Annotated in this window: 73 protein-coding genes (1 of these 73 cut by a window edge); 59 read left to right on the top strand and 14 right to left on the bottom strand. The window is 51.5% G+C overall.

From position 1 onward, the window contains the following. Together ACFSR7_RS06060 and ACFSR7_RS06055 are read left to right on the top strand one after the other, a co-directional pair. Nucleotides 1-302 carry the 3' portion of a hypothetical protein gene (locus ACFSR7_RS06060; protein ID WP_378159655.1) on the top strand. The gene continues 187 nt to the left of window position 1, outside the view, so 302 of the gene's 489 nt are visible here — the last part of the coding sequence; its start codon lies off the left edge, out of view; the stop codon is at nucleotides 300-302. Nucleotides 303-357: 55 nt separating this feature from the next. Beyond that, nucleotides 358-825: a gamma-glutamylcyclotransferase family protein gene (locus ACFSR7_RS06055; protein WP_378159654.1), complete on the top strand. Its 468-nt coding sequence runs from the start codon at nucleotides 358-360 to the stop codon at nucleotides 823-825. Here the strand turns inward: ACFSR7_RS06055 and ACFSR7_RS06050 are convergent. Beyond that, entirely contained in the window at nucleotides 822-1,340 is a 519-nt protein-coding gene (locus ACFSR7_RS06050) for a YhjD family protein (protein WP_378159653.1), read from the bottom strand. The genes ACFSR7_RS06055 and ACFSR7_RS06050 overlap by 4 nt on opposite strands. A 62-nt stretch (nucleotides 1,341-1,402) precedes the next feature. On the opposite strand from ACFSR7_RS06050, the gene ACFSR7_RS06045 reads away from it, so the two are divergent. Continuing rightward, complete coding sequence (locus ACFSR7_RS06045; protein ID WP_378159652.1) at nucleotides 1,403-1,570, top strand: hypothetical protein; 168 nt, start codon at nucleotides 1,403-1,405, stop codon at nucleotides 1,568-1,570. Here ACFSR7_RS06045 and ACFSR7_RS06040 read toward each other — a convergent pair. Both ACFSR7_RS06040 and ACFSR7_RS06035 read right to left on the bottom strand, forming a co-directional pair. After that, on the bottom strand, nucleotides 1,565-1,717 hold the full coding sequence (locus tag ACFSR7_RS06040) for a hypothetical protein (protein ID WP_378159651.1): 153 nt from the start codon (nucleotides 1,715-1,717) through the stop codon (nucleotides 1,565-1,567). The two genes, ACFSR7_RS06045 and ACFSR7_RS06040, sit on opposite strands and share 6 nt — an antisense overlap. Nucleotides 1,718-1,890: 173 nt before the next feature. Then, nucleotides 1,891-2,409 (bottom strand): hypothetical protein, encoded by a 519-nt coding sequence (locus tag ACFSR7_RS06035; RefSeq protein ID WP_378159650.1) that lies wholly within the window; start codon nucleotides 2,407-2,409, stop codon nucleotides 1,891-1,893. 200 nt (nucleotides 2,410-2,609) lie between these two features. Between ACFSR7_RS06035 and ACFSR7_RS06030 the strand changes: the two genes are divergently transcribed. The 8 genes from ACFSR7_RS06030 to ACFSR7_RS05995 all read left to right on the top strand — a co-directional run bounded on the left by ACFSR7_RS06030 (nucleotide 2,610) and on the right by ACFSR7_RS05995 (nucleotide 7,085). Continuing rightward, nucleotides 2,610-2,735, top strand: a complete 126-nt coding sequence (locus ACFSR7_RS06030) for a hypothetical protein (protein ID WP_378159649.1) — start codon at nucleotides 2,610-2,612, stop codon at nucleotides 2,733-2,735. 82 nt (nucleotides 2,736-2,817) lie between these two features. After that, the gene (locus ACFSR7_RS06025; protein ID WP_378159648.1) at nucleotides 2,818-2,982 is read left to right on the top strand and encodes a hypothetical protein; all 165 of its coding nucleotides are present in this window, start codon (nucleotides 2,818-2,820) and stop codon (nucleotides 2,980-2,982) included. Nucleotides 2,983-3,494: 512 nt separating this feature from the next. Then, nucleotides 3,495-3,773: a hypothetical protein gene (locus ACFSR7_RS06020; RefSeq protein ID WP_378159647.1), complete on the top strand. Its 279-nt coding sequence runs from the start codon at nucleotides 3,495-3,497 to the stop codon at nucleotides 3,771-3,773. An 18-nt stretch (nucleotides 3,774-3,791) separates the two neighbouring features. Further along, nucleotides 3,792-4,037: a hypothetical protein gene (locus tag ACFSR7_RS06015; protein ID WP_378159646.1), complete on the top strand. Its 246-nt coding sequence runs from the start codon at nucleotides 3,792-3,794 to the stop codon at nucleotides 4,035-4,037. A gap of 64 nt (nucleotides 4,038-4,101) precedes the next feature. After that, on the top strand, nucleotides 4,102-5,073 hold the full coding sequence (locus ACFSR7_RS06010) for a hypothetical protein (protein ID WP_378159645.1): 972 nt from the start codon (nucleotides 4,102-4,104) through the stop codon (nucleotides 5,071-5,073). 588 nt (nucleotides 5,074-5,661) lie between these two features. Continuing rightward, nucleotides 5,662-5,958, top strand: coding sequence for a hypothetical protein (locus ACFSR7_RS06005; RefSeq protein WP_378159644.1), 297 nt, complete (start codon nucleotides 5,662-5,664; stop codon nucleotides 5,956-5,958). Nucleotides 5,959-6,137: 179 nt separating this feature from the next. Continuing rightward, a complete protein-coding gene (locus ACFSR7_RS06000; RefSeq protein WP_378159643.1) occupies nucleotides 6,138-6,572 on the top strand; it encodes a hypothetical protein in 435 nt (144 codons plus the stop codon). Between the two features lie 267 nt (nucleotides 6,573-6,839). After that, nucleotides 6,840-7,085 (top strand): hypothetical protein, encoded by a 246-nt coding sequence (locus ACFSR7_RS05995; protein WP_378159642.1) that lies wholly within the window; start codon nucleotides 6,840-6,842, stop codon nucleotides 7,083-7,085. Nucleotides 7,086-7,518: 433 nt separating this feature from the next. Here the strand turns inward: ACFSR7_RS05995 and ACFSR7_RS05990 are convergent, their stop codons facing one another. Beyond that, nucleotides 7,519-8,199 (bottom strand): SOS response-associated peptidase, encoded by a 681-nt coding sequence (locus ACFSR7_RS05990; protein ID WP_378159641.1) that lies wholly within the window; start codon nucleotides 8,197-8,199, stop codon nucleotides 7,519-7,521. 37 nt (nucleotides 8,200-8,236) lie between these two features. Next, complete coding sequence (locus ACFSR7_RS05985) at nucleotides 8,237-8,623, bottom strand: YhjD family protein (RefSeq protein WP_378159640.1); 387 nt, start codon at nucleotides 8,621-8,623, stop codon at nucleotides 8,237-8,239. A 120-nt stretch (nucleotides 8,624-8,743) separates the two neighbouring features. Here ACFSR7_RS05985 and ACFSR7_RS05980 point away from each other — a divergent pair, with 120 nt between their 5' ends. Then, on the top strand, nucleotides 8,744-9,592 hold the full coding sequence (locus ACFSR7_RS05980) for an ATP-dependent DNA ligase (protein WP_378159639.1): 849 nt from the start codon (nucleotides 8,744-8,746) through the stop codon (nucleotides 9,590-9,592). 193 nt (nucleotides 9,593-9,785) lie between these two features. Then, nucleotides 9,786-10,415 (top strand): hypothetical protein, encoded by a 630-nt coding sequence (locus ACFSR7_RS05975; protein ID WP_378159638.1) that lies wholly within the window; start codon nucleotides 9,786-9,788, stop codon nucleotides 10,413-10,415. 89 nt (nucleotides 10,416-10,504) lie between these two features. On the opposite strand, the gene ACFSR7_RS05970 is transcribed toward ACFSR7_RS05975, so the two are convergent. Next, entirely contained in the window at nucleotides 10,505-10,768 is a 264-nt protein-coding gene (locus tag ACFSR7_RS05970) for a hypothetical protein (protein ID WP_378159637.1), read from the bottom strand. Nucleotides 10,769-10,829: 61 nt separating this feature from the next. Here ACFSR7_RS05970 and ACFSR7_RS05965 point away from each other — a divergent pair, with 61 nt between their 5' ends. The 17 genes from ACFSR7_RS05965 (at nucleotide 10,830) to ACFSR7_RS05885 (ending at nucleotide 21,371) form a co-directional block, all read left to right on the top strand. Continuing rightward, the gene (locus ACFSR7_RS05965; RefSeq protein WP_378159636.1) at nucleotides 10,830-11,237 is read left to right on the top strand and encodes a hypothetical protein; all 408 of its coding nucleotides are present in this window, start codon (nucleotides 10,830-10,832) and stop codon (nucleotides 11,235-11,237) included. Between the two features lie 12 nt (nucleotides 11,238-11,249). Beyond that, the gene (locus ACFSR7_RS05960) at nucleotides 11,250-11,462 is read left to right on the top strand and encodes a hypothetical protein (protein ID WP_378159635.1); all 213 of its coding nucleotides are present in this window, start codon (nucleotides 11,250-11,252) and stop codon (nucleotides 11,460-11,462) included. 401 nt (nucleotides 11,463-11,863) lie between these two features. After that, nucleotides 11,864-12,403, top strand: a complete 540-nt coding sequence (locus tag ACFSR7_RS05955; protein WP_378159634.1) for a hypothetical protein — start codon at nucleotides 11,864-11,866, stop codon at nucleotides 12,401-12,403. A gap of 119 nt (nucleotides 12,404-12,522) precedes the next feature. Continuing rightward, entirely contained in the window at nucleotides 12,523-12,873 is a 351-nt protein-coding gene (locus ACFSR7_RS05950) for a hypothetical protein (RefSeq protein ID WP_378159633.1), read from the top strand. A 23-nt stretch (nucleotides 12,874-12,896) separates the two neighbouring features. Next, nucleotides 12,897-13,370: a hypothetical protein gene (locus ACFSR7_RS05945; RefSeq protein ID WP_378159632.1), complete on the top strand. Its 474-nt coding sequence runs from the start codon at nucleotides 12,897-12,899 to the stop codon at nucleotides 13,368-13,370. Nucleotides 13,371-13,372: 2 nt separating this feature from the next. Further along, nucleotides 13,373-13,825 (top strand): hypothetical protein, encoded by a 453-nt coding sequence (locus tag ACFSR7_RS05940; RefSeq protein WP_378159724.1) that lies wholly within the window; start codon nucleotides 13,373-13,375, stop codon nucleotides 13,823-13,825. After that, nucleotides 13,779-14,705 carry a hypothetical protein gene (locus ACFSR7_RS05935; RefSeq protein ID WP_378159631.1) on the top strand — a complete coding sequence of 309 codons (927 nt, stop codon included), beginning with the start codon at nucleotides 13,779-13,781 and terminating at the stop codon, nucleotides 14,703-14,705. Before ACFSR7_RS05940 ends, ACFSR7_RS05935 begins: the two co-directional genes overlap by 47 nt. 20 nt (nucleotides 14,706-14,725) lie before the next feature. Beyond that, entirely contained in the window at nucleotides 14,726-15,772 is a 1,047-nt protein-coding gene (locus ACFSR7_RS05930; RefSeq protein WP_378159630.1) for a tyrosine-type recombinase/integrase, read from the top strand. Nucleotides 15,773-16,285: 513 nt separating this feature from the next. Then, complete coding sequence (locus tag ACFSR7_RS05925) at nucleotides 16,286-16,507, top strand: hypothetical protein (RefSeq protein ID WP_378159629.1); 222 nt, start codon at nucleotides 16,286-16,288, stop codon at nucleotides 16,505-16,507. Beyond that, the gene (locus ACFSR7_RS05920) at nucleotides 16,488-16,883 is read left to right on the top strand and encodes a helix-turn-helix domain-containing protein (protein ID WP_378159628.1); all 396 of its coding nucleotides are present in this window, start codon (nucleotides 16,488-16,490) and stop codon (nucleotides 16,881-16,883) included. The genes ACFSR7_RS05925 and ACFSR7_RS05920 overlap by 20 nt, the downstream gene beginning before the upstream one ends. A 218-nt stretch (nucleotides 16,884-17,101) precedes the next feature. Further along, on the top strand, nucleotides 17,102-17,749 hold the full coding sequence (locus ACFSR7_RS05915; protein ID WP_378159627.1) for an SEC-C metal-binding domain-containing protein: 648 nt from the start codon (nucleotides 17,102-17,104) through the stop codon (nucleotides 17,747-17,749). A 1,143-nt stretch (nucleotides 17,750-18,892) separates the two neighbouring features. Next, on the top strand, nucleotides 18,893-19,108 hold the full coding sequence (locus tag ACFSR7_RS05910) for a hypothetical protein (protein WP_378159626.1): 216 nt from the start codon (nucleotides 18,893-18,895) through the stop codon (nucleotides 19,106-19,108). 249 nt (nucleotides 19,109-19,357) lie between these two features. Then, the gene (locus ACFSR7_RS05905) at nucleotides 19,358-19,540 is read left to right on the top strand and encodes a hypothetical protein (RefSeq protein WP_378159625.1); all 183 of its coding nucleotides are present in this window, start codon (nucleotides 19,358-19,360) and stop codon (nucleotides 19,538-19,540) included. A gap of 39 nt (nucleotides 19,541-19,579) precedes the next feature. Further along, nucleotides 19,580-19,981, top strand: a complete 402-nt coding sequence (locus ACFSR7_RS05900) for a hypothetical protein (RefSeq protein ID WP_378159624.1) — start codon at nucleotides 19,580-19,582, stop codon at nucleotides 19,979-19,981. A gap of 104 nt (nucleotides 19,982-20,085) precedes the next feature. Further along, nucleotides 20,086-20,679: a hypothetical protein gene (locus tag ACFSR7_RS05895; protein WP_378159623.1), complete on the top strand. Its 594-nt coding sequence runs from the start codon at nucleotides 20,086-20,088 to the stop codon at nucleotides 20,677-20,679. A 93-nt stretch (nucleotides 20,680-20,772) separates the two neighbouring features. Next, nucleotides 20,773-20,970, top strand: a complete 198-nt coding sequence (locus ACFSR7_RS05890) for a hypothetical protein (RefSeq protein ID WP_378159622.1) — start codon at nucleotides 20,773-20,775, stop codon at nucleotides 20,968-20,970. 2 nt (nucleotides 20,971-20,972) lie between these two features. After that, a complete protein-coding gene (locus tag ACFSR7_RS05885) occupies nucleotides 20,973-21,371 on the top strand; it encodes a hypothetical protein (protein WP_378159621.1) in 399 nt (132 codons plus the stop codon). A 39-nt stretch (nucleotides 21,372-21,410) separates the two neighbouring features. Here the strand turns inward: ACFSR7_RS05885 and ACFSR7_RS05880 are convergent, their stop codons facing one another. Beyond that, nucleotides 21,411-21,860 carry a hypothetical protein gene (locus tag ACFSR7_RS05880; protein WP_378159620.1) on the bottom strand — a complete coding sequence of 150 codons (450 nt, stop codon included), beginning with the start codon at nucleotides 21,858-21,860 and terminating at the stop codon, nucleotides 21,411-21,413. Between the two features lie 139 nt (nucleotides 21,861-21,999). Between ACFSR7_RS05880 and ACFSR7_RS05875 the strand changes: the two genes are divergently transcribed. Further along, on the top strand, nucleotides 22,000-22,365 hold the full coding sequence (locus ACFSR7_RS05875; protein ID WP_378159619.1) for a hypothetical protein: 366 nt from the start codon (nucleotides 22,000-22,002) through the stop codon (nucleotides 22,363-22,365). Nucleotides 22,366-22,441: 76 nt separating this feature from the next. Then, a complete protein-coding gene (locus ACFSR7_RS05870) occupies nucleotides 22,442-23,386 on the top strand; it encodes a hypothetical protein (RefSeq protein WP_378159618.1) in 945 nt (314 codons plus the stop codon). A 90-nt stretch (nucleotides 23,387-23,476) separates the two neighbouring features. On the opposite strand, the gene ACFSR7_RS05865 is transcribed toward ACFSR7_RS05870, so the two are convergent. Together ACFSR7_RS05865 and ACFSR7_RS05860 are read right to left on the bottom strand one after the other, a co-directional pair. Continuing rightward, nucleotides 23,477-24,004 (bottom strand): hypothetical protein, encoded by a 528-nt coding sequence (locus ACFSR7_RS05865; RefSeq protein ID WP_378159617.1) that lies wholly within the window; start codon nucleotides 24,002-24,004, stop codon nucleotides 23,477-23,479. Between the two features lie 45 nt (nucleotides 24,005-24,049). Next, nucleotides 24,050-24,415 (bottom strand): hypothetical protein, encoded by a 366-nt coding sequence (locus ACFSR7_RS05860; protein WP_378159616.1) that lies wholly within the window; start codon nucleotides 24,413-24,415, stop codon nucleotides 24,050-24,052. Between the two features lie 239 nt (nucleotides 24,416-24,654). On the opposite strand from ACFSR7_RS05860, the gene ACFSR7_RS05855 reads away from it, so the two are divergent. Next, nucleotides 24,655-24,825, top strand: coding sequence for a hypothetical protein (locus tag ACFSR7_RS05855; RefSeq protein WP_378159615.1), 171 nt, complete (start codon nucleotides 24,655-24,657; stop codon nucleotides 24,823-24,825). A gap of 294 nt (nucleotides 24,826-25,119) precedes the next feature. Here ACFSR7_RS05855 and ACFSR7_RS05850 read toward each other — a convergent pair whose 3' ends face one another. Further along, entirely contained in the window at nucleotides 25,120-25,329 is a 210-nt protein-coding gene (locus ACFSR7_RS05850; protein ID WP_378159614.1) for a hypothetical protein, read from the bottom strand. A 74-nt stretch (nucleotides 25,330-25,403) separates the two neighbouring features. Between ACFSR7_RS05850 and ACFSR7_RS05845 the strand changes: the two genes are divergently transcribed. Beyond that, a complete protein-coding gene (locus ACFSR7_RS05845) occupies nucleotides 25,404-26,096 on the top strand; it encodes a hypothetical protein (RefSeq protein ID WP_378159613.1) in 693 nt (230 codons plus the stop codon). A 175-nt stretch (nucleotides 26,097-26,271) separates the two neighbouring features. On the opposite strand, the gene ACFSR7_RS05840 is transcribed toward ACFSR7_RS05845, so the two are convergent. Next, entirely contained in the window at nucleotides 26,272-26,775 is a 504-nt protein-coding gene (locus tag ACFSR7_RS05840; RefSeq protein WP_378159612.1) for a helix-turn-helix transcriptional regulator, read from the bottom strand. 1,056 nt (nucleotides 26,776-27,831) lie between these two features. On the opposite strand from ACFSR7_RS05840, the gene ACFSR7_RS05835 reads away from it, so the two are divergent. The 4 genes from ACFSR7_RS05835 (at nucleotide 27,832) to ACFSR7_RS05820 (ending at nucleotide 30,975) form a co-directional block, all read left to right on the top strand. After that, nucleotides 27,832-29,208 (top strand): cyclic nucleotide-binding domain-containing protein, encoded by a 1,377-nt coding sequence (locus tag ACFSR7_RS05835; protein ID WP_378159611.1) that lies wholly within the window; start codon nucleotides 27,832-27,834, stop codon nucleotides 29,206-29,208. Between the two features lie 268 nt (nucleotides 29,209-29,476). Beyond that, complete coding sequence (locus tag ACFSR7_RS05830; RefSeq protein WP_378159610.1) at nucleotides 29,477-30,154, top strand: hypothetical protein; 678 nt, start codon at nucleotides 29,477-29,479, stop codon at nucleotides 30,152-30,154. A 64-nt stretch (nucleotides 30,155-30,218) separates the two neighbouring features. Then, nucleotides 30,219-30,605 (top strand): gamma-glutamylcyclotransferase family protein, encoded by a 387-nt coding sequence (locus tag ACFSR7_RS05825; protein WP_378159609.1) that lies wholly within the window; start codon nucleotides 30,219-30,221, stop codon nucleotides 30,603-30,605. A gap of 46 nt (nucleotides 30,606-30,651) precedes the next feature. Then, nucleotides 30,652-30,975, top strand: coding sequence for a hypothetical protein (locus tag ACFSR7_RS05820; RefSeq protein ID WP_378159608.1), 324 nt, complete (start codon nucleotides 30,652-30,654; stop codon nucleotides 30,973-30,975). 9 nt (nucleotides 30,976-30,984) lie between these two features. On the opposite strand, the gene ACFSR7_RS05815 is transcribed toward ACFSR7_RS05820, so the two are convergent. Continuing rightward, the gene (locus tag ACFSR7_RS05815) at nucleotides 30,985-31,266 is read right to left on the bottom strand and encodes a hypothetical protein (protein ID WP_378159607.1); all 282 of its coding nucleotides are present in this window, start codon (nucleotides 31,264-31,266) and stop codon (nucleotides 30,985-30,987) included. Nucleotides 31,267-31,351: 85 nt separating this feature from the next. Here ACFSR7_RS05815 and ACFSR7_RS05810 point away from each other — a divergent pair, with 85 nt between their 5' ends. The 20 genes from ACFSR7_RS05810 to ACFSR7_RS05715 all read left to right on the top strand — a co-directional run bounded on the left by ACFSR7_RS05810 (nucleotide 31,352) and on the right by ACFSR7_RS05715 (nucleotide 51,075). Further along, nucleotides 31,352-31,918 carry a biotin/lipoyl attachment domain-containing protein gene (locus ACFSR7_RS05810; RefSeq protein WP_378159606.1) on the top strand — a complete coding sequence of 189 codons (567 nt, stop codon included), beginning with the start codon at nucleotides 31,352-31,354 and terminating at the stop codon, nucleotides 31,916-31,918. Beyond that, nucleotides 31,915-32,970: a copper amine oxidase N-terminal domain-containing protein gene (locus tag ACFSR7_RS05805; protein ID WP_378159605.1), complete on the top strand. Its 1,056-nt coding sequence runs from the start codon at nucleotides 31,915-31,917 to the stop codon at nucleotides 32,968-32,970. Before ACFSR7_RS05810 ends, ACFSR7_RS05805 begins: the two co-directional genes overlap by 4 nt. Before the next feature lie 474 nt (nucleotides 32,971-33,444). Next, on the top strand, nucleotides 33,445-35,064 hold the full coding sequence (locus ACFSR7_RS05800; protein ID WP_378159604.1) for a glycoside hydrolase family 78 protein: 1,620 nt from the start codon (nucleotides 33,445-33,447) through the stop codon (nucleotides 35,062-35,064). A 285-nt stretch (nucleotides 35,065-35,349) separates the two neighbouring features. After that, a complete protein-coding gene (locus ACFSR7_RS05795) occupies nucleotides 35,350-35,724 on the top strand; it encodes a hypothetical protein (protein WP_378159603.1) in 375 nt (124 codons plus the stop codon). Nucleotides 35,725-35,733: 9 nt separating this feature from the next. After that, on the top strand, nucleotides 35,734-36,180 hold the full coding sequence (locus tag ACFSR7_RS05790; protein WP_378159602.1) for a site-2 protease family protein: 447 nt from the start codon (nucleotides 35,734-35,736) through the stop codon (nucleotides 36,178-36,180). Beyond that, complete coding sequence (locus ACFSR7_RS05785) at nucleotides 36,177-37,550, top strand: hypothetical protein (RefSeq protein ID WP_378159601.1); 1,374 nt, start codon at nucleotides 36,177-36,179, stop codon at nucleotides 37,548-37,550. Before ACFSR7_RS05790 ends, ACFSR7_RS05785 begins: the two co-directional genes overlap by 4 nt. Then, a complete protein-coding gene (locus ACFSR7_RS05780; RefSeq protein ID WP_378159600.1) occupies nucleotides 37,547-38,824 on the top strand; it encodes a CpaE/TadZ family protein in 1,278 nt (425 codons plus the stop codon). Before ACFSR7_RS05785 ends, ACFSR7_RS05780 begins: the two co-directional genes overlap by 4 nt. Continuing rightward, nucleotides 38,821-39,465, top strand: coding sequence for an SAF domain-containing protein (locus ACFSR7_RS05775; protein ID WP_378159599.1), 645 nt, complete (start codon nucleotides 38,821-38,823; stop codon nucleotides 39,463-39,465). The genes ACFSR7_RS05780 and ACFSR7_RS05775 overlap by 4 nt, the downstream gene beginning before the upstream one ends. Before the next feature lie 3 nt (nucleotides 39,466-39,468). After that, nucleotides 39,469-40,911 (top strand): ATPase, T2SS/T4P/T4SS family, encoded by a 1,443-nt coding sequence (locus ACFSR7_RS05770; protein WP_378159598.1) that lies wholly within the window; start codon nucleotides 39,469-39,471, stop codon nucleotides 40,909-40,911. After that, entirely contained in the window at nucleotides 40,908-41,753 is an 846-nt protein-coding gene (locus tag ACFSR7_RS05765; RefSeq protein WP_378159597.1) for a type II secretion system F family protein, read from the top strand. Before ACFSR7_RS05770 ends, ACFSR7_RS05765 begins: the two co-directional genes overlap by 4 nt. Before the next feature lie 14 nt (nucleotides 41,754-41,767). Continuing rightward, a complete protein-coding gene (locus ACFSR7_RS05760) occupies nucleotides 41,768-42,652 on the top strand; it encodes a type II secretion system F family protein (RefSeq protein WP_378159596.1) in 885 nt (294 codons plus the stop codon). 20 nt (nucleotides 42,653-42,672) lie between these two features. Then, nucleotides 42,673-42,918 (top strand): hypothetical protein, encoded by a 246-nt coding sequence (locus ACFSR7_RS05755; protein WP_378159595.1) that lies wholly within the window; start codon nucleotides 42,673-42,675, stop codon nucleotides 42,916-42,918. Between the two features lie 46 nt (nucleotides 42,919-42,964). After that, nucleotides 42,965-43,195: a hypothetical protein gene (locus tag ACFSR7_RS05750; RefSeq protein WP_378159594.1), complete on the top strand. Its 231-nt coding sequence runs from the start codon at nucleotides 42,965-42,967 to the stop codon at nucleotides 43,193-43,195. Further along, a complete protein-coding gene (locus ACFSR7_RS05745) occupies nucleotides 43,143-43,631 on the top strand; it encodes a hypothetical protein (RefSeq protein WP_378159593.1) in 489 nt (162 codons plus the stop codon). Before ACFSR7_RS05750 ends, ACFSR7_RS05745 begins: the two co-directional genes overlap by 53 nt. 1 nt (nucleotide 43,632) lies before the next feature. Continuing rightward, on the top strand, nucleotides 43,633-44,007 hold the full coding sequence (locus ACFSR7_RS05740) for a hypothetical protein (RefSeq protein ID WP_378159592.1): 375 nt from the start codon (nucleotides 43,633-43,635) through the stop codon (nucleotides 44,005-44,007). Then, nucleotides 44,004-44,957, top strand: a complete 954-nt coding sequence (locus tag ACFSR7_RS05735; protein WP_378159591.1) for a hypothetical protein — start codon at nucleotides 44,004-44,006, stop codon at nucleotides 44,955-44,957. The genes ACFSR7_RS05740 and ACFSR7_RS05735 overlap by 4 nt, the downstream gene beginning before the upstream one ends. After that, entirely contained in the window at nucleotides 44,950-46,731 is a 1,782-nt protein-coding gene (locus ACFSR7_RS05730; protein WP_378159590.1) for a peptidoglycan DD-metalloendopeptidase family protein, read from the top strand. The genes ACFSR7_RS05735 and ACFSR7_RS05730 overlap by 8 nt, the downstream gene beginning before the upstream one ends. Next, nucleotides 46,728-47,264 carry a hypothetical protein gene (locus tag ACFSR7_RS05725; RefSeq protein ID WP_378159589.1) on the top strand — a complete coding sequence of 179 codons (537 nt, stop codon included), beginning with the start codon at nucleotides 46,728-46,730 and terminating at the stop codon, nucleotides 47,262-47,264. Before ACFSR7_RS05730 ends, ACFSR7_RS05725 begins: the two co-directional genes overlap by 4 nt. Beyond that, on the top strand, nucleotides 47,257-50,256 hold the full coding sequence (locus ACFSR7_RS05720; protein WP_378159588.1) for a DNA translocase FtsK: 3,000 nt from the start codon (nucleotides 47,257-47,259) through the stop codon (nucleotides 50,254-50,256). Before ACFSR7_RS05725 ends, ACFSR7_RS05720 begins: the two co-directional genes overlap by 8 nt. A gap of 15 nt (nucleotides 50,257-50,271) precedes the next feature. Further along, nucleotides 50,272-51,075 (top strand): replication-relaxation family protein, encoded by an 804-nt coding sequence (locus tag ACFSR7_RS05715; RefSeq protein ID WP_378159587.1) that lies wholly within the window; start codon nucleotides 50,272-50,274, stop codon nucleotides 51,073-51,075. Nucleotides 51,076-51,102: 27 nt separating this feature from the next. Here the strand turns inward: ACFSR7_RS05715 and ACFSR7_RS05710 are convergent, their stop codons facing one another. Further along, nucleotides 51,103-51,501 carry a hypothetical protein gene (locus ACFSR7_RS05710; RefSeq protein WP_378159586.1) on the bottom strand — a complete coding sequence of 133 codons (399 nt, stop codon included), beginning with the start codon at nucleotides 51,499-51,501 and terminating at the stop codon, nucleotides 51,103-51,105. 175 nt (nucleotides 51,502-51,676) lie between these two features. Further along, nucleotides 51,677-52,063 (bottom strand): hypothetical protein, encoded by a 387-nt coding sequence (locus ACFSR7_RS05705; RefSeq protein ID WP_378159585.1) that lies wholly within the window; start codon nucleotides 52,061-52,063, stop codon nucleotides 51,677-51,679. A gap of 223 nt (nucleotides 52,064-52,286) precedes the next feature. On the opposite strand from ACFSR7_RS05705, the gene ACFSR7_RS05700 reads away from it, so the two are divergent. After that, on the top strand, nucleotides 52,287-52,604 hold the full coding sequence (locus ACFSR7_RS05700) for a hypothetical protein (RefSeq protein WP_378159584.1): 318 nt from the start codon (nucleotides 52,287-52,289) through the stop codon (nucleotides 52,602-52,604). Nucleotides 52,605-53,254 lie beyond the last annotated feature (650 nt).

Genomic DNA, 53,254 nt, shown 5'->3' with positions numbered 1-53,254 from the left:
TGGCTTGGATGGTCGAGCACTGTTTTAAGCAAGGCATTTTCAAAATGAAGCAGGTACGTCATCAAGATGTTGATTTAAAGCCTTTCCTGCAGCACGAAGTCATTAATGGAAAGCCGTTTTTTACTAACTGGCCCTTTCCCGATGGTGAAAAATACATTGTAGAAATCTTCTCTCGGAGCAAGCAGTACCAAGGGCTGAAAGATAAGCTTCATGCCGCTGGATATGAAGTGGAAGAGGAGTCTACAGCGCTGAACATTAGGCTGAAAATCGGAATCCCAGGTAATCCATTTAGTCATGAATAAATCAAACAGTCAGCTCCTAGTCAGGAGCTGACTGCATATACGGGGTTGGTCTAATATGGAAGAGAGGTTGTATTTTGCCTATGGATCTAATTTAAATAGGGAACAAATGAGACGGCGATGTCCTTCTGCGCAGGCGATCGGACGGGCATATCTCCCTCACTATAGCCTTGAATTCAAGGCGAATTTGAATGGGGTCGGTGTAGCTAACATTCGTCAAGAGTACGGAAGTTATGTAGAAGGAGCCCTGTACCAGCTTACTGAAAGGTGCCAAAATACCCTTGATGGCTTCGAAGGACATCCGTATGTGTATCGGCGCAATATGGTTAAGGTTTTCGATTATGATCACCAGGAAAACTGGGCATGTACGTACATTCTCGGCCGCGGCGAATTTGCACAACCAAGCGATGAATACTTAGATCGTATTCAGGACGGCTATCTAGACTTCGGTATACCATTTGAAAGATTAGCAGCAGCATATGAAGAAGCCATCATTTATCTTCGCGATGAGGATTGGTTATATTAATGAACTTGGCCTGGTGGCCATGCTCCAATCATCTTTGGTCCAATCGGTAACAGGGCATTCACATACTCCGAAATTCGCAAGTTAATACTTTGCTTGGCAAAGTCACGATCGATGCCAAGTTCCCCTTCCCGGCCACTGCACAGGTACTTGTAGTATGCAGTGCTGCCCTCCTGATGTGATTTCCAAATTCTAATGTTCTGTTGCTGCAATGATTTTTTATTATTCAAAAGGTCTTGGCCGATTCTTGCGTGCAATATTGTTAGTGCTCTCATATAAAGTTGACGCATCGGCTGAGGGTCTTTATCAAGTTGAGTCATTGTTCTGTCAACCATATCGCGCAGCATGGGGAGCAAAATATAAGTACGAATCAACATGAGATCCGCGCGCGTGGCTTCTTTTTGTTCGATTGCTGCGGTAGGGTTGTTGCGTTTATAATCGTGTTCCTTGAGGGCTTCGACATGTTCAGTAAGCATCATCTTCGTCTGCCATCGGTTATTCGCGTCTAACTTCGTCAAGGAAATGCCTCCCCCAAAAAAGAGAACTAATGTTCTTATATTTTAGAGCGATGTTCCTTAATATGCAACCATCCATATCCTTCTATGTGCGGAGTGCCGGCGTGGCGCTAAAGGAGCAGCTGCAGCAGCAGGCGCCGGTGGGCGGCCGTGTCATCCGGATCTGCAGCGATCGGGGACCAGGAGTCGACGACGTCGCGACCGGGGCTGCGCTCGAGGAGCTGCAGCTATAGGCGCCGGCAGCCGGCCGCGTCATCCGGATCTGCAGCGATCGGCAACCAGGAGCCGACGACGTCGCGGCCAGCGCGGCGCTCGAGCAGCTGCTGCAGCTGAAGGCGCCGGTAGCCGGCCGCGTCATCCGGATCTGCAGCGATCGGCAACCAGGTGCCTGCGACGTTACGGCCCGGCGCGGCGCTCGAGCAGCTGCTGCAGCTGAAGGCGCTGGTAGCCGGATCGCGGCGATCGGCAACCAGGAGCCGACGACGTCGCGGCCTGCGCGGGCTCGAGCTGCTGCTGCAGCTGAAGGCGCCGGCAGCCGGATCGCGGCGATCGGCTACCAGGCGCCGACGACGTCGCGGCCAGCGCGGCGCTCGAGCAGCTGCTGCAGCTGAAGGCGCCGGCAGCCGGCCGCGTCATCCGGATCTGCAGCGATCGGCAACCGGGCGCCAGCGACGTCGCGGCCGGCGCGGCGTTCGAAGAGCAGCTGCAGCTGAAGGCGCCGGCGGGCGGCCGTGTCATTCGGATCTGCAGCGATCGGCAACCAGGTGCCTGCGACGTTGCGGCCCGGCGCGGCGATCGGCAACCAGGAGCCGACGACGTCGCGGCCAGCGCGGGCTCGAGCTGCTGCTGCAGCTGAAGGCGCCGGCAGCCGGATCGCGGCGATCGGCAACCAGGAGCCGACGACGTCGCGGCCAGCGCGGCGCTCGAGCAGCTGCTGCAGCTGAAGGAGCCGGCCAGCCGGCCGCGTCATCCGGATCTGCAGCGATCGGCAACCGGGCGCCAGCGACGGCGCGGCCGGCGCGGCGTTCGAGGAGCAGCTGCAGCCGAAGGCGCCGACGGGCGGCCGTGGCATCCGGATCTGCAGCGATCGGCAACCAGGCGCCAGCGCCGGCGCGGCCGGCGCAGCGCTCGAGGAGCAGCTACAGCTGAAGGCGCTTGCGGTCCGGCCGCTGCATCCGGATCTGCATCGATCGACAACCAGGAGTTGGCGACGTCGCGGCCGACGGTCCGCGCTAAAGGAGCAGCTGCAGCCGAAGGCGCCGACGGGCGGCCGTGGCATCCGGATCTGCAGTGATCGGCAACCAGGAGTCGGCGGCGTCGCGGCGACGGTCCACGCTCGAGGAGCAGCTACAGCTGAAGGCGCTGGCAGTCCGGCCGCTGCATGCGGATCTGCATTGATCGACAAACAGGAGTCGGCGACGTCGCGGCCGACGGTCCGCGCTCAAGGAACAGCTGCAGCCGAAGGCGCCGGCGGGCGGCCGTGGCATCCGGATCTGCAGCGATCAACAACCAGGCGCCGGCGACGTTGCTGCCGCTCGGTCCGCGTGGGGAGCTACTGCAGCTGAAATCGGCCGGCCGCTGCATCCGAATCAACAGCTATCGGCGCCAGGCGCCGGCGACGTCGCGGCCGGGTGTCCGCGCTTGAGGAGCAGCTGCAGCTGAAGGCGCTGGCGGTTCGGCCGCTGCATCCGGATATGCAGCGATCGGCAACCAGGCGCCGGCGAACTTCGCGGCCGGCGCGGCGCTCGAGGATCTACTGCAGCTGAAGGCACCGGGGTCCGGGCCGCGCCCTTCCGGAACTGCAGCGATCGTAACCAGGGGCGTCGACGACGTGCGCCCGCCGGCGCCACGCTCGAGATTTGAAGTTGCAGCCGACGCCGGCAGCGCGTTGCATCCGGATCTGCAGCGATCGGCCACCAAGAGCCGACGACGTCACGGACGCTCGAGGAGCAGTTGCAGCTGAAGGCGCCGGCAAGCCAGCTGATTCATCCGGAACTGCAGCGATCGGCAACAGGAGTCGGCGACGTCGCGACAGGCGGTCAGTCGTGAGCTGGTGGCATAGGGAAAACAGATAAATAACAGCAACTAAAAATCAAGTTGACCACTTGAAATATAGATGCTACAATTCAAGTATAAAGATTGAAGGAGGCTGAAGCATTGTTCGTATTAGGTAAATTCAAGCTAGGAGTAGTACATGTGACTCCTGGTATCGTGGACAAAATTCACGAGGACGATCAAGTAATGGCTTTGCGAAGGCATCACATGGGGGATTGGGGAGATGTGAGTGTTGAAGATCAAGCGGCCAATAATGAAGCATTATTGACCAGGGAACGGCTCTTTTCAAAGTATAAAACAGCTGCTGGAGTAGTTTTTTGGATCATCACAGAAGCTGATCGAAGCTACACGACACTTTTACTACCAAGTGAAAACTACTAATGAAAGGAGGAGATAGCTTTGGCATTAACAACGAACGATTTTATATTGCTACGAATGGTTTTCAATGAAAAGCTTAGGCAAGCGGTATTGTCCAAAAACGAACAAGAGGTTGTTGAAATTCTGCATAATAGTTATCCGGAGCAGATGGGAGATCCGGTTTTTGTACACCCAGAACGGATTGACGTGGATTTTTTATACGACGAGTTCCTGAAGGAGGATAAGGAAGAGAAAATAAACGGATCTAATTACAACTGGGCACTCTGATCGCTGGACAAGTTTCCCTTTAGATGGTAAGAATGAATGAGATTATATAGAAAGAAGTGGAAGTATGCTCGATGCTTTTTTAAAGCAGTTGTTGAACTTGCCAGATACTCAAAAGAATGATGTTTTATCGCTCTGCCATGAGATCCTGCAGAATGAAAAATTACGCAACATAGCGAAATCGGTCTCGCTTGTAACGGATGACGCCGAGGTACCGCAGTTCACAAAAGACAGCACCTTGGACAGAATTGGACGTTACATTGTAAGTGCAAGGGCACAATCGAAACTTGATGCAACAACCAGGCAGTACGTTCCACCTATGAACAAATTTGCAATCGTCAAAGTGAACTTTGCCGGACTAGGATCGGAATTGGACGATCTTCATTTCGGCATTGTATGGGATGTCGAACGTAAGAGAGACCATATAAGTATTATTCCTACAACAAGTTACAAGCCGGGAACGACAAGAGAAAACGGGACAACGTTTAATCTAGGAAATATCTCATATTTACCAAATCAAACAGTGGTAATGATGCATCAGATCACCAGCGTTAGCCGGAAAAGAATCCAATCTCACCGTCACTATAACGACGCTACGGGGCGCTCAGGGGTCGTATATTTATCACCCGATCAAAGGCAACGTGTTTACGAAGGATTCAGGGTTTATGGATTAAACGAAGAGACGTTATACAATAAGCACATCCGCAACTCCTATTCGGACACACTTCCGATCTTTGAGGATCCGGAAGCACAATTTGATCATCTTCATAGGCCCATTATCGATGTGAGTAATACAAAGGACGAATTGGTATATAAACTTTATAGCGATCTAAATACCGAATATAAAATTATTCGGAAGGGAACAGGAATTCAAACTGCAGAACGAGATCTACTCCTGCGTAATTTGGTTAATGCAACGGCACAAGTTGATGCGACTGGAGCCATTATGCAAAGCCGATTAGACGTACGGATGGCTGCTTACACTAGTTTGCTAAGCAAGATTATTCAAGAGCCGAAGGATCCTGCATCAGCGGGCTAGATTCCAGGGAAATGCGTTAAATTGCTTGCGTTTTTATGTCATCTGGGTTATATTTATAACACAAGAGTTACACCGGAAACAAAACATGCCCCCTAGTGGGCCGCGAAAGTTGTAGCACATGCCCCTTAGTGGGCCGCAAGAAGACCCTTACCTAATGGTAAGGGTCTTCTTCATTATCCGACTCATAGGGGAAATAACCTAATAACGCGCCACAGCTAGGACATCTTTTTTTTTCAGTACCGTTCAGAAAGTTCGCAGTATCAATAGCAGCTTGTTCAGATAACGCAGGTAATATAACAGTAATCACGTTATTTCTACATTGCTGCTGATCGCAACAAGCAGCGACACTATATTTAGCCGCGATAGATCACCCTTCCCTTTAAATATCTCCTTATTAGATATGTACCGACTGAGGCGAATTGATACGTATTTTAAAAGAAGTTTCTACTATATAGTTGGCAACCGAACGACAGTAAGACTGCAGCAATTGCTGGTGCAGCTGAAGGTGCTGGCAAGCCAGACGCGGCATCCAGATCCGCATCGATCGAGAAGCCGGCGACATCGGCTGGCGCAGCATCCTGATCTGCAGTGATCGGGAGGCGCCGACAAACGGCCGCGTCATCCGATCTGCAGCGACCGGCAACCAAGGAGTCGGCAACGTCGGCCAGCGCGGCGCTCGAGGAGCAGTTGCAGCTGAAGGTGCAGGCAAGCCGGCCGCGTCATCCGGATCCGCATCGATCGAGGAGCCGGCGACGTCGGCTGGCGCGTATCCTGATCTGCAGCGATCGGGAGGCGCCGACAAACGGCCGCGTTATCCGATTTGCAGCGACCGGCAACCAGGAGTCGGCAATGTCGGCCAGCGCGGCGCTCGAGGAGCAGCTGTAGCTTAAGGCGCCGGCAGGCGACGTTGCATCCGGATCTGCAGCGATCGTCAACCAGGCGCCAGCGACGTCGCGGCCGGCGCGGCGCTCGAGGAACAGCTGCAGCTGAAGGCGCTGGCGGGCGGCCGTTGCATCCGGATCTGCAGCGATTGTAACCAGGGCGCCGGCGACGTCGCGGCCACCGTGGCGCTCGAGGAGCAGCTGCAGCTGAAGTCGCCAGCGCGCGGCGCTGCATCTGGATCTGCAGCGATCGTCAACCAGGACGCCGGCGACGTCGCGGCCGGCGCGGCGCTCGAGGAGCAGCTGCAGCTGAAGGCGCCGGCGGGCGGCCGTGTCATCCGGATCTGCAGCGATCGTCAACCAGGCGCCAGCGACGTCGCGGCCGGCGCGGCGCTCGAGGAGCAGCTGCAGCTGAAGGCGCTGGCGGGCGGCCGTTGCATCCGGATCTGCAGCGATTGTAACCAGGGCGCCGGCGACGTCGCGGCCGGCGCGGCGCTCGAGGAGCAGCTGCAGATGAAGTCGCCGGCGCGCGGCGCTGCATCCGGATCTGCAGCGATCGTAACCAGGGCGCCGGCGACGTCGCGGCCACCGCGGCGCTCGAGGAGCAGCTGCAGCTGAAGTCGCCGGCGCGCGGCGCTGCATCTGGATCTGCAGCGATCGTCAACCAGGACGCCGGCGACGTCGCGGCCGGCGCGGCGCTCGAGGAGCAGCTGTAGCTGAAGGCGCCGGCGGGCGGCCGTGTTATCCGGATCTGCAGCGATCATCAGCCAGGCGCCAGCGACGTCGCGGCCGGCGCGGCGCTCGAGGAGCAGCTGCAGCTGAAGGCGCTGGCGGGCGGCCGTTGCGTCCGGATCTGCAGCGATCGTCAACCAGGCGCCGGCGACGTTGCTGATGATCGGTCCGCGCGATAAGCAGCTGCAGCTGGAGGCGCCGGTGGACGGCCGTGGCGTCCGGATCTGCAGCGAGCGTCAATCAGGAGTCGGCGACATCGAGTCCGGCGCGGCACTCAAAGGAGCAACTGCAGCTGAAGGCGCCAGCGGGCGGGCCGTTGCATCCGGAACTGCAGCGAGCGTCAACCAGGAGTCGGCGACGTCGCGGCCGGCGCGGCGCTCGAGTAGCAGCTGCAGCTGAAGGTGCTGGCGGTCCGGCCGCTGCATCCGGATCTGCAGCGATCGGCAACCAGGAGTCGGCAACGTCGGCCAGCACGGCGCTCGAGCAGCTGCAGCTGAAGACGCCGGCAGCCGGCCGAGGTAGCCGGATCTGCAGTGATCGGCAACCAGGTGCCGGCGACGTCTCGGCCGGGCTGCGCTCGAGCAGCTGCAGCTGAAGACGCCGGCAGCCGGCCGCGGTATCCGGATCTGCAGCGATCGGCAACCAGGTGCCGGCGACGTCGCGGCCGGAGCAGCGCTCGAGCAGCTGCAGCTGAAGACGCCGGCAACGGCCGCGTCTTCCGGATCTGCAGCGATCCGTAAACAGATCTGCAGCGATCGGCAACCAGGCGCCGGCCACCGCAGCAGCATCCGGATAGCGATAAAAAAACACCGGCAGCGAACGCCGGTGTAGATTATTTACTATTTAATGGCACTTCATCAATTAGGGCAGCGCCTGTATTTTTTACGGATCCGACATCCTTAGAAACGGGATAACGGCGCATTTTGTTTGCGTCGTAAGGTACGAGAAGATCCTGCAGCTTGTCCATGTCATCCTCATGGGGGTCAAGCCACGAATCAAGGGCGGTAGGGGGAAGGAGGACGGGCATACGATCGTGCACAGATTCAACAAGTTCATTGGGCTTCGTCGTAATTATCGTGCAGCTGCGTAGTGGACCATCTGGACTGTTCCATTCTGTCCATAGGCCAGCAAAGCCAAAAGGTTCGCCGGATTTCAGTATAAAACGGTAAGGTTGCTTTCCGTCGTCCGTCTTCGCCCATTCGTAGAAGCCATCGGCCGGAATCACGGCCCGATGGCTTTTGATCAAGCCTTTGTATGCTGGTTTCGAAGTAAGTGTCTCTGCGCGGGCGTTGATCATCCTGTAGCCAATTTTTTTATCGTGAGCCCAGGCAGGTATAAGGCCCCAATGGAACATAGACAGAAGTCTCTGGCCATCTTCGTTTATGATTGTCGGGACGGCATGGGTTGGTGAAACATTGTAGTTAGGAGTCAGATGGATATCGCCTACTCGATCTATTTGGAACATCGACATAAGCTCTTCAAGGGTCGTTTGAATCGTGTACCGTCCGCACATGTGCCAATCAGCTCCCTATTCTAAAAAATCACTTCTACTACTTGATGGACTTAATATCCCGAATCAAATCACCCATATACTGTCCAAATTGAATGCTTATCTGCGCTTTAGCGACCTCTCTGTAAATTCCGAATTTATCTTCATACCCTCGCACGGTGTAGCGCAGCATTAGAATATCCTTCATTTCCTCTTGGGCCGGTCCGTGGACGCTAATACCCCGATCCCTAAATTCTTTCCGCATGCGGGCAGCCTCAGTGCTCAGCCTAGCGAGCAACAGATGTGCAGCCTCGACAAACAGTCTATTGAGTAAGTTACCGGATCGCTCTGCTTCTTCGAGCGCACGCTCGGCCATGGTAATCATAAATGGCAATAGTAAATAATCGCGTATCATCTCGAGCTCTGCGGCATCCACTCTGCCACCCATGGCATCCACCTCATTGCCACTTTATATCGAACTGACGTTCTTATGCAATACTTACCTGCATTCGCGCAAAGCAACGAGTGCTAAAATTATTATTACCAAAACAGGGGGAGACGACAGAAGATGTTTTTTCAACCAATGCTCCTTTCAAAAAGAGAAGATCCTTTTGATGACCCGCGATATTTCTTTGAGCCAAAAATCGATGGACATCGGTTGATTACGGCCATCAAGAATGGCCGTGCGACGCTATATACGAGGCACCAAACGCTATGCACGCCTCAATATCCGGAACTCCATGAAGTGCCACTTGCAGATATTACGGACGCGGTATTGGACGGGGAAGTAGCCCGCGTGGATCCGGTAACGGGAGCCGTAGATTTTGAGGCGGTCATGGAGCGGTTCCAGCTCAAGCAGGAAAGGAAGATCGAGGAGGCCGCGAAGTCCTGGCCAGTGCAATATTTCGTTTTTGATCTTCTCCAATACAAAGGTGAGGACCTTCGCTCTTGGCCACTCTCAAGGAGAAAAAAGTTACTGCAAGAAGTGTTGCGGCCTGATGCGCGCTTCAGCAACGTAATGAGTATTGAGGGATCGGGAACGGACTTGTTCGAGGCGGTTCGGCAACGGAAGCTAGAGGGCATTGTCGCGAAACGAACTAATAGCCCATATGTCGGGCGCCGGGATCCGCGCTGGATTAAGATCATCAACTATGAATACGCCGATGTGACGATTGCCGGTTATCGACGGGGCGAATTTGGTTGGCTTGCTCATTATGAAGGACGTCCGGCCGGCATCATCGAATTCGTGCCGATGGCTCATAAGAAGGCGTTTAGAGCGGTATCTTCGGGCCTGATCACTAGGCAGGACAAGAACTTTGTGTATATGGAGCCGCGGATTCAGGTGCGGGTAAGATTCAGGAATTGGACCCGACGAGGGATGCTGCGATCGCCGGAATTCGTTAATTTTATAATTTGAATTAAACCTTAAATTGAGTATCAAACGGATACAGAAGGTATGTCTAATCATGCCGTTTTGTGTCCTTTTTGTGTTACTATAGGAGCTAAGTACACTCCTAGAATATGGGAGAACATAACCGGGCAAACTTGGTGTTGGCTGCCGAGACGGACAATATATTTCTTGAAAGAAGAGAGTAAGGAGGGTCAAAAACATGGCCAATAAAATGGAGCATCATCACACAGATATTAGAAGATATACATGCGCATGTGGTACTGGTCACTATGAAAAGCGGTTCGTAACAAATAAGGATGATTATCTCCATGAAGAGTTTAAAACTGGGTATCGTTTAGTTTGTACTGCTTGCGAAAAAACATACTTGATAGAGGATGGTGAGCTTGTTCCTATAGGAGCCGTGGAGCAAACGGCACGTGTTTCAAGTACTCTCGACGCATGTTGCAACAAGATAACTGCGTATGCAGCAGCACATCATAAAGCCGAAATTCTAGAATTCATAAAATCTGTTCCGATGTCGCGCTTATACAGCATGTGGAAAATCGGAAGCCCAGCTTTACAGACATTTCGGAATAAACTTAAGCAGATGGGATACGAGGATACTTACAGACGTTATTTAGTTGGTAGTCATATCTGGAACGTGCAAAGGCTGATGGCTACAGTACAAGCCTGCGGTATACCCGATCCACAATTAGAGGCCTGGTTCGTGGAAGCAAATGATTTGGAAAGAGATCTTACGTCTGCTAAACAAGCGCAAAAAAGACAAGCATTTCAAGGCAAGTTTATTGATGAGCGTAGAACGTGGAGCGATGCCGAGGGAGGACTGTAGGAGAAAGAAATTAAAAGTTCCCCATCGCTAAAGTGACGGGGAACTAGGTTTGAGCTATAGGATGATTTGATTTAATCTTGAGTCGCTCCTTAAATGGCTTGCAGTAGGTGAGCCATGTTATTGAGGCATGAGGCAGTAACTTTGATTCGATTATTGCTCAGAAGCTGAAAGCTGGCATTGTTGCCGCTGTACCTGAAACTTCTGGCCAGAGAATATCGCTGAGGTGGCAGGCTGAATGTAAGCTCAAGATGTCCAACTGGTACCGGGCCGACGAGGCTGAATTCCGCACCTGTGCACTTGGCGCCAATGAGATGTTCGGCCTTTGCTACGACAGAATCCATTGTTGATGCCATGGTGGTTTCCCCCTTTCTATTAATTTGATCCTATTATAGGATCCTCAAAGGAGAAAGTAAATTGAAAATAGGCATGAAAACACACTATTTGGATCTGAGGAATCAGCAAATTTCTTTAAATACAATTCGTGCGATTGTATGCGACGGCGAACGCGTCATTTTTTTGCTGCTAAACAATGAAGATATGGAAGTAAGCTATTATTCTTTTGAGAAGTTAAAAGAAGCGCTAGTCGGTAATTATGGCTTTTCACGTCAGATAGATGTCGTAGGTCGAACGCTAGGCACGAAGCGTATTAAAGATAATGGAGCACCGTATCCGGCGCTAATAAATATAAGTCTAATTAATAAGGTCGCAGAAGAAGACTGGGAGGGACGGATCTATTTTACAGATGGATCCTGGCTTGAAAACACACAAGGATACCAGGGGATGCTCGATTCGCTTAATCTACCGACCATTGAAATTGAGTAGGGACTGAGAAAGATGGAGTCAAAAATAGTTTTGGAAACGTCTGCAGGAATTTGGTCCATTATTGCAGATTTATTTGCTAGCGGCCCAGCTGTACAAGTATTTTTAAACGGAAAATTGGTCGCTTCAAAATCATACAGTGAGCTTTTTTATGCCTTTACTGCTGCAGGGGCATTTGCAGATGATGTACAGCAGAACAAAGATATCTCCGAGATCTGTCTACCCTAAATCAATTGTGACAGTAACCGATGCCTGCAGCTGCTCTTCGGGCGCCTGGTTGCGATCGCAGCGGATCCGGGAGACGCGGCCGGCTTGCCGGCGCCTTCAGCTGCAGTTGCTCCTCGAACTCGCGCCGGCCGACGTCGCCGGGGCCTGGTTGCCGGTCGCTGCGGATCCGGAAGACGCGGACAGCTTGCCGGCGCCTTCAGCTGCAATTGCGACCGACGTCTCCGGCGCCTGGTTGCTGATCCTGCGGAACTCACGGTAAAGATGCTCAATTAATAACCATAAACAGGGCACAGAATGTAGATTCTGTGCCCTGTTTATGGTAAAATCAGGGTAGAATCAATTACATAAAGGGCCGATAACGGGCTTAAAACAGGGCACAGAAAACGGAAAGGGGCTTTTAGATGAATAGCTCTCTGGATAGATCAGATTTTTGGTCACACGGCAGCGCGATGCAAGCCTTTGTGCGCATCATCAAGGAGAACCCACAACTTCATTTGGATGAAGCAGAAATCGAAACGCCGCTGTACAAGCAGGTCATTAATGGCGACATCTGCGCGGATCAGTATAATTCGTGCGTGGCCCTGGTTGGTGTCGTGGAAGGGGATTATCGAAAGAGCTGGCGTCCGGGAGCAACGGTCGAATTCGACAAGGCCCTATTCGATCGAATTCCTTTTACCTACGAGCTGGATGTGGCATCTCGCACGATCACCATTGACGATATTCCAGATCGAACGGGTTTGTTCTTAATGCTTGTCTCCAAGGAAATCACGATTCGACTCCGGTTTTCCTTCTTGCACCAGATCGTCGAAGAAGTTGTTTCCTGGATCGCAGCGTTCCCGACTGAGGTCATCCCGGCCCAAGGGCGAAGAAGAAGCGCATGGAATTCAGTAAATGAAGTCTTTGAGACAATTCAAAATGTTCTTGCGAATAAACACTCATGAAGAGCGCTGTCGGATGAGCGGTTGAACTGCAGAGGGGATGGCAATGACCGAACTGGATGAAGTGAGGAGAGAACTGGAGCGAGAGAAAGCTGAAAGCTTTCGGCTTACAGGCTTGTTTTTTGAAGAGTCCGCCAGGAACACAGAATTACGACGCGAAGTTCGGCAGCTGCAGGAGCAGCTGGGCCGAGAAGCCGGCTACGGAGACCGAGGCAAGGCTGGTTCGAATCGCAAAGTACATTCTGGACGAGTACGACAGAGCTGGTCCGGAGATTCCCTTGGCGGCTGAATTGCTGACGGCGGAACATTGGCAGGCAGTGTGCCGTGGCTGGTCTGGCGACGTCCCGGATGCTAGCCGGAACAAAATCAACGATTTTGTCGCGCTGCAGACGAAAGTGATTCTAGAGGACAGCAAATACAGTCCGTCGCAGCAGGTGCAGATCTTACGCGCCATGATTCGTGCACTATATTAATGAAGAAACAGGAGTGAACGACGATGGATCGGAAGGATACACGGCTGCTGCCTTACCTCGTGGAATACGAGACGATTTTAAAAAATGTCGCATTAACGGACGAGAAGAACGATATGCAGATGGCAGCGCTCATGACGGCCATGGAGAGGCAGTTTAGTATTCCGTGGTTGAACAACATGGAATTCAACGCTGCAAATGCAGAGTGCATCGAACTGTATCGCAAGATCGGAGATGCCAGGGTCACCTTGCGGGACGAGGACAAATTTATAGTCGGGCGCAAGCTTTATGTGGTCGACGGCGATGAGGAGCGTTTGGCCAAGGCGTTCGATAAGAAGGATCTGGGAACATCGGTGTGGTACCTTCTGAATGACCAGGACAATGAATGGGGTTATGCCTTGGATGCCGGCACTATCGAATGGACCGGCACGCGGTTTGTTTACGACTGCCGTAAAAATAATACGCCATTATCGTCTATTACGGGGAGGGATCTGGAGTGACTATGCAAAATCCGACGCAGCAGCCTTTTTTAATCGGGATCAGCTATCCCGATTATCGGCCAGGGATGAAGCTGTATTTGCATCAAGAACACGAAGGGCTGAAGGAAGGGGATGTCGTCACGATCCAAGAAGTGAGCGGCTTCGATCCAGAGACCAGAGCATACAAGACGCCGCGGGAACTGTATTTTATCGCCGCTGACGGTTTGAAAATCGTTTGGAACGAAGTGAAAATTTCCTGTTACATTGAGCGGAATGAGACGACTTCGTTCTTAGAGTCCATGTTCAAATATTATCAACGGCAAGCAGACGAAATGTTGAAGGATGTTCGTAATTACGAATGGACAAAAAGGAATCATGAAGATTTTCTTGATGAAAAGCATACGACGCTTCTCGAGCTGCTGATTCAGTATGAGTATGAACGTTCAAGAGGAGTGGATTCGCCTGTCAAAAACTAAAGCGGAAGAGTTTAGCTTGTTCCTGGAGCAGCTGGGGACTTTTTTCGAAAAAACTATGAATCAGGGAATGGCTGGGCATGGTGGCGCCGTCTGGCCGTTGGTTATCAGACGTTGGCCAAATGGCAAGTACGTGTATCGCTATCCGAACGTCTTTTTTCAAAATCTTCGCAGAAAAAATGATCTGTTCGTTTTTGCTGAAAGAAAGGCTGACCGACTTGTACTGCTTAAGTTTTTGGTTGATGAGCTTATGGCGGGCATGATTGATATCCATTTGTATCATTTCGGCACATGGCTGCTGTACCCATATGCGACCCGGAACCAAGACGAAGATGCAGAGTCTGCTGGTAAAAAGCGCTCCGACTACATGGCTACGTTACCAGGGTATGAACTGATGGATAACGACGAGTTCATAACGGAAGTTTGGGCTGATTTGATAGATCGACGGTACCCCGAAGTCGGAGAAGAAATTGTGTCGGTTCCAAGATTAAATCAGGTTCGCATGCTTTTTACAACAGAGCTGTTTGGCAACCATACGGGCAGATATTATTATGATGCTGATTGGGTGGAACCCATTTCCGGCTACACTCTCGAAGTGAAGAAATGGACCGCAGAGAAGGATCCAATGACGGCTGCGCCAAAGAAATCAGGGATGATTGAAGGGCCCATAATGCTTGGCCATCAGGGGAGCGGCAGTCTCAGGCATTTTGTTAGGGATAAGCCGATACACGCTGGCGACTACATAGAAGTCAAGTTCGGAGACGGCTGGATACCTGGACGATACGAATGGGATTTTGAACAAGGTGAGTTCATTAGGATTCATTCATCAAGAAATGACTGCTTTACGATTTCGGAGGGGCACATGGTCCGGATCAAAAGCTAAGGTAAGCAGGAGGGGCAGCATTGGCACAGATAAAGGCTATCGCAACATATGACGCCGAATTAGATCACCTGTCCTATTGGATTGAGCCGTTTATGGCCTACCTCGAGCAAGGGGGGGCCGGCGAGTTGAAAAAGACAAGGCGCCTACTTGAACGGTTTGTCGCATTTATCCGCGATCGCTACGACGGCAGTGATCAGATCTCAATCCTTGTGCCTCGAGACATAAAAGCATACCTCGATTGGTTACAAGCAAAAAAAGAGGACGGCGGATGTAACTACGCGCCATCTTATGTCAATGGACACCAGGTAGCTCTCGGACAATTTCTAGAATGGTTGGCAATCCGGTCACCGCAGCTGCTTAAAAGCAATCCCAGCAAAGGCGTCCAAATGGTCAGAGCGGTAGCGGAGCCAGAGGCCAAAGCGCTAACCCCGAGGCAGATCGTGAGCTTGAAGAACATTGCCGATCGACTGCCAACGTTACACTGCCGTAAGAATGCGCGTCCTTATCGGGATCGTGCTATCGTCTATGTACTCTTGTCTACCGGTCTTCGCCGGCATGAGCTTGTATTATTGGACTTAGCGCAGCTCGTTCCCCATGACGTTGAGGATCTCAAAAAAGCGAGGCGTGTTAAGATCGTCCGTGTACGGGGGAAACGGAAAACTGAGCGGACGGTTTTTATCTCAGCTGAAGCGCGCTGGGCGCTCGTGGAATACCTAGAGAAAGAACGGCCTTTAGATAGCGTAGCAGGCACGCGTGCATTGTTTCTCAGCGCTAGTGGAAAAGGGGAGAAGCGATTGCATGTGCGATCGCTCAATAAGATCCTCGATCCGATTGGTCGTTGGCACGATGCAGCTTTCCCGGATCCAGAACGGCAAATCGCTCCACTTTCGCCGCACGATCTAAGGCATACATGCGCAAGCGAGCTGCGAAGGAATAATCCGGAAATGACGGATCAGGATCTTATGATCTACATGGGGTGGTCCGACAAGGAGCAGCTGCTACGCTACACAAAAGCTCAGGAAGAGCTGATGTCCGGATTCGTCGAGCAGGCAAGCCAATCGATGTGAAAGGAGCGTCTATAACATGCCACAATGTGTTGTCTGCCAGCAAAGCGGAGAAGAAGGGTCCTTTGATAAACGCAACAAGGTTTGCACTAAATGCGAAGAGAATGGATATTCCTATTGCCCAGTCTGTATGCAGGCGGTACTCGACACTGTTCTGGAACGGGAAGTGCTTGTAGAGACTGCGGATGAAAAGGAGCCTTATGACACAGGAACGGTGGAGTGTTGTTCGATCTGCTTCAACAAATACTACCATGAGCCAGTATAGAGAAAGATAGGTGTGCATCGGGATGCCGGGTAATGAAAGCTCAAAATATATGTTGAGGCTATATTTCCTTGAAGAGAAATATAAGCTGCAAAAGCAACTTATCGATTGTCGCTTTTACGAATGGAGGAAGAAAAGAAACCTGAGATATTTAATGGAAATCAACGAAGATGCTTTAAAAACAACTTATTAGGCTCCGGGTTTAGCTTGCTCAACAAGCAACTGCATCTCGAATGCTGAAGGAGGATAGGAACATGGGATTTCGCGGTAGTAACGGCACATCGCATAAGACGTTCAAGAAAAAGGGCAGATGGGGCAAAAAGGTTCCGGTTACGCCCGCCTCTAAGGTAGTTACTTATCATATAAGCGAAACGGATAAAATGGGCAGCAGCGGAGTTAAGGATACTAAGCGAATTTTACAGGTGAGTATTAAATCTGACGAACGCGATACGATCAATGACAAAGAGAGAGAATGAAAAGTTCATCCGTGCCTTGGAAATCTCACATAAACTTGATTTTGAAGAGCACTTTTCTTCCGACCCGACTATGTTTGCATCATCGGTTGCCGAGTTGCTTGGAGTAAGCGTTGCAACAGTTTATTCCTGGCTTCGTATGGGCGAACTCCAAGGTCGACGAGTACTCGGCCTATGGTATATCGATCGCAAAAGTGTAATCGAGTTGGCAAAAGTAAAAGGGCACTATTCGCAGCTGACTCCTGGTTGGTACGTTTCTCGAGGGAGCCGTCGATATGTTGTGAAAAGCAATGTTCATGAAGTACAGTATGGGACTCCAGGAGGCGCAACGCGATATTGCAAGCCGCTGGAGTTCATTGAATGGCTTAGAGATGATTGATTATTAACTAGCAATATTTAGGGGGCACACTTTGTGGAAGTAAATAATAAGCAATTGATCGAGATACTCAGTAAATATCCTGATGACGCTCGAATTTTTATAGGCAATGGTCAAGTCGTTCATGGCATTATATGTATAAAAGTCGAAGATGTTTTCGATAGTTCGGGAGTAATTAAGAATGCTGTCCATATCTGCATGGAACCATAGGAGTGGAAAAAATGAATAAGAATATCAGCCGTAATGATCCATGTCCATGTGGCAGCGGAAAGAAATATAAAAACTGCCATCTCAATGCTACCGATACACCGACATGGCGAGATATCGCCCAGGGCATTTCGTTTGAACACCCTAATAGCGACATGATCTTGAAGACGTTCGGCGCTATGATGGATGATTTTCGCGTGCGTCGGCTTCGTGGAGGTTGCCATCTGCTTTCAGGGATTATGTATGTGCTGCTGAATGAGCAGGGTATCGAATCTGATCTCTGTATTGGCGAAGTCCGCCATCCCAGCGGTGCTGCTTTTGATCATTCATGGGTGGAGATCCTGGGGAAAGCATTTGACGTGGCCGTGCAAGAAACTGATGACGGAGAGCAACATGCTGCGGTATTTGCAGGCATCGATTTAGACACAGGGAAGGCTTCGAAATTTAATTACCGGCATAAATATAAGGGCCTTGATTCTATTGGTAGAAAAGCGCTCGAAACCCCACTATCTGTTTATATGGACGGAGCTCCCCGACAGCTTGGGAAGTGGGGAGGCATCGAGTCTATTGCAAAGCGTATCGGGCTCTCCGTGGATGTAACCACTCTGCAGATAAAATATCATGATGTACAGCGAAAATTTGTGGATGTAGTAAACCGTTAAAGAGGGGCGATTAGGCCAATGGGAGCCTATAAACTTAATTCATTAATTGATCGCCGATATAAAGAGATCATTTTTGTTATTGGATGCTTGTTGATGATCATTGGATTTTTGCTTTATAGAGAAAACGTGCTGGGATCCTTTTTTCTACTGCTTGGTGCGATTCCAGTTTCTATCGTAGGAGGTCTTTCAATAGGGGCCGTTCTAATTAGGGTTAAAAAACGAAATGATACTCATTGAAGCAAGGTGTAAGCATCCCTAAAGCTACATAATGAATAGGGTGAGTTCATGACATAGGGAGCTGCTGCAGCTGCTTCGCGCTGCCGGCCGGTGCCGGCGCACGATCGGGGATCCTGATGCACCTGGCCGTACTCTGCCGGCGGCCGCGACGTCGCGCGTACAACCAAGATCGAGCAGCAGCTGCATCGCGCTGCCGGCCGGCGCCGGCGTACTATCGGAGATCCGGATGCGCCTGGCCACGCTCTACCGGCGGCCACGACGTCGGGCGTACAACCAAGATCGAGCAGCAGCTGCTTCGCGCTGCCGGCCGGTGCCGGCGCACGATCAGGGATCCTGATGCACCTGGCCGTACTCTGCCGGCGGCCGCGACCGCTGCCGGCCAGCGCCGGCGTACTATCGGAGATCCGGATGCGCCTGGCCACGCTCTACCGGCGGCCACGACGTCGGGCGTACAACCAAGATCGAGCAGCAGCTGCTTCGCGCTGCCGGCCGGTGCCGGCGCACGATCAGGGATCCTGATGCACCTGGCCGTACTCTGCCGGCGGCCGCGACCGCTGCCGGCCAGCGCCGGCGTACGATCGGAGATCCGGATGCGCCTGGCCACCTCTGCCGGCGGCCGCGATGTCGGCCGTTCAACCAGGAGCGAGCTGCAGCTGCATCGCGCTGCCGGCCGGCGCCGGCGTACTATCGGAGATCCGGATGCGCCTGGCCACGCTCTACCGGCGGCCACGACGTCGGGCGTACAACCAGGAGCGATTGTAGCTGCTTCGCGCAGCCGAACGTCGCTGGCGCACGACCAAGGCATCGGATGCGCTAGGAATGCTCAGAAGGAAGCCGCGTCGTAGCTCGCGTTTCCGGCCGGTGCCGGGCACGAGGCTAGAATAGATAATGAATTAGGGTGAGTTCATGACCGATCAAGAACGGTTAGTTTGGGCTGAAGGAGAACTTGAACGTCTTAAAGTAGTAATCTTTGAACAGATCCAGCAGAACGCTATTCTTCGCCGGGAGAACACTCAATTAAAAGAGCAGCTGGCTGGCCGAACCATAACGGATAAAGAAGAGAGATTACTCAGGATCGCAAATTCTATTTTGGATGAGTTGTCCGCCGAGACCCCTAAATGACTGGATGTGTTTATAGCAAAATGAAATCTGGTGAGATAGAGAAAGGCGCAACATACCATAACGGCGAAATTATAAATTCAAGTAAGTATAAAGCGAGAGAGATAACTGGTTTTGACGGTATCAATGGAGTGAATTACATCGACGTTGGTTCAGGAAGAATAGGAAATTGTTCACTTGGACAGTTCTGCAAGTGGTCCAAAGGAAAAGTATCATAATGAATAATTCCGTGTTTGCAAAGGAGTGAAAAAAATGAAAATTGAAGTTTACGAAAATCATGACGGAAGCAAGTTGGTCGCTATGTTGGTGGCGGACGATGAATCGGAACGTGAGTTAGTAAGGTCGGAAGTTGGCAGCGACGATCTATTGAACAAAATCGATGCAATGAATTTGTCGCATCTGACAGTGACATTTCACTGGGCGTCTGCCAAGTAATTCCATGAATAATTAGTTGTATTGGGGCGGGGGCAAATAATGCTTGTAGAGCATCGACATATTCAAAAAGTGGAGCTTTATAATTTTATCGGCCGTAGCCTGACATCTGAGAATCGGATTCCTGAAGATGAACTTATACATCAGGCCATTGATTGGGTACTTGGCCAACGCAGATTAAATAGAAACACTATTTTCGCACCAGGAGTTAGAGGATTCGCCGCTGTGAAGGTATGGCTATCAAACCCTAAATTATTTCTAGCAGCGCAAGAGATAGTCACCATTGAGCGGCGCATTGGACGGACTGGCCTCATAAGGTCCGAAGTGTATGTAAATAGTCGACCCTTTACACTAAAGTTTGTACAGGAAATGATTTCTACTCCATACGACGAGACAACGATAGCCATGCTAAATGTAATTGATCGAAAATACGCACAACTTTGAATATTGTGTTGTAGGTTTTAGATAGACTAAATCAATATTTATACTGGTATATTGTGCATAATGTTGTGGCTTAAGCAAGCTTTTATATCGGGGGACATCACTTAATGGCTGTGCTTGTAGGAAATTTCGGCGAAAATTATAAGATCAAAAACTACTTAGTTCAATCGCTTTTGGCTAATAAGTATTTACAGGTAGTGATGTCAGAAGAGTTGTACCACCAGGAATTCAGAGAGTTCTTCAAAAAAACTCTCGGTATCAACGAAAACTGTATCTCCATCGAAGCTGGATCTGTTCTCGTTTCTTATAATCCAACAGAAATTGAAGAAGCCGAAACATATGATTTGCGAGAAGATCCAGAGCCTACCAAAGCATATATTCGAGATTGTCTGGCAAATGACAAGCCCTTTTTGGTGAAAATGAAGCTCCAATATTATGACAAACACTTTGTTGGGATTCTCGATAACTTGCTTCGCCAATATTCCAGTCCAGACTTTGATTTTATTATTCAAGATGATTTCGCTGTAATCAAATATAAAAACGAAGCGATGGTTGGCACATGTGAATATTGCAATTCCGAAAATGTAAAGGTTAAAGAGTATGATTTAGGTGATGGTGAATCGGCAATTGGTTGCATTGATGAAGATCGTTGTAAGCGTCAGATGATGTACAACGAATATGGGGCGAGTGCACCGAAATGAATAGCTCCGTGTGAGGAAAGAAGGAGATTAGAGACTGCGCAGTTGTGCCCCTAGCGACATGGCCAGCTTTCTCATATCAGGGAGGTTGTATAAATGAGTGAGCAGAAACAGGAACTAGAATTTAATATTCCTTCGCCGCTCAAGTGGAGGCTGAGCAATTCTCGTATCGCTGAAGATACAAACTGGAGGCTTTACACAGGATATTGCCTCAATGCTTGTATGGAAAGGAAAAGTCCAATCAGTTTTGAGGAATGGATGAATTGGACATCCCCCAAAAACGAAGGAGGCTAAACATGAACTTCCTTTTTGCAAAAACCTTTTTTTATTGCTTAAATCTCATAGGGGCTTTAGGTATCTTATCCGCAGTATTCTTCTATTGGCCACTGCACGAACTAGGACTAAACAGCAGCTGGTACCAACATCCTTTGACGATTGTTATAACTGGTGCATTTATAATTATTCTTTCTACGATAGTCATTATGTACATTGAAAAACAACAAAAGGAAGCTAAGCAAAGTAAAATTTCAGATGTTAGTGTGCTGTCTGATCCATCGGTCTTTAGAAAATCGTATAACCTCAGTACAAACTTCTCTGATTCCTCTAGAAGGGCGGACGCAAAGAATACTGAGGAAAGGACATCTAAGACTTTTCATTTTGTTGCTTCAAAGAAGAAAGATGAAGGTAGTAAATAAGGCTAATGCGACTGGCCAATGCTGTATTCGAAGAGGGTATCAACGGTGGCCAGCGTGATCTGAAGCGATCGGCAACCAGGAGTCGGGAACGTCGCGGCCGGCACGGCGACGAGGAGCTGCTGCAGCAGAAGGCGCCGGCTGGTGGCCAGCGTGATCTGAAGCGATCGGCAACCAGGAGTCGGGAACGTCGCGGCCGGCGCGGTGCTCGAGGAGCTGCTGGGCCGAAGGCCCCGGCGGATGGCCAACGAAATCTACAGTGATCGGCAACAAGGAGTCGGAGACGTCGCGGCCGGCACGGCGATCGAGGAGCTGCTGCAGCAGAAGGCGCCGGCGGATGGTCAGCGGGATCTGCAGCGATCGGCAACCAGGAGTCGGGAACGTCGCGGCCGGCACGGCGACGAGGAGCTGCTGCAGCAGAATGCGCCGGCGGTTGGCCAGCGGGATCTGCAGCGATCGGCAACCAGGAGTCGGGAACGTCGCGGCCGGCACGGTGCTCGAGGAACTGCTGCAGCAGAAGGCGCCGGTGCGTGGCCATCGTGCTGGCTATAGTTTCGAAAACAGATGCATTAAAGGCACTTGTTCTCCTAGAAGTTAACTCTTCTATTGAATAAGATTCGGAGCTGACTTTATGAAACATAAGCTAGTTACAGAACGGCTGGTATACGTCTTGCGGCTTGAGGATAATGGATACTTTATTGGACAGATTGAAGTAGAGGAACTTCCCCAAATTACGACTCTTTATCAAAATTCCTCTTTAACATGGAACAGACAGCGACGTGCACTTGGTTTAAATGAAGCGTTAAGTCTGGGTAGCTGCACGTTTGCGGAAGCCCGTCAGAAAGAAAATGAAGTCACAGTACAATATATGAGTCTGTATGGCATATCCAATGTCCGTGGTGGCGACTTTACAGCTAGTCGTGACTCGACGGTTTTAAAACAATGGATGGCATACGACGAAGAAGGGCTTTGGGATCTCAATCAAGCTGGGCAATAGCTTCAAAAAAGGCTTTTCAGAAAGATATAGAGAACGTAAAATCATTAATAGCCTATTTGTGTAAGGGGAGTCAGTAATGACAACCAGATTTAACTTAACTGGAGTCGTGGAAGAAGTAAAGACCATTCCCCACCCAGATTCTCCTGCGGGGAATCTTTATTTATTGATTTTTCAAGAGGACGGGCCTTCAGAAATTCACGAGGGACTGCCTCTTCCAGGGCGCGTTAAAATCTCCGTTACTCTATCCCAAAATATGTATTCTACAATGCAGGCACAATATCATGAGATGGGAGCTGCCATTGAAGGGAGTACGGTAGCTTTTGCCGGCTGGATTTCTGCGTCCCTCAGCTGGGAACATGGGGGAATTGTTTTTATTCCAAGTGGCGTTAACTCTATTTCCTATCAAATGTTTAAGGATCCGAAGCCCAAAATCCAAGAGGACAAGCTGTTATGGCCAGAACGTCGCATTATCGTGCCGGATGAATTCCTCAGAAATCCTCCTAAACAAGAAAAGCTTCAGGCTGCGCAAAATTTCATTTCCGAACATGGGCAAATGGAGAAGCCTTGTGAAGTTGAGTTAGATGCGGATGGACAAAGAGTCCATTTAAAGGATGGATATGCAAAGTTTTTAGCTGCAAAGAGATTAGGACATAAGTTTATTTGGGTCGATGGCGAAAGCTTGGCTCCCGTTAAAGAGCGCCTTACAAAAAAGAATAATAACTCCAACTCGATATTAAAGTCAGTTTCAGAGGATGCCCGCGAACAGCAACCTGATGCTGGAGAAGAAAAAATCCGTCGTATTATGTGGCCAATAGAACTCCTTGAAGTACCAGAGACATTTAAGGTTCCTCGAGACGAGAAGATCCAGGCTGCAATCGATTATTTTAATAAACACAGAGAAATGGATAAGCCCATCGAAGTTCGTCCATTGGGTGATGGGCGCATGCTTTTGCAGGATAGCTATGCGCGTTATCTAGCATCAAAGAAGCTAGGAAGAGAACGGGTGTGGATTATCCATTAACGGTAGCAGCTAATTAACGCGTTGCGACTTAGAGGGGGTGCTGACGTCTTTGGAGGCATCCTATAACTGCAAATAGACATGAAAAAACCGCTAATTGGCGGGTTTTTTTATTTGTGCACAAGGATCTGCAGCGATCGACCAACAGGAGTGGGCGACGTCGCGGCTGGCGTGGTACACGAGGAGCATCTGCAGTAGAGGGCGCCGGCGGGCGGCGGTGAATCCGGATCTGCTGCAGCGATCGGAAACAAGGAGTCGACGAAGCAACTGCAGCTGAAGGCGCCATCGGCCGGCCGTGTCATCCGGATCTGCAGCGATGGGCAACCAGGAGCTGGCGATGTCGCGGCCGGTGCTGCGCTCGAGGAGCTGCTGCAGCTGAAGGCACCGGCGGTCGGCCGTGGCATCCGGATCTGCAGCGATCGTCAACCAGGCGCCGGCGACGTCGCGGCCGGCGCGGCGCTCGAGGAGCAGCGGCTGCTGAAGGCGCCGGCGGGCGGCCGTGTCATTCGGATCTGCAGCGATCGTCAACCAGGCGCCAGCGACGTCGCGGCCGGCGCGGCGCTCGAGGAACAGCTGCAGCTGAAGGCACTGGCGGTCCGGCCGCTGCATCCGGATCTGCATCGATCGACAACCAGGAGTTGGCGACGTCGCGGCCGACGGTCCGCGCTAAAGGAGCAACTGCAGCCGAAGGCGCCGACGGGCGGCCGTGGCATCCGGATCTGCAGCGATCGTCAACCAGGCTCCGGCGATGTCGCGGTCGGCGGCGCTCGAGGGAGCAGCTGGTGTCAGCGGCCCGGCCGTGTCATCCGGATCTGCAGCGATCGGCAACAAGGTGCTGGTGGCATCGCGGCCGGTGCTGCGTTCGAGCAGCAGCTGCAGCTGAAGGCGCCATCGGACGGCCGTGTCAACCGGATCTGCAGCGATCGTCAACCAGGCGCTGGCGATGTCGCGGCCGGTGCTGCGCTCGAGGAGCTGCTGCAGCTGAAGACGCCGGCGGACGGCCGTGGCATCCGGATCTGCAGCGATCGTCAACCAGGCGCCGGCGACGTCGTGGCCAGCGCGGCGCTCGAGGAGCAGCTGCAGCTGAAGGTGCCGGCGCGCGGCCGGCCGTGGCATCCGGATCTGCGGCGATCGGCAACCTGGTGCCGGCGCCGCCGCGGCCGGTGCTCGAGAGATGAAGGAGCCAGCGCGGCCGGCCGTGACATCCGGATTTGCAGCGATCGGTAACCAGGCGCCGGCGACGCGGCTGCCGGCACGCGCTCGAGGAGCAGATGCAACTAAAGGCGCCGGCGGACGGCCGTAGCACCCGGATCTGCAGCGATCGTCAACCAGGCGCCAGCGACGTCGCGGCCGGCGCTGTGCTCGAGGAACTGCAGCTGAAGGCGCAGGCGTGCGGCCGGCCGTGGCATCCAGATCTGCAGCGATCGTCAGCCAGGCGCTAGTGACGTCACGCCCGGCGCGGCGCTCGAGCAGCTGCAGCTGCAGGCGCCGGCGCGTGGCCCGGTCGTGGCATCCGGATCTGCAGCGATCGTCAACCAGGCGCTGACGACGACGCGGCCAGCGCGGCGCTCGAGGATCTGCTGCAGCTGCAGACGCCGGCAGCCGGCCGCGTCATCCGGAGCTGTGGCGATCGGCAACCAGGTGCCAGCGACGTTACGGCTGGCGCTGTGCTCGAAGAGCTGCAGCTGAAGGCGCAGACGTGCGGGCGGCCGTGGCATCCGGATCTGCAGCGATCGTCAGCCAGGCGCTAGCGACGTCACGCCCGGCGCGGCGCTCGAGCAGCTGCAGCTGCAGGCGCCGGCGCGCGGCCCGGTCGTGGCATCCGGATCTGCAGCGATCGTCAACCAGGCGCTGACGACGACGCGGCCAGCGCGGCGCTCGAGGATCTGCTGCAGCTGCAGACGCCGGCAGCCGGCCGCGTCATCCGGAGCTGTGGCGATCGGCAACCAGGTGCCAGCGACGTTACGGCTGGCGCTGTGCTCGAAGAGCTGCAGCTGAAGGCGCAGGCGTGCGGCCGGCCGTGGCATCCGGATCTGCAGCGATCGGCAGCCAGGCGCTAGCAACGTCACGCCCGGCGCGGCGCTCGAGCAGCTGCAGCTGCAGGCGCCGGCGCGCGGCCGGTCGTGGCATCCGGATCTGCAGCGATCGTCAACCAGGCGCTGGCGACGTCGCGGCCAGCGCGGCGCTCGAGGATCTGCTGCAGCTGAAGGCGCTGGCAGCCGGCCGCGTCATCCGGATCTGTGGCGATCGGCAACCAAGTGCCAGCGACGTTGCGGCTGGCGCTGTGCTCGAGCAGCTGCAGCTGAAGGCGCCGGCAGCCGGCTGCGTCATCCGGATCTGCGGCGATCGTCAAGAAGGTACCGGCGACGTTGCGGCTGGCGCTGTGCTCGAGGAGCTGCAGCTGAAGGTGCCGGCGCGGCCGGCCGTGGCATCCGGATCTGCAGCGATTCGTCAACCAGGCGCTAGCGATGTCACGCCCGGCGCGGAGCTCGAGCAGCTGCAGCTGAAGGCGCAGGCGTGCGGCCGTCCGTGGCATCCGGATTTGCAACGATCGTCAACCAGGCGCTGGAGACGTCGTGGCTGGCTCTGTGCTGAGGAGCTGCAGCTGAAGGCGCCGGTGGCCGCCGGCATCCGGATCTTCTGCGAAGGGGAACCAGGAGTCGGCGACTCGTGGCCGGTGCGGCGCTCGAGGAGCTGCAGTGAGCAAAGGTAGCTGGCGCGGCGGGGCGGCAGCTGCAGCTGAAGGCGCCGGCGGCTGTCATTGTCACCTGTAGTTATCAGTCACCAGGTACCGCGACAGCACGGCTGATGGGGCTGAGCGAGGGGAGCACCTACCTGGATTTGGCCAGAGCTAATAAAAAAACTGCCGATTGAGTGCATCAGCAGTTTTATTCCCCTATGTTACTGTAGAATTCTTTGATGTGATATGGACTTACATCCAGTACCTTAGCAATTTTCAGACCAATACGGATTGTTGCCTCTGAACTTCCGTACTCAATGTTCTGATAGTGTCTACGCGATATCTCGCATAAGCTTGCCATTTCTTCCTGAGTCCTCTTAAAGCGTTTGCGAACCTGTTTAAGAGATATCTGCTTCTTAACATCAATTTCTTTTACATCCGGTCGAGTCACCGAAGCAGGTGGGGCGCTTGTCTTAACAGAGGGTTCACGCTTGGGATGTTTTGTTACTTTACTTACAGGAATTCTTTCATACCATTCATCTATGTAATACGGGTTCACGTCCAGGAACTTTGCAATATGGAGGCCGATTTTCATAGTAGGATCTCCACGATCATACTCAATACTCTGGTAGTACCGCCTTGATATTCTGCAATGTTCGGCCACTTCAGTTTGTGTTTTTCTGGCACGTTTTCGCGCCTGAACTAATTTCATATTACCCTCCTAAACAAACCAATGGCCTATGTATCCATGATAGTAGAGAGGAGGGGAGTTGTAGACGATGTATAATGCGCATATCGATCATGGAAATTATTAATCTTTACTTAGAGAAAACACTAGATAAAAGTGTGAATAATTTTTTATTTTACAAGTTGAAATCAATTCTGGAGAACCATTTTGGGGATGAGAAATGTAGGATATTAAGGGGTTTTGTCGTGAGCTTGGAGATTTTGTGTGGATAGAAAAATAAAAAAGGTTGCGAGAGTCTCGCAACCCCGTCTATAATGTGGATAACAAATTACATAAAAATGGCTTCCCACCCGTCCAAAGTAGAGGAAGCCATTTTAAACCGTTGGTGCTCTTTGTTTTAATCATACCTATTTCAAAGAGCAATTGCAAGTCTCGGGGGAAGATTTTCTTTTATCTTCCCCCGTGGGGAGCCCTTTTTATGGGCCTAACTATGCTGTCTAACGGTGGTTCGGAGATCTTAGGATCTCTGACCACCTTTTTTATTTACAGGCAGGCGTGACCGTTGAAGTGGCATTCAACGTCATGACAGGAAAAAGCCCTGGGGTGGCACCCAGGGCGGTTGGCAGATTTCCGGTGGTTCATGGTGTGGCAGCCATGAACAAAACTAAAAATTTGATACTTACCCGAAAGCCTCAATTTGAAAAAAATTGAGCGCAAATCGGTCGTCTTTCTTATTGCCCTTAACCCCAATTTTTCTCGAAAAAAAATTGAGCGTTATGAGCCGTCTTTCTTATTGCCTTTTTTGGTATTGCCATTATAGCAACGACTTTTTAATAGCACAAGGTGCATTGGTAGATGTAAATTTTTCATCTAAATCCTGCTCGGGGGGCTTGACAAATGTCGGTTAGTTCTTCAATCCCATCAACGCCGGCTATAGGGCGAGCTAAATCGTGGATCCAAAGTGTTACGAACACTCATAGGGCACTACTCTCTTACATATACGATCATCATCTAACCGAACAGACGATGCCAAATAACACCTCCAATTATTCTCCGCAGAATATGCATGGATGGACGGCATTGGCATTTGATGTTGCCGGAATGAGTCAAAAGCCGGCAAATGCTAGAAGCTTACCGAGCCTACTCTATAAGATAGAGAAACAAGGATATACCTACTACCGTCCTAATCTTTCTTACACGTCTGCTAGCCATAAAAAACGACAACTGCGGTGGCTCGTCAGTCTAATTTTTGATTTTGATGCAGAACACCTGGTTCAGTTAAAAATAAATTCTCATGTAGAACTTATTCGTCATGTCGAGTCATTCGGCTATGTAGTAAGCGGAGTGATTAAAACCAGCAGCGGATTCCACGTCTATCTTCCGATGAACCCGGTAAGAGGCTGCTGGAATGGAGCGAGCACTATCCAACGATATGATGAAGTGCTCAAGAGCATTGCACGGCAAATCGGATCGGATCCAGCAGCAGCGTCTGCGGAACATTACTTTCGCGCACCCAACAAGGCGAATGTCGTATATTTTTTTCCTGCGGACAAGCCTGATTTTGATTTTTATGAGAGAGCTGTCGAGGAACTTAATAATCGTTCTGAGAGCAGATCAGAACAGGTTTGGTTCGGACGGATGATGAGCCAGCCGGCGATGCTACGCTTACTATCTGGAGATTTCAATACGAGCGCTTGGGCAAATGCCGAGAATGGCGGCCGAAAGGTCGGACGTAACAATGCAGCATTTACATTAGCGCTTGGAATGAAGTTTGATGGTTGGACAATCGAGCAGGCATTGAACGAACTTTCAGTTTGGTTTCACTCTCGAATCAATAAAAAAGGATTTGTCTGGAGAGAAGTCCAGAACGCTGTTCGTCATGCCTATGAGGGGCAATACAAGGGGCCATCTGCGCGTTACGTAGAAGCTTTTACAGGAATGAAGCTCCGCCCACTGTCCAAGAGAAAAGCCAAAGAAGAGAAAACGCGGATGCAGTTTAAGGAGACAGAGGAAATCTTAATTACATATCTTCAGCGGTATTATCTCGAGTTTCAGAAGGACCTCTGCATGAGCCAGGCTGAGCTGGCCAAGAGGATAGGGGTGAAGCTGCGGTCTCTGCAGCATGTACTGAAAGAGATGCAGAAAACAGGAGCCTTGACCCTAGAGACCAGAAGAGAAGGCAGGTCCAATGTTTCAATGTACTTTTTGTCAGAAGAACTGTTACCTCAAGAAAAGGCAGAAGAGGCAGAGCCGGTTGTGACAGCCGGACCCCAAGACGGTACAGCTGCTCCGGCAGATACCGAGAAGGCTGTCTGGGAGGCGCCTAGAGCTCCACAAGCAAAGCTAGCAGCGGTCTTAAGAATTCACTCCGCAATCGCGTTTACTTCTTTTTTTGAGCTATTGGTCTCGCGAACAAGATTAATTCTTCCGCATTTGCTCGATCCTGATGGTGGATAACTGTTCCGTAGCAATTAGTTTTAGTGCCGGCTTTTGTTGGGGAGCTCCGTCACGATCGTTCCTGGATGCAGCTCGATGCGGATCTGCTGGGGAGCTCCGTCGTGATCGTTCCTGGATGCAGCTCGATGCGGATCTGCTGGGGAGCTCCGTCGCGATCGTTCCTGGATGCAGCTCGATGCGGATCTGCTGGGGAGCTCCGTCGCGATCGTTCCTGGATGCAGCTCGATGCGGATCTGCTGGGGAGCTCCGTCGCGGATCCGGAGAAACGGTGGCCAACGCCGGCGACGACCTGGTGCATTGGCGGCCGCGCCGCGGATCCGGAGAAACGGTGGTCAACGCCGGCAGCGACCTGGTGCATTGGCGGCCGCGCCGCGGATCCGGAGAAACGGTGGCCAACGCCGGCAGCGACCTGGTGCATTGGCGGCCGCGCCGCGAATCCGGAGAAACGGTGGCCAACGCCGGCGACGACCTGGTGCATTGGCGGCCGCGCCGCGGATCCGGAGAAACGGTGGCCAACGCCGGCGACGACCTGGTACATTGGCGGCCGCGCCGCGGATCTGGAGAAACGGTGGTCAACGCCGGCGACGACCTGGTGCATTGGCGGCTGCGCCGCGAATCCGGAGAAACGGTGGCCAACGCCGGCGACGATCTGGTGCATTGGCGGCCGCGCCGCGGATCCGGAGAAACGGTGGCCAACGCCGGCAGCGACCTGGTGCATTGGCGGCCGCGCCGCGAATCCGGAGAAACGGTGGTCAACGCCGGCGACGACCTGGTGCATTGGCGGCCGCGCTGCGAATCCGGAGAAACGTTGGCCAACGCCGGCGACGACCTGGTGCATTGGCGGCCGTGCCGCAGATCCGGAGAAACGGTGGCCAACGCCGATGGCGAGTTTCAAGGTCGCATCAAATGGCGTACAATAGTGCGCAAAATATTTGTTTACAAATAGTTACATATGGAATAAAATTGAAATAGTAATTACTAAATCAAACGATATAAGGGGTGCTCAGTCCATGAATAGCGATCTCATTAAGGTTTTTGTATACGGAACTCTGATGACCGGCGAACGAAATCATCATGTTATCCGAAATTTCGTTGAAAATGTGAACGAAGGAAGCGTACAGGCACGTCTTGTTAATGCTGGAGCCTTTCCTGCGGTTCTTCTTTCGGAAAATGATCAATCGGTCGTACGCGGCCAATGGATTACTATTCGTTCTGAAGGACTCAAGGCAACGGATCGTCTAGAAGGGTATGAAGGTCCAAATAAGCAAAATTTTTACGATCGTGTCTGGATTTCCGATATTAGTAATGAGCATCAAGGATGGATTTATATTTGGAAGCATGATCATGGTCTTCCTGAAATAGTCGGTGGTTCATGGAAAGATAGAGAAATCGCTTAATCTTGACTGATCGAGTGACACCTTTTTGAATGAGGAGGGCATTTCTTTGCCTAATGAAAAGGGATGGTTTACGAAAGAGGAGGCACATGAAAGTGGGCTTCCTCTCTGGATGAAGGTAGATAGCAAGAAACCCGGTAAATGGACAAAAAAACCATATGCGAATGCTGTGCTCCTAACCAGGACTCGATGTAATCAGCTTAAGATGCCAGCACTGCAAAATGGTAAGGAAGCTTCAAGTGCGCTTAAATATAACAATGCTGAAAGCAGTAAGTATCGCTACGTACCGCTCTTTGACAGATCAAGTGTATTTGAAGCCGGTGAGCTGTCCTACGATATCTTACTAGATGGAGAATTAATGACTGCAGACTAACTTCTAAGGCTAGCGCGACGGTACGAAGCAGTTGCAGCTGAAGGCGCCGGCGGCTGGCCGTGTCATCCGGATCTGCAGCGGTTGGGAACCAGGTGCCGCCGATGTCGCGGCCGCGCGGCGAACGATGAGCAGCTGCAGCTGAAGGCGCCGGCGGCCGGCCGTGTCATCCGGATCTGCAGCGATCGGCAACCAGATGCCGGCGACGTCGCGGCCGGCGCGGCGAACGATGAGCAGCTGCAGCTGAAGGCGCCGACGGCTGGCCGCGTCATTCGGATTTGCAGCGATCGACAACCATAGGGCGACGACACGCGGCCGGCGCGGCGAACGATGAGCAGCTGCAGCTGAAGGCGCCGGCGGCCGGCCGCGTCATCCGGATTTGCAGCGATCGGCGACCAGGGGTCGGCGACGTCGCGGCCGCGCGGCGAACGATGAGCAGCTGCAGCTGAAGGCACCGGCAGCCGGCCGTGTCATCCGGATCTGCAGCGATCGGCAACCAGGGGTCGCCGACGTCGCGGCCGGCGCGGCGAACGATGAGCAGCTGCAGCTGAAGGCGCCGGCGGCCGGCCGTGTCATCCGGATCTGCAGCGGTTGGGAACCAGGTGCCGGCAACGTCGCGGCCGGTGCGGCGAACGATGAGCAGCTGCAGCTGAAAGCGCCGGCGGCCGGGCGTGTCATCAGGATTTGCAGCGATCGGCAACCAGGTGCTGGTGACGACACGGTCTCCGCGCATGATGAGCAGCTGCAGCTGAAGGCGCCGGCGGCCGGCCGTGTCATCCGGGTCTGCAGCAATCGGCAACCAGAGGTCGGCGACGTCGCGGCCGGTTGCAGCGTCACGACCATGAAGTTTATGGCCACGAGTGGCTACAGCCACCGAAAAAATTACAAAACTGCTCCCTTGTCGAGCTGTTTTTATAAAACTGATAGAAAGAAGGTTCAGAAATGAGCAAAATGAAAAGTGTTAAGTCTCTGTTGGTGGGTCTCCTGCTGCTGCTCGTAATCCCGTTCCAGGCTGCATCTGCAGCCGGGGAGAAAGCGACATTCGTCATCGTCAACTATCAGCGCGTTGTTTTTCCAGACAACGTAGACCCTTACCTTGTAAAAGGCGTCACGATGGTGCCGGTACGTGGAGTATTCGAAAAAATGAATGCTGAAGTCACATGGAAAAAGAATGCTCAAAAGCAGATCGAGGTTACAGCAAAGCATTTCGGTGACGTTGTATTCATGACTGTCGGGAAAAAGGAAGCAGTTGTGAATGGAAAAACGGTATCTTTGGATTCGCCTCCGGAGCTTAAGAGCAATCGTGTTTCTGTACCTCTGCGCTTTATCTCAGAAGCATTCGGTGCAGGCGTTAAGTGGGTTCCTGCTTCATACAGTGGACATGCATACAACTATATTCGCATTGATGGCCAGTTCCGTTATCCAGCTGGAGAACAAACACTGGAAATGACGTCGCATTCTACGGGGTTCGGCGACCCGATCGACATAAAGTCGTTCCCGATCGTCGTTACCAACTCTAAGTTTAAAATCACTATCTATAATATCTCCAATTCTTACACGCTTTATAACGCACCCGATAGCTATTCTCTCAAAGCTAGCGCTACGAAGGATGGCGATCCGGATTTTGATGGGCTTACCAAGTACGGAGCCAAAAACTCCGGACTTATTCGAATCGATGCGGAGATCGAAGCTTTGTCTGAGGATGGGTTCCAACTGGATGAAATGACTCGTGGGAAAAACATCTTTTCTGTAACCTCTAAGGTGACTGATTCGGCCAATATGACAGTAGACGTTCCATCTGAGATCGCAAACGGAAGGTTTGGCCCGACGATGGTTGAGGGGTTTTTAAAGGCGCAGCTGCTTAAAAAAGGAGAAAAGGCAAGGGGCGTAGTAACGCTTGAGATTTATAATGCTGGGACTCCACAAAACGTCAAAATTGACTTGAATGGCAACGACACAACTGGTGTTTCTCTCAAGTTCCCTACCGTTAAGCCTTAATTTTAGGAGGATTGAATTTTGAAGATTTCACAGTCAATTCTGAGCACGCTTCTTGTTCTGCTTTTGTTGTTCGGACTAGCGGATGTTGCGGCAGCCGCAGGTGGCCATTGGGAATATTCGTCTGGATCTACCTCGTTAAGCTCTACAGGAAATTCGTCAGCTTCGGGCTCAGCTTCAAGTAATGTCGGATACGAGGTTACGAAAATCACTTCATCCTCTGCATCCATGGGATCTATTTCGGCAAGTTACTCGGGAACAACCGTTTCAGCGTCGTTCTCCGGAGGAACACCAAAGAAAGAAACAACCTGGATTCCAGGATCCACGAGCACCTATTGCGGCGCACCGACGAATGTATGCTCCTGGACGGCGAGTATCCCGGCCGACTCACGGAACGTCCAATGCGGGATTTCACCCTCGGGATCATGCTCTTTCAGCGGCGGCACGATATCGTACAGTGGCTCCGGATCCAACAATATGAATCCCAAAAACAGTAGCCAATCGGTTAGCGCCAGTGCATCAGATGGGGGTACAGACCAGCAAACGGCGGGATACGGAACAAATGCGGATATTGTTTTATCAACGGATACCGGGTCGTCTGGTGATGTATCCAGCTCGGCAGGAAATTGCTCTTTGGTGCATGCATGGGCTTCCGTATCGGCGAAAAGCCCCACCAAAGATAAAAAGGGGAATATTACAAAGCATACCTCAGCATCTGCATGGACGACCTGCAATGTCCAGAACTACTGGTATCTCTACTCAGGTTCAGGCTCTTATGAATATCCACAAACGGCAGACACCTGGAATTATTCAGGGACCGTGTCCTATGATTACAGGTATTGGGTTCCAAACAATATCCCAGTCGTTGGTTTGAGCAACAACGCTCCAGACCCGTTATACCGCAATACGCCTGTGCAGTTTTGTGGGACAGCTTATGATACAGACGGCACAATCGTAAGTACCCAATGGGGCGGAATCATATCCGGAACGGGTGTTGGGTGCAAGACCTGGACACCAACGACCTTGGGCGATTTCACGGCAAACTTTACTGCTACGGATAATGAAGGGGACAGCAATACGGCTTCCAACACCGTAAAAGTTATCAATCGCCTTCCAACCGTTACTGCAAAGAACAACGCTTCATCGCCGCAATATCGCTTTAAACCCGTCACCTTTACAGGAACAGCGAACGATCTAGACGGATCTATCGTGGCAACCAATTGGACGGGAGACGTTACAGGAGCCGGATATTCAAAAGCGTTTACGCCCACAGAGCTGGGTAATTACTCGGCCACCATTACAGTGACCGATAACGATGGCGGTAAAGCTTCCGCAACGACAAGTTTTAGCGTCGTGAACCAAAAGCCTGAAGTGGAGATTATCAGCCCGAAGGGTACACATTCGAACCCAGGGATTATTCCGGGAACATCAGGGGCGCTGAAATGGGATTTCACTGATGGAGACGGAGATCCTCAGACCAGTTACCGGGTTCGTGTTTATAAAGATGATGGCACCATATTTAAAGATTCTGGTCAGGTATACTCTGCTGCATCCTCGTATAACATTGCTGGCCTCACGCCTGGTGGCTTGTATAATTGGACGGTCACGGTCACGGATCCATATGACACAGTGGCATCTGCAGTGTCTTGGTTCCGAGCTGGCGAAAATTTCTCGGTTAACGAGGTTATACCAAGACAGCCGGTTGAAGAGGTCTCTAAGAACGTGAGCATGTTTATAGCCGGCAAATATGGACCTGATGACTTTCCGGTGGATGTTAAAGTGCAGAAGACACTTGGCGCCGGTGCAAACACGGTTGCTATTAAGCTGACTAGAACAGCATATGGCAAGACATGGACGGAAACGAAGAACATCAGCGTAGGCACGAGTGAGCAGACAGTAACGTTTACCGTTCCAAACGTTGAAACGCAAGACATTAGGAATTGGCAAAAAGCGAATAACAAATCGAATACATCATACGACAGCTTTAAATTTACCGCGACGTTAACGTATACTGGCGTCGAGATCGACTACTCCGATAACACAAAGACAGCACAATTCCGATCGGCAGAGTTTGGCCGCTCACAGCTTACACGTTAAAAACAACACTTTGTATAGCCTCCTTCATAGGGGGCTTTTTCTTTGTAAAATAAGCGCATTATACAGCGCAATTAAGATGGAAAAATAGACCACAATTATGGTAGAATAGAGTCGAATGGTGTATATTTTAGTAGTCGTTTTGGTGGAGTAATTGGTACTTATTTCTACAGATGAAACCCTAGTACTACAAAAAGGAGGGACGATTGTCTGAAACTTCCGGTCATTGCTTGGATCTTCACAATTTTTACTGTGATCCTCGTTGGATTGATTTTGGATAACGTTGTGATGCTGGCCAATCACAGTATGGTTCAAGGAGCTGCTGACGCAGCTGCGGATGCAGGCGCCAACCAGCGTCAACTCTTCATTTCCGATACAGATGAGCATGAATTTCTGATTGAGCCCGTGCAAGCTTCTACAGCAGCCATGGCAGCTTTCCAGAAAAATCTCCTCAACCTTCAGGCGATGGGAATTGATACATCTCGCGTCGAGAATCCCACTTTCACTTTCCCAGATAACTACACGATAAAAGTGGACGTTGAGCTGTCACACGATATGAAGTTCTCCGAATCTGTTCTAGAAAACGCATTTGACTCACAGACGGATCTGCAGACCATTCCCGATCACGTTGAGTCCGAATCCGATATCAATTATCGGAAATAAGGAGGCCCAATGCTGGACCGATTAACCGATCCCGTAATCTGGCAGGTAGCAATTGGCGTCGCTTTATCTGTATTGGTCCATGAAGTGGGACATGCCTTCATTCAGCGCTGCTTTCGGTTGCCGGTCCACTTGATCGAATGGGGAAGAGGTCCGCGAATTGTAAAGCTGGGAGTATTTGAAATGAGGCTATTTCCCTTCGCAGGAGCTGTTATGCCAAACGGATCCGAACAAACGAAGAGTCGGATTGCCGGTGCGCTCATTGCAATAGGCGGTCTGCTGGCACAATGGATTGGCATGATTGCAATAGGCCGGCTCCGCTTGGTTGAGCTTCCCTGGCTCGAGACCATTTGTATAACGTATGGTTTTTGTTCGTTCATCTCGCTCCTGGTTCTCATTCCGAAAAAGGGGAGCGATGGTTACTATCTGCTTAAGTCGCTGAAAAGGGGATCGAAATGAAAGAAAAATCGATTGTTGTAATTGGATTATTGACGGGAAAACCTGCGATTGACGACTACCTGAAGAATGAAGTAGTAAGCGACAAGGTTTCAATCGATGTCAGATCGCTTAAAGATGGCGACGATTTTACAGACTGCGATTGCGTAGTAATTACCGAAATGAGAGCCACGGCACCTGGGCGAACCCGTGCTGCAGCAATGGTTGACAAAGCGCTTGCAGCAGCAGGTAAAGGAAAGCATGTTATTTGGCTGGTTTCCGGCGACGAAGACGTTCAAGCTCGTGTGGCCAGTGAACTTTCCGATCTGGAGTTTACAGATCTAACGAAAATCGAAAAAGCAGATACTACTCATGTCCTCGACGCCATTATTGAATTTAGCGAAGGGTTCTCAGCTCGGCCGCAAGCGAGTGCAGCGCCGAAAGCGAAAGCAGCAGGAGCATCTAAGCGCAGAAGCAAAACTGTAGGGAAGGCTGATCCGACTGCTCAGGATTCCAATGAAGAGCAACAAGAAATGGCTCCGAAAGAGGAGGCGCCTGTGCAGCCAGAAAAAGCAGAGCGCTCTACAAAGAACGAAAGGCGCCGTAAAACGGAGTTCCAGGAGGATCCACGTTATGTCGAGGAGCTCTTAGGGCTCCAAGATCCGCCAAGTCCACGTAGTAGGCGCAGCTCCCTATCTAGAAAGGAAGAGAAGGATGCAAATGAGCTGTCAACTCTAAAGGCCGAACCCAAAAGGCTCCCAGAGATTCTGGAGAACGTAATCGCAGTTTCAGGGTTCTCTGGTGCCGGCGTTTCATTTGTAGCCTGGAATCTTGCAGCTTGCCTACAAGATCCCTGCGTGCTTATGGAAGGAAGAACAACAGGTGCGCTCGCGGGTTGGATCGGCCGTATGCAAGAAGCCGAGTTTACAACCCGGGAAGAATTTTTATTCCATGACAAGCCTGGAACTTCACATAAACACTTCAGCGTAGTTCTGCATGCCGATTCGATAATCTCATCAGATGAAATTATTGAGCTCGAGAAGCAAGGCAAAACGATTGTGATTGATTGTGGCCCGGATTTTAACAGCGACGTATTTCGTCTTGCTAAGAAAAAGGTCTTTGTTGCTGCGCCAGATCCCTACTATTTGCGAATGCCGTTGCCAGATTATGAAGGAATCATCTGGGTCTTAAATCAATGGCCGCATGGATCATCATTCAATCCAGGATACATAGAGCAATCGTTCAACATACGTTTTGACCTCTTTGTAGATGCGCGTCCACGCCAGGTGATGATATCCAATTGGACAAGACGGCCATGGATATTTTCTGAGGACGAAGAAAAGGGAATGAACGCCTGGCGTAGCGTTTTTGAGCGAGAGGAGGTCTACCGTTGAAAGTTTTCGTCGTTATAGATACTGACGCTGGACGGCTACAGCAGAACATGAAGATTCTCGGCGACTACGGGAAAGTGTTTGATGCCCGAAGCATGCCGGAGATGATGCAGATTCGTGAAAGGGAAGGGCACATAGATGCCATCTTCTTTTCCACGAAGGTTCCAAATATAAAGGACACTATCCTTAAAATCAAAACCAGTCTGCGAAATGAGAATTCAAAGGCAGCTGTCTTCTTGGTTGGGGACATGAACCCTGACGTGTTGGCTGATCTTTTTGATGCCGGCGTTCAGGACATTACAAGTCATCCTATCAATCCAATAGAAGTTGGATTAAATCGTAAGCTGCCGTCGTTGTACGAAGACAGCGAGCAGCAGATTAAAGTCAACTTCAACGCAACCCAGCCGACCAGAGAGCGGATTATAATGGTCTGCTCGCCGAAAGGCGGCGAGGGGAAGACGACAACGGCCACGCAAATTGGCGCTGTCTTAGCCAAGCTCTCAAAGCAAGCGATATTGATCGACGCGGATTACGCCGGGAATGCCTACAGAAAACTGGGAATCAAAGCAATGACGCACTCGATCGTGGAGTTTGAACAAGACGATACACGGCATCTGGATCGTCAAAGCCTAGAGGATAAGCTGGTCGAGCATAAGGACAGTGGGTTAAAGGTTTTGCCCTCACCATGGAACGAGCATACAAATGTGCCGGCTACCATGGCTGAAAATGCATTATTAGCTTACAAGCGGTTTTACTCAAACATCGTAATTGATACGCACCAGGGCAAGACACCGACAATCGACCTTCTGCATGACTATGCTACGGATGTTGTATTCGTCTGCCGACCAGATGAGGACCAGCTGGAACGGACGATGGAAATGATCCTCTGGATTTATAGCTTGGTAGGAGAAAAGCTTATTGTGGTGGTCAATATGGTCGAAACTGCAGCAGAATTGCAGCCGATACGCGTTGCAATGAAAGAGTTCCAGATATCAGCGACTCTTGTTTCTCTCCCCTTGTCTGACAAGGATGTCCGTAAGCAAAACAAGATGCTGGCTGTCTTCCTCGATCCGAGAAAGTCAGAATATGCCAAGGCGATGCGTAGCTTCCTGAAAGAGGAGCTCGGCATCGGAGGAACTGTTGCTGCTTCGTCGCAGCCGGCTCCTGCTGTGGCCAGCAGTTCCGGGTCCGCAGCTGCTGCAGCAGCAGCAGAGGAAAAAAAGAGAGCACCTGGCTTACTTTCTAAGCTGGGATTTGGGAGGTCGTCTGAAAGTTGAAGAAATCTATGATCTGGGTTGGTGCCCTGGCTGCTGTTGGCCTGGCCATCGGACTCGTGATTTTTTACATTATCAATTCGTACCTGGATCTCGGGACAGTATATGTTGCGAAGGCTGAAATACCAGTTCAAACCGAAGTGAAGGTCGATCTATTTAAGAGCGAGAAGCAGCCGAAAAAGAATATTCCGGCAGATGCGATTACATCAGAAAAAGAGCTAGATGAGTTAAAGGGGAGAGTTACTCGAGGATTAATCGTAAAGGATCAGGTTTTGCAGAAGTCACAGGTCTCTGAGGCGCACAATTTGCGCGAGGTCGTGCAAAGCTTCTCACCTGCATACGTTGCGGTGACCGTTCCTATTGAACAAAATGACATCCCAATAACAGAAATTAGCCGTAACGATGTTATTTCCCTTATTGGCGTTCGCAAGGAGACGTCGGAGGAGGGCGGAGAACGAATTGTTAAGGAATATGTGGCTGAAAAGGTACTCGTCCTGGATGCGATCGTTGATAAATCCTCTTCTAGCGGCAAGGTCATGGTTTTGATGCCGCGGGTTGAAGCTCCGGGATTGAAAGAGTATATTGCAACCGGCAAGGTTTATATTGCGCTCGATCCGCGAAAGTTTGAGCTGAAAGGAGAATAAAGGATGGCCTGGAACGACAGAGAGTGGCAAAATCTCCGTACGTCAAACAAAGCTGATGCTAAAAGCATGGCGATGTTCGGGGGAATGCTGCAGGAGAGAGTACTGCGTGAGCTCGAAAGAGAGCGTACGATGTACGGTGAAATTGTAAACCGCGACGAAATGGCGATGCAGCGTCTGCTGCAGGAGCTGATCCGGGATATTAAGGAGATCCCCGCCAGCAGTCACCAGTCGGTTATTAAGCAGTATTTAGATGACTCCTTTCGGTTCGGTCCGATTGATCCACTTTGGCAGCGGAAAGGTGTCACCGATATTCAAATTTTCGTTCCGTTGAATTCAAGTGAGCCACAAGTCATCAGATACGTTGAAAACGGAAAAAGAAAGTATTTCCAAGAAGCTTCCTTTCGGGATTATGACCACGCCAGAGATTGGCTGAATCAACATTTGTCGAGGATCGGAATGAGATACGACCCGGCCAAAATTAAGCTTAACGGGATGCTACCCGGGGGTGAACGGATCCACGTAATCGGCGGACCTGTCGGGTACTCGATTTATCAGCCGCTGAGGGAGGAATATCGGTTCGTTCGTTGTTTAATTATTACCATTCGCCGCTTTGCCAAAGCATTCTCGTTGGAAGAGCTAACGAGCACGGCAATGGCGTCCACAACCAATAAAGTAAGCATCATTAATGTGCAGGATGATTTGGCCAAGTATAAGCGTCATACGGTATATACGCCGCATGCCGGTGGCATCGCCGATGCTGCTACAATGGATTATTTGCGAATCGCCGGAAGACTAGGCAAAAACCATTTGCTTAGTGGTGGGACAGGAAGTGGAAAAACCACAGTTCTAAATGCGCTCACAGTTATTATCGCCGATGGGGAACAGCTTTTGGTTATTGAAGAGGCTCCTGAAATGCGGCCGCAGTGCGAGATGCAGGTTATCCGTCTATATGAGCGAGAAGGGGTCTTTTCGCAGACGGATGCCTTAAAGGAAGCACTCAGAATGTTCCCAAGTCGGATTTACGTTTCTGAGCTTCGAGACCATATTTCTTATATATTTATGCAGGCAATTATGTCTGGGCACGATGGATCGGGCAGCACGATTCATGCATCGAGCTGCCAGGCAGCATTCGATAAGACAATCGAGCTTGCTTGCAGCCATCCATCTGCGCCCAGACGTGAGACCGTTAGCCGGATATTTGCTGAACGACTCGGCTTCATCATCCAGATGAATGCAGATTCAGGTGATCGTTCCATGCAAGAGGTTTGCGAGGTCAATAACGACGGGACGTTACATACGGTGTCCAAATATGTCAGCGGCGTCACGCCTCGTGGAAGAAAGGAAGGCTATTTTGAGTTTTACGGGCCGGGAGAAGCCTTTCTTAACGAAATGCTTGCAGCAGGAATCGAAATTCCGCTCTCCTGGAAGTGGGTGAAATCAGCATGATGTTCCTTTTGATTGCATTATGCGCCGTCTTCAGTGTACTTCTGTGGCTGGCCATGAAGGCCATCCGGAAAGAAAAGGTCGCCGACGTCTTGAAGCTGGTAACCCCGCAGATAGGTGAAGAGGTACATCGTCAAGGATTTAGAAAGTTAATCAATTTCGACAACCCTAAAGAGCGAAACTGGACAATCATTGTTGGCTGCGCTCTTGCAGGTGGAATCACGGCTCTGATCATCGGAGGAAATACATTGCTGATGGCAGCTGCGGGCGGACTAATTCCATACGCTGTCATTAAGCAGTCGCAGTACGTCTATGAGAGACGCTATCGTGCGGATGGCCAGGCAGCCATTCAATTTTTACACGGCATTGTGGCAGCTGGAGGCTCGCTCGAAGAATGGATGCTTGAAGTCCAGCCGCGGTTGAATGGACCGCTGAAGGCCCAGTTTCAGCACGGATATGAGAACTACTTGCGCGGGGTTCCCATAACTAAGTTTCTTGAATCGCTCATTCGGAATTGTCCAGATAGTGGTTTAAGCCTGATCTTTACAGGAATCCTTCGTGAGCAACGGGGCGCCGGCGATCTTATGGTGTTCGTAAACGGGGCATTGAATGATATGCAGAACCAAGATCGATACATTCGAGTGATGGCGCAAGTTCGCAAAAGTGGATCGCAGATGCTGCTCTATGTTTTTTCTTTCCCCATTATCTTTTACGCACTCTTCAACGATTCTGTCGACACGACACTAGATAAGAACCCAGTAGGGAACATGATTCTGCTTATTGGGATTGCAGGCTACCTGTTTCTCGGCTGGTGGGGATTGCGGATCTCAAGAGCCAAAATCTAAGAAAGGAGGGTGCCATGGATCTTTCACTTGTGCTTATATGCGGATTATTCGTTCTGTTCGTATTCATCCTCTCGTATCCGCTCTTGGTCAAAAATACGGAGATATCGGACCGGTTCTACATGTTGCGTGAATCGTACCGGAAAATAGCGGTAGACGGCAAAAACAAGCAATGGATGTTCGCGGTACAGCGGCTGACGCCCTACATGCACAAAAAATTGCTTGGACAACTAGACCGGCTCTTGCGTTTATCCGGCCGAAGCTCCGGTAGATCTGCCGAAGAAATGTTGTTGATTTATGTACTTACGGTTGTTCCTTTAATGGTGCTGGCTACGCAGCTGGAGAACGCAAAGATTCAGGCCATGATCGTAGCGCTCTTCTATCCAGCGCTCCATATTCGGAGGCTTATCACTCGCAAGAATCGGCGACAATTGGAGGCCGAGGAAGCGACACGTTTCATGAAACGTCAGCTGGTATTGATTCTTCAACAAAACATCCCTGTTGTCGAGGCACTACATATGATGGCGGACGACCATCCGGGTGAATTTGGGGTAACCTTCCGGAAGTATTTGCAGCAGATCGACGACGGTCGCTCTTTACGTGAAGCAATGAAAGATTTCCGCGAAGAGTACGAGACGCGATCACTGGATGATCTGTGCCTAGCAATCGAACTAGCGGATCAGAAGTCTCCAGAGATGCTTGCAGAGCAGCTGTACCTCCAAACCCAGGATGAAAATGCCCGGGTGGACGAGTTTATCGATAAAAAGAAGGAGTCCTCAAAAGGGATGATGCTCCTCGTCGTCGGGATCTCGTTTGTCTGGACGTTGGGGCTGATCATTTACTTCGCCTGGTATGGCTTTATCGACTATTTCAGAGGCGGCGGCGGATTCTTAAACTTTTAACCAACTAGGAGGCAATGAAGATGGCAAAAGAAGAAACGAAAGTAATCAATGGTGGACGTATCGCGCTAGCAATCGTTATGATCCTGTTCGGCGTGTTTTGCGTCGTGGTCCTTACAAAGGGATTTACAATTTGGTTTCTGCTACTGGCACTTGCCGGTGTTGGCGGTGGTATTTTTAATCTGGTGCGTGCACTCGGAAAGCGGCAAAGACCGGCAGGAAAGACCAGGGCTGGCAAAGGCAGCTCTAGTGACGATTTCAGCCTTTAATGGTTAAGCGAAGTAAATCAAATTGAAATTCGGAAGGAGACTTACAATGATTAAAATTAGAAAGAACATTCAAATGTTGGCTCAATGGGTTAGCAAAAAAACGGGCATTCATCGCGAAAGTCTAAACATGGACGTGCTCATGCAGTTTGGATTCTTGGCTCTTTGCTTGTGGGTTATCGTTGAGAATTCTCCCGAGGCGGATGCCGCCTTCACGATGGTCCTTAATGCCGGCCGTGACGCCGTTGTCGGAGTTTTCCGTGACGTCGGCAATCTGTAAGATAAAGCGTCTCCTTGGCAAGCGTTATCCGGGCATTATTAGCTCGGATATCGCATTATCGCCGCTGGCCATGATGGGGATGGCTGTAGCCCTTACCTTGCTCCTCATGGCTATCAAAGTGGGCCTTAGCTATCTGTTCTTCAGTGAGGTTACCATGAAGGGAGCTCGGTATGGCTCAATCCATCCGGACATCCCACAGGTGCAGGCTTCCATTTATAACGGCGTTACAAAAGTGCTGCCGGCTACCAAAGAAGGCGTGACCCTTTTTCAATCGTCTGACATCGAAATAAATCCGGCGGATGGTGACTTCGTAACGGTAAAGGCAAAATACACCGTTATGCTCCCTGGTCTTGATCTATATCAGGGCCTTGGTGGGAATGGGAACACTTGGATTGTCCCGATTAGAGCTCAATTTTCATTTTACCGGGAGTATTAGAATGATCCTCTCCTTCGCATTCTTGGCGTGCATCTGCCTATGCGGAATCTATGATTTGAGAGACCGGCAGATTCCCTTATGGACCATGGTGCTGGCCGGTATTACGGGATTCGGGATGTGGCACGCACATCCCGTTTTTTCCGTTCTTAGCGGCGTTACCTTTCTAATTTTTTGTATGTTCTACAAGATGGGGACCGCAGATCGTATTCTTTTTCCGATCGCTGCAGCTGCTCTTGGCGCTTATGGTGTCCTTTTTGCTGCGATAGCACTTTCCGTATCAATCTGGCATAGCCGCGCAGTGGCGAGCCCAGCGCCTGCAGTTACCTATCTGGCGGTTGTAAGCGCATTGGTATTGATCATAGGAGGTATTTTATGACCGGCGTATATATTGGTTTCAATGCGTATCGGACCCACAACCATGAAATTAAAGCAATTCCAGCCCTGGTCGGAGCAGTGCCCGAGGAAATCCAGGAGGACGACTTGATTTATCGGATAGATCATGAGGGACAGAAACACGAGTTTTGCGCTGGAAAAACGGCAGTAGACGTGGCAGATCGGACAAGTCCGATAGAGGGCGATGATAACTGGATTCAGCTGCTTTCCGCTGTATTAGCGGATATAGAAGATGACATCAACGAGCTAGCGGTCGCCTTATCCATTTTAAACTGGGATGACCATGAACAACTCAAATCAAGGTTGAGCAATCCATGGACCGTAGACCCTTACCAATCGGAACCGTTCATACTGGCACCTAAGCGTTTAGAGATCTATCCGGCAATTACAGCCGCGTTATACGACCTGCATTTAAAACTGGCTGGAGGGCAGCTACAAGCACAACGCGAGGAGCTTCTGGAGGATAGGACGGTGCTGCTCCTTCTAGTGAGCAGCCGGCACACGGAATGGATTCTTGCGAAAGGACTTAAGCCCATTAAAGGCGGTGTCCTTTACAGCGGAATTTCTACCGTTCAATTGGAGGTTCGAGATTTCTTCTACTCCCGAACGGGTTCCTCTTTATTACCTGCGGACGCAGAAGCAGCACTGCATACGTCTGATGTTGAGATCGATGAAAAGTTTGTATCCGTGGAAAACTACATAAATGTTGGCCGAAAAAAACTCGCAGAAGCACTCAACCGTGATATCGAGAAATTACAATGGCAAGAATCTCCTGACAACATCTTTCTCGCAGGCGAGGGACTGGCGTATGTTGAAGCTTCGGCTTTGGAGAAGTGGCAGAACGATGGCATTGAAATCGTACAAAATCCAGATATGGCCGTGCTAAGAGGACTCGAATTATTACTGAAGCTCACGGAGCCATCAGATGAGTAAAGGCGTTTCCGACCAAATAGCAGGGAAGGTCGTAAGGCGCGTTCTCTCCGGCATACTTGGAAGCCTGCTGGGTGGAAAGCTTGGCATTATCGTCATTTTTGGATTCATGTTCATGTTTGTTGCTTTAACCGTAGTTGTGACTACGGAGAAAATACTGAGCTATATTCCCAATATTCATCTTCCTTGCATTGTAAAATGCAAAGACAACAACCCGGCCGGCATATCAAAGATCGGAAAGAATGAGATTCCAAAGCAATATATGGATTACTATCAGAGCGCTGCTGCTCAATTTAATGTTCCGTGGAATCTACTGGCTGCCATGCATCGAGTTGAGACGGTATTTTCAACGATGGACCCGATGGTCAGTCCTGTTGGGGCAGTTGGGCACATGCAGTTTATGCCGAAAACCTGGATTGGATGGTCGTATCCTGGAGGTTCAAAACTAGGGGATGCAGATATACCAGACGACATACTCACGGATCCGAGCGAAATCCAAAAATACGGCGGTTACGGAATGGATGCAGACGGCGACGGGCGCGCAGATCCGTTTGATATTGCAGATGCGATATACACAGCCGCGAAGTACCTGCAAAGCAATGGCGGCACTCCATTTAACCCAGAAAAAGCCTTATATGCATACAATCATGACCAAAAATATGTGGCAAATGTTATGGACTTCGCAAATCGGTATGCAGACGGCTTCACGGCGATCGAGGGTAGTGAAGGCACGGCCTTACCTTACACGGATATTTCTAGGTCGTGGATGTCGACAATCGAATGGACAGATCCTCGCACTGGTGAAAAAAAGATCGGCTTGGATGCTGAACTTCAAGCCCAAGCTGCAGAAAGGGATATCCGTATTCCTAATGGCCTGGTGGTCGTGTTGGCAGAGAAAAATGGGCGAGCAAAAAAAGAAGAGCATGCGAAAGAGTATGCCGAGCTATTGCAACCAAGGAAATTAAAAGTAATTGCAGTAAAAAAGTCGCTCACGACAACAAAGACTGACAACGCCGGGGCAGTTACTGAAAAGACAGAGAGCGGAGAGACACTGCTTTTTATCTCTGAGATAACGACCTACCGAGGCAAAAACACCTTTAAAGTGGGATATGACGAGCAATCGAATTCGACGACGGATTCAGAGACAGGATCAACTGTAACTTCGACATCGAGGGTGCCGGTCCTCGCCGGAACGACATTGGAGAAAAGTGACGAGCTCCTGGATGCAGCTCTGAAAGCTGCGCATGTACGGAGCAAAAAGAGCAAGCTTGAAGTACTCACAATGGCCAGGCTGTTCGATCCCAATTTTTATGATGAGCGATTGATGGATACGGAAGATCTCATTATCTTTCAAAACTCGGAAGGTCAGTTGCAGTGGCCAGCACCAGGGTATTTTACGCTTTCCTCGCCGTTTGGAAGCCGGACAGACCCGGTAACAGGTAAGACCGGAGCATTCCACGCCGGTATGGACATACCTGTACCGGTCGGCAATCCAGTCGTGGCTGCGGAAGACGGGGATGTGGAAATTGCATCGAGCAGCAAGCAGGCCGGTAACAATATCAGAATCAATCACGGAAATGGAATACTTACGAGATACCTGCATTTAAGCAAAATGTACGTAAAGGCCGGGGACCGAGTCAAAAGAGGACAGGTCATTGGTGAGAGTGGAAATACAGGAAAATCGACAGGCCCCCATTTGCATGTTGAGGTCATTATCAACGGCGAAAACGTTGATCCTTATCCCTATTTTAGTAAAAAGAGCGGAGGAACCCCATGAGGACCAAAGCCTATTCTACTCGGCTTCGATTCGAGGACGATCTGGACGAGGAAATTATTTTACTGCTGGACGGAATTGATGCGAACGGGGACGATCCTGGCGAGTGGCTGCGCGAAGCTGCCAGAATGAGAATTCAACCTGAAGAAGACATTGTCGAGCGCGAAGCACAGTCCGCAGCTGCTCCATTCAGCTATAAAACGGGAGAAGATCCCATTGATCTAATCGTCCAGCGCGTTCTAGATTCTTTTACGGACGACGAGAAAAGCACTTATGTCCGTGAAGCTATACAGATGAGAGTAGCCATAGAATCTCATGCTCCATCTTTCTTTGTTGGACGTCTCCAGGAACAAATGCGGATGAGTAATCGAGGAGAAGTACCTGATGACCAGTCGCTTCCAGGATTAAACGGCGACTCTTACCAACAGTTTGAGTACGAATCCGATCCCGAGCCCGAGCCATATGACGATGGATTTAACTTGTATCGAGAGGCGTTGCCTGGTCTTCTGAGACTGGAGGCGGTTGAGCGTGCTTGAGTGGCTTGTCGTTGGCGGTGGAGGCTCACTTTTCGCAGGTGTTCAGTATTATGAAATGAGACGTCGTAAATCGTATCGCGAATCCTATCGATACATACGCATTTTACCGCATGAAAATAATGAACAAACGGTGGATCAAATTAAACGCTGGATGCAAGTAATTAGCGAGTATCGGCGCACCTTCCAGGAGAGACAGCGGAAAGGGAGAGAATGGTTCCGGTTACTCTTCTATAAGAACCGAGACGGAGAGATTGCGATCTATTTTGGTTTTCCGGAAGATCGGGTTACCGGTCTAAAAAACCTGATCACCAATACGTATCCATTTGCTGAAATACACGATATCCCGCACGACGAGCTGCCTCTGGGGCAATCTGCTGAATCTCCTAACCCAAGGCAACGGAAGAAAGAGACTGAATGCGGCTATTTTGAGCTGCAGCTGAAGGGAGATCAAGAAGGGCTTGCTTTAAATAACTTTACCGGCGATCACTCGCTGGAAGAAGTCCTTTTATCTCTGCATGCGCTTGAATCTGAATCTTGGCTCGACATCGTGTTCTCTCCGGAGTCTAACCAGAAAATAAAGCGAATTGTTGAGCGGACCTCCAAAGCAATGCACGAGAAGAAGAAGCGCGAAATTAACGGACCCGTTCGCTCGACTGTTTCGGATCAATTTAAAGATGAACTTAGGCAATCGCTTTCCCTTAATCCGACAAAGGCACAGAAATCAAGACAAACGGTACGACATACAGACCGCAAAGTAACTCAATCTGATTTTGGCCAAGACGAACGTGCGCAGCTGCAGAGCTTACAGAAACGATTTACTGGTCGAGAAGCTGCATTTACAGTTTCGATTCGGCTAATGGTTGTCGGACAATACGCCCAGGCACTTGCACAAACGACGGCTGCACAGATCCGTACGCACTATCAGCATGATAATGGCCTGCGTTTTGTAAAAGCGCCATCGATGCGGTCAAAAATTGAGGATAAAGTGCCGTATCGTCCTTCTCACACTTTTTTTATGACCGGGGACGAGCTCGCGCTATTGGTTCGACTTCCGGAATCCAAGCATCGAGTTATGTCAAAGGTGCCTCATCTTAAGCAAGGCCAGCGTTCTCTAGATCCGGACGAACTAACAGAAGGAATTTCGGTGGGCAAGCTAATCCATCCTGTACAGAAGGGTAGACAGGTACGTATTGATCATCGGCAAATGAATAAGATGTTCTTGCTCACGGGAAAAACCGGATCCGGGAAGTCATCTGAGCTCCTCGAAATTTTTGAATCGTTGATTGAGGACTGGATCGAGAATCCTAAGTCAGCTCCGGGTTTCACACTTTCGGACCCGGCACGAGACACCGTAGCGACCATTCTTAATCGGCTCAGGCAAAAGGAAGTTGAGGGGAAGAAGGTCGATTGGAATCGCGTTCATTATTTCCATGCTGCCGATACAGAGTTTTCTATTCCGCTGAATCTACTGTATTCAGGTCATGGAGAAATGCCCGACGATATCGTGCAGGCAGCTATGGATATGCTGACCAGCCTGTATAGCAGCTTCGCGCCACAAATGGAGCGCGTGTTGCGAAATGCCTTAACGACATTGGTTTTGGATAAGTCTCAGAAACATACGATACTGGGTATTCTCCCGTTGCTTAGGGATAAGCGTTTTAGGGCGCGCGTGTTGGCCCATGTACACGAGCCCACAACCATGGAGTTTTGGAAGCATGAGTTTCCGCCACTAGAAGCCCAGCTGGATAAAGTGATTAGCCCAATACTTAACCGGCTGTCACCATTCAACACAAATAAAATTATGCAGCGGATGTTCGGCCAGCCGAACTGGAATTTAGAAATACGGAAATGGATGGATGAAGGGCATATTGTCCTCTTTAACTGGCGTGGGGTTAACAACCAAATTCTGGCGCTAGCGGGTGATAAGATCACGAAGCAGTACCATGCTGAGTTTCAATCCAGGACGACTGGTGCAAAAACGCATTATTGTATCTGGGACGAGGCTCACAGAACCACGTTCTCGATTATTGAAAAGATGATTGCAGAAGATCGTAAATTCGGAGCATCATGCGGATTTTCAACACAATTTCCAGAGCAACTACCACCCGGACTGCTTAAATCATTTAAAGAAATTGCCGGAAACGTGATGACCACGACGCTAGGCAAGGACAGCGCGGCCATTATTCAAGGAGCAACGGCTGGAAAGTTCTCGTCACAGTTTCTTCAGGATCTTCCTGAACGTGTAGTGGCCATTTATACAGGAGTTGAACGGAATGGGACTACCGAGCAGACAACATTTACCGTGACCTGTCCGCCGCCTTTCCTGTATCATCCGGATGGATCCGGACGATGGGCAAACCATAAGGATGAAAGAGAGATGGATTCTGCCATCCAATGGGGATTGGAAAAAGGACGAGAGCTGTTTTCAAGGGACGCGACACCCGTTCGCTTGGCGGATGAGATTATTAACGAATATTTAAGACCTGGATCCGCGATTCGGACCCAAACAGCGATGGAAGGGGACGAGAGCGGATCGGGGGCCTCTAAAAAATTGACGAAGGTTGCTGCAGGTCCGGCCCAGGCATCGGCAACTAAAGGCTTAGAGAAAGTTCCTGGCAAACCTGCTAGGCGGCCTGCGCCCTCGTTGCGAGACGACGATGAAAATGAGGAAGAAGAGACCATCTCGCTTGTGCCGTCCCTACAAGAAGAGGAGGATCCGGCAGATGTCGAGCTGCCGGGGATTGAAGAATCGCCGTGGGATGACTTAATAGATCGTGCGGAGCAAATCGTAAGAGAAAGCCAACAAGCGTCCGTATCCTTGCTTCAAAGAAAAATGAGAATCGGGCACACACAAGCGGAGCGATTGCTTGACGGTTTATATGCTATGGGGATTGTCGGTCCAGCCAATGAAACTCCCAGACGAGTACTGGCTGGAAAAACATCTGCTGATGAGGATCCCTTGCCGTTTACATCCGGTGGACGGTGGGACTAGGGAGGTTAGGTTGTTATGTTGAATGATTGGATGCAAAACGAATCTCTTGACCGGATAAGTCAGGTGCTCAACGTTATATATGATCTGCGCATGGTTACTAAGAGTCAATTGATGGCGATTACAGGCCTCCATGAGCATAATTTGAATGATTTAATCAAGAGGATTCGGAAACTTCCATCGGACGAGCCGACAGACTGGCTCACAACCGCTCAGATTCGACTTAATCGAAAAATAAATGTTGTGTACGCCCTGGGAAAACGAGCGATCCAGCATGTACAACTGCAACGTAAACAAGAGGTGCGTCTTAGGGAAGCACCAGGTGCACAAATGTTCCACTTTGTCGGGATTAATAGCATTCTTACAAGAGCTATCGGTGTCTTCGGTCGCAATTCAGTCGCTTGGTATACGGAAGGTGAACAGGCAGATATCCTATATCTGATGCTCAAGGAAATCGAGCATGCGGAGCCCGATCGGCGATCGATCATTCGGCCAGATGCTCGTTTGCGCATCGAGAATAAAGACTGGTTCATTGAATTTGATAATGCGACGGAAGGGCCGCGGCAGCTTGAGATAAAATTTCATCGATACGTCGAGTTGTACCGGCGGCTAGGCAACATGCGAAATACCCCTATACTATGGGTCACAACGACAGCCAAACGAAGGGACTATCTTCAGAAGAATTGGGAAGCGACTTTGAACGTTTCGTATGAACATCAAAAAGATCTTCCGTCGAGCTTATTCATGGTAGAAGGCGAGGACACTGAGTACATACGAAAAGTGTTTGAACCGTCTCGTTCCATACCAACACTTCACGAATAACTGGCCAGTGGCCAGTTATTTTTTTTGTTATCCGCGGCCGACTGCCGGCGCCATCTCCCCGCGCGCGGCCGGCGCCTGGTTGCCGAGCGGCGCCGTCCGCGACGTCGTCAGAACCTGGTTGCCGATCGCTGCAGATCCGGCCACGCGGCCGGCTGCCGCCGGCGCCTTCAGCTGCAGCAGCAGCTCGAGCCCGCGCTGGCCGCGACGTCGTCGGCGCCTGGTTGCCGATCGCCGCGATCCGGCTACCGGCGCCTTCAGCTGCAGCAGCTGCTCGAGCGCCGCGCTGGCCGCGACGTCGTCGGCGCCTGGTTGCCGATCGCCGCGATCCGGCTGCCGCCGGCGCCTTGAGCTGCAGCTCCTCGAGCACAGCGCCGGCCGCGACGTCACCAGCGACTGGTTACCGATCGCTGCAGATCCGGCTGCCACGGCCGTCCGCCGGCGCCTTCAGCTGCAGCAACTGCTCGAGCGCCGCGCCGTCCGCGACGTCGCAGGCACCTGGTTGCCGATCGCTGCAGATCCGGCTGCCGCGGCCGGCTGCCGCCGGCGCCTTCGGCTGCAGCTCCTCGAGCACAGCGCCGGCCGCGACGTCGCCAGCGACTGGTTACCGATCGCTGCAGATCCGGATGACGCGGCCGGCTGCCGCCGGCGCCTTCAGCTGCAGCAGCTCGAGCGCCGCGCCGGCCGCGACGTCGCTGGCACCTTGTTGCCGATCGCTGCAGATCCGGCTGCCGCGGCCGGCTGCCGCCGGCACCTTCAGCTGCAGCTGCTCGAGCGGCGCGCCGGCCGCGACGTCGCTGGCACCTTGTTGCCGATCGCTGCAGATCCGGCTGCCGCGGCCGGCTGCCGTCGGCGCCTTCAGCTGCAGCAGCTGCTCGAGCGGCGCGCCGGCCGCGACGTCGCTGGCACCTTGTTGCCGATCGCTGCAGATCCGGCTGACGCGGCCGGCTGCCGTCGGCGCCTTCAGCTGCAGCAGCTGCTCGAGCGCCACGCCGGCCGCGACGTCGCTGGCACCTGGTTACCGATCGCTGCAGATCCGGATGACGCGGCCGCTGCCGTCGGCGCCTTCAGCTGCAGCGGCTTCTCGAGCGCCGCGCCGGCCGCGACGTCGCTGGCACCCGGTTGCCGATCGCTGCAGATCCGGCTGCCGCCGGCGCCTTCAGCTGCAGCAACTGCTCGAGCGCCGCGCCGGCCTTGCCGTCGCTGGCACCTGGTTGCCGATCGCTGCAGATCCGGCTGACGCGGCCGGCTGCCGCCGGCGCCTTCAGCTGCAGCAGCTGCTCGAGCGCCGCGCCGGCCGCGACGTCGCTGGCACCTGGTTGCCGATCGCTGCAGATCCGGCTGCCGCCGGCGCCTTCAGCTGCAGCAACTGCTCGAGCGCCGCGCCGGCCTTGCCGTCGCTGGCACCTGGTTGCCGATCGCTGCAGATCCGGCTGACGCGGCCGGCTGCCGCCGGCGCCTGGTTTCTGATCGCTGCAGATCCGGATGCCACGGCCGTTCGCCAGCGCTTTCTTCAGCTGCAGCTCGAGTAAAGACGATGGAATGCGCTCAGGCAGAGACGCGGATCATAATTCTGATGAGGCGTTAGCGTTAGCCAAGGGGACATCCAGATCTGCAGACGATTGCTGGCAAGGTTCGCGAACGAAGTCGCTACCGCGTGGCGCACGAGGACCAGTTGCTCGGATTGCCAAGCACCATCTATGTCGCGGATGCGTGCAAAGGCTCGAGAGTCTGTCGCAAATGAGAGCGTTTGGAGCCGGCCCGGAGTGGTTGGAAGTGCCAGCGGTCGATTCCACGCGGAACTCGAGAAGCACATACCACATGAGTGCTGACGCACATCCTGGCACATCTTGAGCTGACTGTAATCAATGTCGTGACTAACTTTTTTCTAGTTTCTTATTTCCACCATATCAAGTACCAAAATATATACTAAAATAACTACTAAACTACACACCATTAACAACCTGAAATAACTAACTAAATAAAGCCTTACGGCAAAGACTTGGTATTTTATATATCCCCTTTTATATCGTCCCTCCGCGGCCGTCCTATTCCGGACCGTAGCAATCACTCCACAGACAAGGTACAAAAAAATATAGCTCTGCCCACCGCCCGACCGTCGCCGGCTCTGCCCACCGCCCGACCGTCGCCGGCTCTGCCCACCGCCCGACCGTCGCCGGCT

Origin of the sequence: Cohnella sp. GCM10020058 (assembly GCF_042683485.1) — a bacterium.
Lineage (GTDB): Bacteria > Bacillota > Bacilli > Paenibacillales > Paenibacillaceae > Cohnella.
Note: the sequence above shows the minus strand (reverse complement) of the source record. Positions and strands in the feature narration are given on the sequence as shown.

What these genes read in the sequence shown, in the direction of transcription:
- ACFSR7_RS06055 (WP_378159654.1), top strand. Translation starts at nt 358, where the DNA reads ATGGAAGAGAGGTTGTATTTTGCCTATGGATCTAATTTAAATAGGGAA.
- ACFSR7_RS06045 (WP_378159652.1), top strand. Translation starts at nt 1,403, where the DNA reads ATGCAACCATCCATATCCTTCTATGTGCGGAGTGCCGGCGTGGCGCTA.
- ACFSR7_RS06035 (WP_378159650.1), bottom strand. Translation starts at nt 2,409, where the DNA reads ATGCCACGGCCGCCCGTCGGCGCCTTCGGCTGCAGCTGCTCCTCGAAC.
- ACFSR7_RS06010 (WP_378159645.1), top strand. Translation starts at nt 4,102, where the DNA reads ATGCTCGATGCTTTTTTAAAGCAGTTGTTGAACTTGCCAGATACTCAA.
- ACFSR7_RS05990 (WP_378159641.1), bottom strand. Translation starts at nt 8,199, where the DNA reads ATGTGCGGACGGTACACGATTCAAACGACCCTTGAAGAGCTTATGTCG.
- ACFSR7_RS05985 (WP_378159640.1), bottom strand. Translation starts at nt 8,623, where the DNA reads ATGGGTGGCAGAGTGGATGCCGCAGAGCTCGAGATGATACGCGATTAT.
- ACFSR7_RS05980 (WP_378159639.1), top strand. Translation starts at nt 8,744, where the DNA reads ATGTTTTTTCAACCAATGCTCCTTTCAAAAAGAGAAGATCCTTTTGAT.
- ACFSR7_RS05975 (WP_378159638.1), top strand. Translation starts at nt 9,786, where the DNA reads ATGGCCAATAAAATGGAGCATCATCACACAGATATTAGAAGATATACA.
- ACFSR7_RS05970 (WP_378159637.1), bottom strand. Translation starts at nt 10,768, where the DNA reads ATGGCATCAACAATGGATTCTGTCGTAGCAAAGGCCGAACATCTCATT.
- ACFSR7_RS05960 (WP_378159635.1), top strand. Translation starts at nt 11,250, where the DNA reads ATGGAGTCAAAAATAGTTTTGGAAACGTCTGCAGGAATTTGGTCCATT.
- ACFSR7_RS05955 (WP_378159634.1), top strand. Translation starts at nt 11,864, where the DNA reads ATGAATAGCTCTCTGGATAGATCAGATTTTTGGTCACACGGCAGCGCG.
- ACFSR7_RS05945 (WP_378159632.1), top strand. Translation starts at nt 12,897, where the DNA reads ATGGATCGGAAGGATACACGGCTGCTGCCTTACCTCGTGGAATACGAG.
- ACFSR7_RS05940 (WP_378159724.1), top strand. Translation starts at nt 13,373, where the DNA reads ATGCAAAATCCGACGCAGCAGCCTTTTTTAATCGGGATCAGCTATCCC.
- ACFSR7_RS05935 (WP_378159631.1), top strand. Translation starts at nt 13,779, where the DNA reads ATGAGTATGAACGTTCAAGAGGAGTGGATTCGCCTGTCAAAAACTAAA.
- ACFSR7_RS05925 (WP_378159629.1), top strand. Translation starts at nt 16,286, where the DNA reads ATGGGATTTCGCGGTAGTAACGGCACATCGCATAAGACGTTCAAGAAA.
- ACFSR7_RS05920 (WP_378159628.1), top strand. Translation starts at nt 16,488, where the DNA reads ATGACAAAGAGAGAGAATGAAAAGTTCATCCGTGCCTTGGAAATCTCA.
- ACFSR7_RS05915 (WP_378159627.1), top strand. Translation starts at nt 17,102, where the DNA reads ATGAATAAGAATATCAGCCGTAATGATCCATGTCCATGTGGCAGCGGA.
- ACFSR7_RS05910 (WP_378159626.1), top strand. Translation starts at nt 18,893, where the DNA reads ATGACCGATCAAGAACGGTTAGTTTGGGCTGAAGGAGAACTTGAACGT.
- ACFSR7_RS05905 (WP_378159625.1), top strand. Translation starts at nt 19,358, where the DNA reads ATGAAAATTGAAGTTTACGAAAATCATGACGGAAGCAAGTTGGTCGCT.
- ACFSR7_RS05900 (WP_378159624.1), top strand. Translation starts at nt 19,580, where the DNA reads ATGCTTGTAGAGCATCGACATATTCAAAAAGTGGAGCTTTATAATTTT.
- ACFSR7_RS05895 (WP_378159623.1), top strand. Translation starts at nt 20,086, where the DNA reads ATGGCTGTGCTTGTAGGAAATTTCGGCGAAAATTATAAGATCAAAAAC.
- ACFSR7_RS05890 (WP_378159622.1), top strand. Translation starts at nt 20,773, where the DNA reads ATGAGTGAGCAGAAACAGGAACTAGAATTTAATATTCCTTCGCCGCTC.
- ACFSR7_RS05885 (WP_378159621.1), top strand. Translation starts at nt 20,973, where the DNA reads ATGAACTTCCTTTTTGCAAAAACCTTTTTTTATTGCTTAAATCTCATA.
- ACFSR7_RS05875 (WP_378159619.1), top strand. Translation starts at nt 22,000, where the DNA reads ATGAAACATAAGCTAGTTACAGAACGGCTGGTATACGTCTTGCGGCTT.
- ACFSR7_RS05870 (WP_378159618.1), top strand. Translation starts at nt 22,442, where the DNA reads ATGACAACCAGATTTAACTTAACTGGAGTCGTGGAAGAAGTAAAGACC.
- ACFSR7_RS05865 (WP_378159617.1), bottom strand. Translation starts at nt 24,004, where the DNA reads ATGCAGATCCGGATGCAGCGGCCGGACCGCCAGTGCCTTCAGCTGCAG.
- ACFSR7_RS05855 (WP_378159615.1), top strand. Translation starts at nt 24,655, where the DNA reads ATGCAACTAAAGGCGCCGGCGGACGGCCGTAGCACCCGGATCTGCAGC.
- ACFSR7_RS05840 (WP_378159612.1), bottom strand. Translation starts at nt 26,775, where the DNA reads ATGAAATTAGTTCAGGCGCGAAAACGTGCCAGAAAAACACAAACTGAA.
- ACFSR7_RS05825 (WP_378159609.1), top strand. Translation starts at nt 30,219, where the DNA reads ATGAATAGCGATCTCATTAAGGTTTTTGTATACGGAACTCTGATGACC.
- ACFSR7_RS05805 (WP_378159605.1), top strand. Translation starts at nt 31,915, where the DNA reads ATGAGCAAAATGAAAAGTGTTAAGTCTCTGTTGGTGGGTCTCCTGCTG.
- ACFSR7_RS05800 (WP_378159604.1), top strand. Translation starts at nt 33,445, where the DNA reads ATGAATCCCAAAAACAGTAGCCAATCGGTTAGCGCCAGTGCATCAGAT.
- ACFSR7_RS05795 (WP_378159603.1), top strand. Translation starts at nt 35,350, where the DNA reads ATGCTGGCCAATCACAGTATGGTTCAAGGAGCTGCTGACGCAGCTGCG.
- ACFSR7_RS05790 (WP_378159602.1), top strand. Translation starts at nt 35,734, where the DNA reads ATGCTGGACCGATTAACCGATCCCGTAATCTGGCAGGTAGCAATTGGC.
- ACFSR7_RS05785 (WP_378159601.1), top strand. Translation starts at nt 36,177, where the DNA reads ATGAAAGAAAAATCGATTGTTGTAATTGGATTATTGACGGGAAAACCT.
- ACFSR7_RS05770 (WP_378159598.1), top strand. Translation starts at nt 39,469, where the DNA reads ATGGCCTGGAACGACAGAGAGTGGCAAAATCTCCGTACGTCAAACAAA.
- ACFSR7_RS05765 (WP_378159597.1), top strand. Translation starts at nt 40,908, where the DNA reads ATGATGTTCCTTTTGATTGCATTATGCGCCGTCTTCAGTGTACTTCTG.
- ACFSR7_RS05760 (WP_378159596.1), top strand. Translation starts at nt 41,768, where the DNA reads ATGGATCTTTCACTTGTGCTTATATGCGGATTATTCGTTCTGTTCGTA.
- ACFSR7_RS05755 (WP_378159595.1), top strand. Translation starts at nt 42,673, where the DNA reads ATGGCAAAAGAAGAAACGAAAGTAATCAATGGTGGACGTATCGCGCTA.
- ACFSR7_RS05750 (WP_378159594.1), top strand. Translation starts at nt 42,965, where the DNA reads ATGATTAAAATTAGAAAGAACATTCAAATGTTGGCTCAATGGGTTAGC.
- ACFSR7_RS05745 (WP_378159593.1), top strand. Translation starts at nt 43,143, where the DNA reads ATGCCGGCCGTGACGCCGTTGTCGGAGTTTTCCGTGACGTCGGCAATC.
- ACFSR7_RS05740 (WP_378159592.1), top strand. Translation starts at nt 43,633, where the DNA reads ATGATCCTCTCCTTCGCATTCTTGGCGTGCATCTGCCTATGCGGAATC.
- ACFSR7_RS05735 (WP_378159591.1), top strand. Translation starts at nt 44,004, where the DNA reads ATGACCGGCGTATATATTGGTTTCAATGCGTATCGGACCCACAACCAT.
- ACFSR7_RS05730 (WP_378159590.1), top strand. Translation starts at nt 44,950, where the DNA reads ATGAGTAAAGGCGTTTCCGACCAAATAGCAGGGAAGGTCGTAAGGCGC.
- ACFSR7_RS05725 (WP_378159589.1), top strand. Translation starts at nt 46,728, where the DNA reads ATGAGGACCAAAGCCTATTCTACTCGGCTTCGATTCGAGGACGATCTG.
- ACFSR7_RS05715 (WP_378159587.1), top strand. Translation starts at nt 50,272, where the DNA reads ATGTTGAATGATTGGATGCAAAACGAATCTCTTGACCGGATAAGTCAG.